General features: G+C 50.3%; 50 protein-coding genes (1 of these 50 running past the window's edge). 39 read left to right on the top strand and 11 right to left on the bottom strand.

The window, feature by feature from the left end:
• The 16 genes from lepA to DXD02_RS02935 all read left to right on the top strand — a co-directional run.
• On the top strand, positions 1 to 1,030 hold the 3' portion of the coding sequence (gene lepA, locus DXD02_RS03010) for a translation elongation factor 4 (protein WP_022462217.1). Its footprint begins 785 nt before the window's first position; only the last 1,030 of its 1,815 coding nucleotides appear in the window; its start codon lies beyond the left edge, outside the window; the stop codon is at positions 1,028 to 1,030.
• A gap of 88 nt (positions 1,031 to 1,118) precedes the next feature.
• The gene (gene hemW, locus DXD02_RS03005; RefSeq protein ID WP_118666364.1) at positions 1,119 to 2,252 is read left to right on the top strand and encodes a radical SAM family heme chaperone HemW; all 1,134 of its coding nucleotides are present in this window, start codon (positions 1,119 to 1,121) and stop codon (positions 2,250 to 2,252) included.
• A 124-nt stretch (positions 2,253 to 2,376) separates the two neighbouring features.
• The gene (gene uvrA, locus DXD02_RS03000; protein ID WP_117509506.1) at positions 2,377 to 5,205 is read left to right on the top strand and encodes an excinuclease ABC subunit UvrA; all 2,829 of its coding nucleotides are present in this window, start codon (positions 2,377 to 2,379) and stop codon (positions 5,203 to 5,205) included.
• A 168-nt stretch (positions 5,206 to 5,373) separates the two neighbouring features.
• Positions 5,374 to 6,372, top strand: a complete 999-nt coding sequence (locus tag DXD02_RS02995) for a rod shape-determining protein (RefSeq protein WP_117761048.1) — start codon at positions 5,374 to 5,376, stop codon at positions 6,370 to 6,372.
• Between the two features lie 6 nt (positions 6,373 to 6,378).
• On the top strand, positions 6,379 to 8,634 hold the full coding sequence (recD2, locus tag DXD02_RS02990) for an SF1B family DNA helicase RecD2 (protein ID WP_117509504.1): 2,256 nt from the start codon (positions 6,379 to 6,381) through the stop codon (positions 8,632 to 8,634).
• Positions 8,635 to 8,700: 66 nt separating this feature from the next.
• Positions 8,701 to 9,420 carry a ComF family protein gene (locus DXD02_RS02985; protein WP_158579544.1) on the top strand — a complete coding sequence of 240 codons (720 nt, stop codon included), beginning with the start codon at positions 8,701 to 8,703 and terminating at the stop codon, positions 9,418 to 9,420.
• 89 nt (positions 9,421 to 9,509) lie between these two features.
• Complete coding sequence (locus DXD02_RS02980) at positions 9,510 to 9,941, top strand: hypothetical protein (protein ID WP_118666363.1); 432 nt, start codon at positions 9,510 to 9,512, stop codon at positions 9,939 to 9,941.
• Positions 9,938 to 11,116, top strand: coding sequence for a hypothetical protein (locus DXD02_RS02975; RefSeq protein WP_118595085.1), 1,179 nt, complete (start codon positions 9,938 to 9,940; stop codon positions 11,114 to 11,116). Before DXD02_RS02980 ends, DXD02_RS02975 begins: the two co-directional genes overlap by 4 nt.
• Positions 11,117 to 11,172: 56 nt before the next feature.
• Positions 11,173 to 12,060, top strand: coding sequence for a diadenylate cyclase CdaA (gene cdaA / locus DXD02_RS02970; RefSeq protein ID WP_330410111.1), 888 nt, complete (start codon positions 11,173 to 11,175; stop codon positions 12,058 to 12,060).
• Positions 12,057 to 13,373: a CdaR family protein gene (locus DXD02_RS02965; protein ID WP_158554979.1), complete on the top strand. Its 1,317-nt coding sequence runs from the start codon at positions 12,057 to 12,059 to the stop codon at positions 13,371 to 13,373. The genes cdaA and DXD02_RS02965 overlap by 4 nt, the downstream gene beginning before the upstream one ends.
• A gap of 11 nt (positions 13,374 to 13,384) precedes the next feature.
• Positions 13,385 to 13,657 carry an HPr family phosphocarrier protein gene (locus tag DXD02_RS02960; RefSeq protein ID WP_022462230.1) on the top strand — a complete coding sequence of 91 codons (273 nt, stop codon included), beginning with the start codon at positions 13,385 to 13,387 and terminating at the stop codon, positions 13,655 to 13,657.
• 12 nt (positions 13,658 to 13,669) lie between these two features.
• A complete protein-coding gene (glf, locus tag DXD02_RS02955) occupies positions 13,670 to 14,818 on the top strand; it encodes a UDP-galactopyranose mutase (protein ID WP_118666362.1) in 1,149 nt (382 codons plus the stop codon).
• 80 nt (positions 14,819 to 14,898) lie between these two features.
• The gene (locus DXD02_RS02950; RefSeq protein WP_158565815.1) at positions 14,899 to 15,999 is read left to right on the top strand and encodes an LCP family protein; all 1,101 of its coding nucleotides are present in this window, start codon (positions 14,899 to 14,901) and stop codon (positions 15,997 to 15,999) included.
• Between the two features lie 187 nt (positions 16,000 to 16,186).
• The gene (locus DXD02_RS02945; protein ID WP_118666361.1) at positions 16,187 to 18,790 is read left to right on the top strand and encodes a L,D-transpeptidase family protein; all 2,604 of its coding nucleotides are present in this window, start codon (positions 16,187 to 16,189) and stop codon (positions 18,788 to 18,790) included.
• Between the two features lie 111 nt (positions 18,791 to 18,901).
• Positions 18,902 to 19,783, top strand: a complete 882-nt coding sequence (larE, locus tag DXD02_RS02940) for an ATP-dependent sacrificial sulfur transferase LarE (protein WP_330376945.1) — start codon at positions 18,902 to 18,904, stop codon at positions 19,781 to 19,783.
• Positions 19,780 to 20,292, top strand: a complete 513-nt coding sequence (locus DXD02_RS02935) for a dihydrofolate reductase (protein WP_055218639.1) — start codon at positions 19,780 to 19,782, stop codon at positions 20,290 to 20,292. The genes larE and DXD02_RS02935 overlap by 4 nt, the downstream gene beginning before the upstream one ends.
• An 80-nt stretch (positions 20,293 to 20,372) precedes the next feature.
• Here the strand turns inward: DXD02_RS02935 and DXD02_RS02930 are convergent, their stop codons facing one another.
• Together DXD02_RS02930 and DXD02_RS02925 are read right to left on the bottom strand one after the other, a co-directional pair.
• Complete coding sequence (locus tag DXD02_RS02930; RefSeq protein ID WP_117509496.1) at positions 20,373 to 21,521, bottom strand: toxic anion resistance protein; 1,149 nt, start codon at positions 21,519 to 21,521, stop codon at positions 20,373 to 20,375.
• 73 nt (positions 21,522 to 21,594) lie between these two features.
• Complete coding sequence (locus tag DXD02_RS02925; RefSeq protein ID WP_117804128.1) at positions 21,595 to 22,947, bottom strand: 5-bromo-4-chloroindolyl phosphate hydrolysis family protein; 1,353 nt, start codon at positions 22,945 to 22,947, stop codon at positions 21,595 to 21,597.
• Positions 22,948 to 23,193: 246 nt separating this feature from the next.
• On the opposite strand from DXD02_RS02925, the gene DXD02_RS02920 reads away from it, so the two are divergent.
• Genes DXD02_RS02920 through DXD02_RS02910 form a run of 3 tightly spaced genes read left to right on the top strand, consistent with a single transcriptional unit; the run spans position 23,194 to position 27,145 of the window.
• Positions 23,194 to 24,312 carry a DUF362 domain-containing protein gene (locus DXD02_RS02920; RefSeq protein WP_117804129.1) on the top strand — a complete coding sequence of 373 codons (1,119 nt, stop codon included), beginning with the start codon at positions 23,194 to 23,196 and terminating at the stop codon, positions 24,310 to 24,312.
• Between the two features lie 18 nt (positions 24,313 to 24,330).
• Positions 24,331 to 25,323: an alpha/beta hydrolase gene (locus DXD02_RS02915; protein ID WP_117761068.1), complete on the top strand. Its 993-nt coding sequence runs from the start codon at positions 24,331 to 24,333 to the stop codon at positions 25,321 to 25,323.
• 13 nt (positions 25,324 to 25,336) lie between these two features.
• Entirely contained in the window at positions 25,337 to 27,145 is a 1,809-nt protein-coding gene (locus tag DXD02_RS02910; RefSeq protein ID WP_117804130.1) for a DUF6320 domain-containing protein, read from the top strand.
• Between the two features lie 119 nt (positions 27,146 to 27,264).
• Here DXD02_RS02910 and DXD02_RS02905 read toward each other — a convergent pair whose 3' ends face one another.
• A complete protein-coding gene (locus tag DXD02_RS02905) occupies positions 27,265 to 27,696 on the bottom strand; it encodes a MerR family transcriptional regulator (RefSeq protein ID WP_055227315.1) in 432 nt (143 codons plus the stop codon).
• A 244-nt stretch (positions 27,697 to 27,940) separates the two neighbouring features.
• Here DXD02_RS02905 and DXD02_RS02900 point away from each other — a divergent pair, with 244 nt between their 5' ends.
• Positions 27,941 to 28,909 (top strand): AraC family transcriptional regulator, encoded by a 969-nt coding sequence (locus tag DXD02_RS02900; protein ID WP_117804131.1) that lies wholly within the window; start codon positions 27,941 to 27,943, stop codon positions 28,907 to 28,909.
• Positions 28,910 to 28,988: 79 nt separating this feature from the next.
• On the opposite strand, the gene DXD02_RS02895 is transcribed toward DXD02_RS02900, so the two are convergent.
• The 4 genes from DXD02_RS02895 to uxuA all read right to left on the bottom strand — a co-directional run bounded on the left by DXD02_RS02895 (position 28,989) and on the right by uxuA (position 34,619).
• Positions 28,989 to 30,242, bottom strand: coding sequence for an HlyC/CorC family transporter (locus DXD02_RS02895; protein WP_117509487.1), 1,254 nt, complete (start codon positions 30,240 to 30,242; stop codon positions 28,989 to 28,991).
• A gap of 238 nt (positions 30,243 to 30,480) precedes the next feature.
• Positions 30,481 to 31,875, bottom strand: coding sequence for a glucuronate isomerase (gene uxaC / locus DXD02_RS02890; RefSeq protein ID WP_117804132.1), 1,395 nt, complete (start codon positions 31,873 to 31,875; stop codon positions 30,481 to 30,483).
• A 17-nt stretch (positions 31,876 to 31,892) separates the two neighbouring features.
• Positions 31,893 to 33,527 (bottom strand): mannitol dehydrogenase family protein, encoded by a 1,635-nt coding sequence (locus DXD02_RS02885; protein WP_117804133.1) that lies wholly within the window; start codon positions 33,525 to 33,527, stop codon positions 31,893 to 31,895.
• 15 nt (positions 33,528 to 33,542) lie between these two features.
• Positions 33,543 to 34,619 carry a mannonate dehydratase gene (gene uxuA / locus DXD02_RS02880; protein WP_117804134.1) on the bottom strand — a complete coding sequence of 359 codons (1,077 nt, stop codon included), beginning with the start codon at positions 34,617 to 34,619 and terminating at the stop codon, positions 33,543 to 33,545.
• Between the two features lie 678 nt (positions 34,620 to 35,297).
• Between uxuA and DXD02_RS02875 the strand changes: the two genes are divergently transcribed.
• The 9 genes from DXD02_RS02875 (at position 35,298) to DXD02_RS02830 (ending at position 44,320) form a co-directional block, all read left to right on the top strand.
• Positions 35,298 to 36,536: a glutathione S-transferase C-terminal domain-containing protein gene (locus DXD02_RS02875; RefSeq protein WP_117801471.1), complete on the top strand. Its 1,239-nt coding sequence runs from the start codon at positions 35,298 to 35,300 to the stop codon at positions 36,534 to 36,536.
• A gap of 102 nt (positions 36,537 to 36,638) precedes the next feature.
• Positions 36,639 to 37,562 carry a transporter substrate-binding domain-containing protein gene (locus DXD02_RS02870; RefSeq protein WP_117801470.1) on the top strand — a complete coding sequence of 308 codons (924 nt, stop codon included), beginning with the start codon at positions 36,639 to 36,641 and terminating at the stop codon, positions 37,560 to 37,562.
• 95 nt (positions 37,563 to 37,657) lie between these two features.
• Positions 37,658 to 38,158 carry a GNAT family N-acetyltransferase gene (locus DXD02_RS02865; protein WP_117801469.1) on the top strand — a complete coding sequence of 167 codons (501 nt, stop codon included), beginning with the start codon at positions 37,658 to 37,660 and terminating at the stop codon, positions 38,156 to 38,158.
• 15 nt (positions 38,159 to 38,173) lie between these two features.
• Positions 38,174 to 38,926 carry an amino acid ABC transporter permease gene (locus DXD02_RS02860; protein WP_022462083.1) on the top strand — a complete coding sequence of 251 codons (753 nt, stop codon included), beginning with the start codon at positions 38,174 to 38,176 and terminating at the stop codon, positions 38,924 to 38,926.
• Entirely contained in the window at positions 38,913 to 39,671 is a 759-nt protein-coding gene (locus tag DXD02_RS02855; protein WP_117801468.1) for an amino acid ABC transporter ATP-binding protein, read from the top strand. Before DXD02_RS02860 ends, DXD02_RS02855 begins: the two co-directional genes overlap by 14 nt.
• Before the next feature lie 35 nt (positions 39,672 to 39,706).
• Entirely contained in the window at positions 39,707 to 40,825 is a 1,119-nt protein-coding gene (locus tag DXD02_RS02850) for a M20/M25/M40 family metallo-hydrolase (protein WP_243106384.1), read from the top strand.
• Between the two features lie 359 nt (positions 40,826 to 41,184).
• Positions 41,185 to 42,159, top strand: coding sequence for a 1-aminocyclopropane-1-carboxylate deaminase/D-cysteine desulfhydrase (locus DXD02_RS02840; protein ID WP_118666360.1), 975 nt, complete (start codon positions 41,185 to 41,187; stop codon positions 42,157 to 42,159).
• Complete coding sequence (locus DXD02_RS02835; protein WP_117509476.1) at positions 42,156 to 43,103, top strand: glycosyltransferase family 2 protein; 948 nt, start codon at positions 42,156 to 42,158, stop codon at positions 43,101 to 43,103. Before DXD02_RS02840 ends, DXD02_RS02835 begins: the two co-directional genes overlap by 4 nt.
• Complete coding sequence (locus DXD02_RS02830; protein ID WP_118666359.1) at positions 43,100 to 44,320, top strand: ATP-binding protein; 1,221 nt, start codon at positions 43,100 to 43,102, stop codon at positions 44,318 to 44,320. Before DXD02_RS02835 ends, DXD02_RS02830 begins: the two co-directional genes overlap by 4 nt.
• Positions 44,321 to 44,415: 95 nt before the next feature.
• Here DXD02_RS02830 and DXD02_RS02825 read toward each other — a convergent pair whose 3' ends face one another.
• Both DXD02_RS02825 and DXD02_RS02820 read right to left on the bottom strand, forming a co-directional pair.
• On the bottom strand, positions 44,416 to 44,829 hold the full coding sequence (locus tag DXD02_RS02825) for a hypothetical protein (protein WP_243106382.1): 414 nt from the start codon (positions 44,827 to 44,829) through the stop codon (positions 44,416 to 44,418).
• 45 nt (positions 44,830 to 44,874) lie between these two features.
• Positions 44,875 to 45,102: a hypothetical protein gene (locus DXD02_RS02820; RefSeq protein WP_117761092.1), complete on the bottom strand. Its 228-nt coding sequence runs from the start codon at positions 45,100 to 45,102 to the stop codon at positions 44,875 to 44,877.
• Positions 45,103 to 45,252: 150 nt separating this feature from the next.
• Here DXD02_RS02820 and DXD02_RS02815 point away from each other — a divergent pair, with 150 nt between their 5' ends.
• The 8 genes from DXD02_RS02815 (at position 45,253) to DXD02_RS02780 (ending at position 51,404) form a co-directional block, all read left to right on the top strand.
• Entirely contained in the window at positions 45,253 to 45,708 is a 456-nt protein-coding gene (locus tag DXD02_RS02815) for a putative ABC transporter permease (protein ID WP_158580109.1), read from the top strand.
• Positions 45,709 to 45,736: 28 nt separating this feature from the next.
• Complete coding sequence (locus tag DXD02_RS02810; RefSeq protein WP_118666357.1) at positions 45,737 to 47,686, top strand: fructose-1,6-bisphosphatase; 1,950 nt, start codon at positions 45,737 to 45,739, stop codon at positions 47,684 to 47,686.
• A 100-nt stretch (positions 47,687 to 47,786) separates the two neighbouring features.
• Positions 47,787 to 48,836 (top strand): L-threonylcarbamoyladenylate synthase, encoded by a 1,050-nt coding sequence (locus DXD02_RS02805; RefSeq protein ID WP_118666356.1) that lies wholly within the window; start codon positions 47,787 to 47,789, stop codon positions 48,834 to 48,836.
• Between the two features lie 2 nt (positions 48,837 to 48,838).
• On the top strand, positions 48,839 to 49,297 hold the full coding sequence (locus DXD02_RS02800; protein WP_055218690.1) for an arsenate reductase/protein-tyrosine-phosphatase family protein: 459 nt from the start codon (positions 48,839 to 48,841) through the stop codon (positions 49,295 to 49,297).
• On the top strand, positions 49,294 to 49,737 hold the full coding sequence (gene rpiB, locus DXD02_RS02795; protein ID WP_055218692.1) for a ribose 5-phosphate isomerase B: 444 nt from the start codon (positions 49,294 to 49,296) through the stop codon (positions 49,735 to 49,737). The genes DXD02_RS02800 and rpiB overlap by 4 nt, the downstream gene beginning before the upstream one ends.
• Positions 49,738 to 49,761: 24 nt before the next feature.
• Complete coding sequence (upp, locus tag DXD02_RS02790; protein ID WP_117509471.1) at positions 49,762 to 50,391, top strand: uracil phosphoribosyltransferase; 630 nt, start codon at positions 49,762 to 49,764, stop codon at positions 50,389 to 50,391.
• Between the two features lie 43 nt (positions 50,392 to 50,434).
• Positions 50,435 to 50,923, top strand: a complete 489-nt coding sequence (locus tag DXD02_RS02785) for a deoxycytidylate deaminase (protein ID WP_022462096.1) — start codon at positions 50,435 to 50,437, stop codon at positions 50,921 to 50,923.
• Between the two features lie 94 nt (positions 50,924 to 51,017).
• Entirely contained in the window at positions 51,018 to 51,404 is a 387-nt protein-coding gene (locus tag DXD02_RS02780; RefSeq protein WP_117813681.1) for a glycoside hydrolase family 30 beta sandwich domain-containing protein, read from the top strand.
• Positions 51,405 to 51,479: 75 nt separating this feature from the next.
• Here DXD02_RS02780 and DXD02_RS02775 read toward each other — a convergent pair whose 3' ends face one another.
• Positions 51,480 to 52,889: an AI-2E family transporter gene (locus tag DXD02_RS02775; protein WP_158580108.1), complete on the bottom strand. Its 1,410-nt coding sequence runs from the start codon at positions 52,887 to 52,889 to the stop codon at positions 51,480 to 51,482.
• Positions 52,890 to 53,030: 141 nt separating this feature from the next.
• Between DXD02_RS02775 and DXD02_RS02770 the strand changes: the two genes are divergently transcribed.
• Positions 53,031 to 54,359 carry a CCA tRNA nucleotidyltransferase gene (locus DXD02_RS02770; RefSeq protein ID WP_117801461.1) on the top strand — a complete coding sequence of 443 codons (1,329 nt, stop codon included), beginning with the start codon at positions 53,031 to 53,033 and terminating at the stop codon, positions 54,357 to 54,359.
• 72 nt (positions 54,360 to 54,431) lie between these two features.
• Here DXD02_RS02770 and DXD02_RS02765 read toward each other — a convergent pair whose 3' ends face one another.
• Positions 54,432 to 56,297, bottom strand: coding sequence for a beta-N-acetylhexosaminidase (locus tag DXD02_RS02765; protein WP_118666354.1), 1,866 nt, complete (start codon positions 56,295 to 56,297; stop codon positions 54,432 to 54,434).
• 248 nt (positions 56,298 to 56,545) lie between these two features.
• Here DXD02_RS02765 and DXD02_RS02760 point away from each other — a divergent pair, with 248 nt between their 5' ends.
• Positions 56,546 to 57,523: a phosphotransferase gene (locus tag DXD02_RS02760; protein WP_117509466.1), complete on the top strand. Its 978-nt coding sequence runs from the start codon at positions 56,546 to 56,548 to the stop codon at positions 57,521 to 57,523.
• Positions 57,524 to 57,671 lie beyond the last annotated feature (148 nt).

Below are 57,671 nucleotides of genomic sequence, written 5' to 3'. Positions count from 1 at the left end.
CTATATCACCGCCAGCATCAAAAACGTGCGCGACACCCGCGTGGGTGATACCGTGACCGATGCCGACCGTCCGTGTGCAGAAGCACTGCCGGGCTACAAAAAAGTCAACCCGATGGTATACTGCGGCATGTACCCGGCCGACGGCGCACAGTACGGCGATCTGCGCGACGCGCTGGAAAAACTGCAGTTAAACGATGCATCCCTCTTCTATGAGCCGGAGACATCGGCAGCACTGGGCTTTGGCTTCCGCTGCGGTTTCCTTGGCCTGCTTCACCTGGAAATTATTCAGGAGCGCCTGGAGCGTGAGTACAATCTGGATCTCGTGACGACCGCACCGAGCGTTATCTATAAGGTTCACAAAACCGACGGAACCGTCATTGACCTGACCAACCCGTCGAATCTGCCGGACCCGTCCGAGATTGATTATATGGAAGAGCCGCTGGTAAAAGCAGAGATTATGGTGACGACCGACTACATTGGACCGATCATGGAGCTCTGCCAGCAGAGAAGAGGCCAGTATCAGGGAATGGAATACATGGAGACGACGCGTGCGATGCTTCATTACCATCTCCCGCTGAATGAGATTATCTACGATTTCTTTGATGCTTTAAAATCCCGCTCCAAAGGTTACGCGTCATTCGACTACGAGCTGCTCGGCTATGAGAGAAGCGAGCTTGTAAAACTCGATATCCTCGTCAATAAAGAAGAAGTGGATGCGCTGTCCTTCATCGTATTCGAGGGATCTGCCTACGAGCGCGGAAGAAAGATGTGCGAGAAGCTCAAAGAAGAGATTCCGCGGCAGCTCTTCGAAATCCCGATCCAGGCGGCTGTCGGATCGAAGATTATCGCCAGAGAAACCGTCCGCGCGATGCGCAAAGACGTCCTCGCCAAGTGCTACGGCGGCGATATTTCCCGAAAGAAGAAGCTGCTGGAGAAGCAGAAGGAAGGTAAGAAGCGGATGCGCCAGGTAGGAAACGTGGAGATTCCGCAGAAAGCCTTTATGAGCGTACTGAAACTGGATGAAAATTAAGAAATAAAAATGAGACCGGCCTGTCGGCGCCGCCTGCTGTTGCGGGAGCGCAGGGGCCGGTCTTTCGATCGTACGGAGGAAAAGCAGAATGAATAAAAAAAGAAAACCACTGGAACTCTATGTGCATATCCCGTTCTGCATCCGGAAATGCGCCTACTGTGATTTTGTCTCGGGACCGGGCACGAAAGCAATGCAGAAGGAGTATGAAGAGGCTCTGCTGGCAGAAATCGATGCAGCGGAAGAGACGGCAGAAAGTGAAGTGATTTCCGTCTTTTTCGGCGGCGGAACACCATCCGCAGTGGATGCCGGAATGCTCGCCCGTGTGATGGAAAAACTGCGGAGCAAGTACGTTTTTTCAGAGGATGCTGAGATTACGCTGGAGGCCAATCCGGGAACGCTGGATGCGGAAAAACTGAAATGTTACAGGAAGAGCGGCTTCAACCGGATCAGTATCGGCTGTCAGTCGGTTCACGATGAGGAGCTGAAACGGCTGGGAAGAATCCACACGTTTGCGGAATTTCAGGAGAGTTTTGCACTGGCACGGGATGCCGGGTTTGCGAATATCAACGTGGATCTGATGTCAGGTCTGCCGGAGCAGAGTGAAGAGAAATGGGAAGAGAGTCTTCGGACGATCGCGGAGCTTTCTCCGGAGCACATTTCCGCCTACAGCCTGATCGTGGAGCCGGGAACCCTGTTTGCGGAGCAGAAACTGGATCTGCCGGATGAGGACACAGAACGCGAAATGTATGCCAGAACGGCGGAAATCCTCGCAGAATACGGCTTTTTCCAGTATGAGATTTCCAATTATGCAAAGCCGGGCTTCGCATGCCGCCACAATATCGGCTACTGGAAAAGGACGGATTATCTGGGGTTCGGGCCTTCCGCGGCATCGTTATTCGGAAACCGCCGGTGGACGAACACGGCAGATCGATCTTTGTATCTGAAAGCGTGCGGAGCACTGGAAAAGATCCGTGAGGATGAGGAAATTCTTTCCCGGCAGGATGCCATGGAAGAATTTATGTTTCTCGGCCTTCGAATGACACAAGGGATCTCGACGGCGGAGTTTGAGGAGCAGTTTGGAAAGGAGATCCATGCCGTATACGGCGGGGTTCTGAAGAAATACAAAGCGGTGCATCTTTTACGGGAACACAGCGGGCGCCTGGCTCTGACACGCGATGGGATTTCCGTCAGCAATGTGATTCTGGCAGATTTTCTGCTGTAAAAAGATGATAAAGAAATAGAACAAATGTTTGCATAACGCACGGCGGTGTGCTATAATGGGAGAAAACGAGACAAGATTCCTGTCCCTGTCCGGACAGGGATTCCAATTAATAAGAGGAACAGTTATGGCAGAGAAAAAAGAGTTTATCAGAATACGGGGAGCCAGGGAGAACAACCTGAAAGCACTGAATGTCGATATCCCCAGAAACCAGTTTGTTGTATTTACGGGCCTCAGCGGTTCAGGAAAGAGTTCGCTTGCGTTTGACACGATCTATGCGGAGGGCCAGCGGCGGTACATGGAGAGCCTTTCCTCCTACGCGCGCCAGTTCTTAGGACAGATGGAAAAACCGAATGTGGACAGCATCGAAGGCCTGCCGCCTGCTATTTCGATCGATCAGAAATCGACGAACCGGAACCCGCGTTCCACCGTCGGAACCGTGACGGAGATTTACGATTACTTCCGTCTTCTGTACGCGAGAATCGGTATTCCGCACTGCCCGAAGTGCGGAAAAGTCATCAGCCGCCAGTCGGTGGACCAGATGGTCGATCAGATCATGGCACTCCCGGAGCGGACGAAAATCCAGCTTCTCGCGCCGGTTGTGCGCGGCCGCAAGGGAAGACACGAAAAGGTGCTCGAACAGGCAAAACGCAGCGGCTATGTCCGCGTGATGATCGACGGCAGCCAGTATGAGCTGTCCGAGGAGATTACGCTGGATAAGAACCTGAAACACAACATTTCCATTATTGTGGACCGTCTTGTAGTCAAACCGGACATTGAGAAACGTCTGACGGATTCCGTCGAGAATGTACTGGATCTGGCGGACGGCCTTCTGGTGGTCGACACGATGGACGGAAATCAGCTCAACTTCAGCCAGAGCTTTTCCTGCCCGGACTGCGGCATCAGCATGGAGGAGATTGAGCCGAGAAGCTTTTCCTTCAACAACCCGTTCGGCGCCTGCCCGAGCTGTGCCGGCCTTGGCTACAAGATGGAGTTCGACGAGGATCTGATGATTCCGGACAAGACCGTATCCATCGCAGACGGAGCCATCACCGTGCTCGGCTGGCAGTCCTGCACGGACAAATCGAGCTATACGAGAGCCATTCTCGATGCGCTCGCAGAGGAGTACGATTTTTCCCTTTCCACTCCGTTCTGTGAATATCCGAAAAAAATCCACGATATCCTGATTTACGGAACGAACGGAAAATCCGTCAAGGTGCATTACCGCGGTCAGCGCGGCGTCGGTGTGTACGATGTGGCTTTTGAGGGGCTGATCAAAAATGTAGAGCGCCGCTACCGTGAGACCGGATCGGATTCTACAAAACAGGAATACGAAACCTTCATGCGTGTGACCCCGTGCCAGGCGTGCCATGGCCAGCGTCTGAAACCGACGTCGCTTGGTGTGACGGTCGGAGATAAAAATATTTTTGAAGTAACATCCCTTTCCATCGACAATCTGCAGAAGTTTATGCAGAACCTCGAACTCTCCGAACAGCAGCTGCTGATCGGAAAGCAGATTTTAAAAGAGATCCGTGCGCGTGTGAGCTTCCTTGCGGATGTCGGATTAAACTATCTGACCCTGGCGCGTGGAACGGCATCGCTGTCCGGCGGTGAGGCGCAGAGAATCCGTCTGGCAACGCAGATCGGCTCCGGCCTTGTCGGTGTCGCCTATATTCTCGACGAGCCGAGCATCGGTCTTCACCAGAGAGACAACGACAAACTTCTCGCGACGCTGAAACATCTGCGTGACCTCGGAAACAGCCTGATCGTCGTGGAGCACGACGAGGATACGATGCGCGCCGCTGACTGCGTTGTCGATATCGGCCCGGGAGCCGGTGAGCACGGCGGAGAGCTGGTGGCGATCGGAACGGCGGAAGATCTGATGAAAAATCCGAATTCCATCACCGGAAAATACTTAAGCGGAGAGCTGAAAATTCCGGTTCCGTCCGAGCGCAGAAAGCCGACGGGCTGGCTGAAGGTAGTCGGAGCAAAAGAGCACAATCTGAAAAATATCAACGTGAATTTCCCGCTCGGTGTCATGACCTGCGTGACCGGAGTCTCCGGATCGGGAAAGAGTTCCCTTGTCAATGAAATTCTGTACAAACGGCTGGCAAGAGATCTGAACCGTGCGCGGACGATTCCGGGTGCACACAAAGACATCATCGGTATGGAACAGCTCGATAAGGTCATCGACATCGACCAGTCCCCGATCGGAAGAACACCGCGTTCCAATCCGGCAACGTACACAGGTCTGTTCGATCAGATCCGCGACCTGTTTGCGGCAACGCAGGATGCCAAGGCGCGCGGCTACAAGAAGGGAAGATTCAGTTTTAATGTGAAGGGCGGCCGATGCGAGGCCTGCGGCGGCGACGGTATCCTGAAGATCGAAATGCACTTCCTGCCGGATGTCTATGTGCCGTGTGAGGTCTGCCATGGAAAACGGTACAACCGTGAGACACTGGAAGTCAAATACAAAGGAAAGAGCATCTACGATGTGCTGAATATGACGGTCGAGGAGGCACTGGAATTCTTCAGGCCGGTACCATCGATTTTCCGGAAATTACAGACCCTGTACGATGTCGGCCTTTCCTACATCCGCCTCGGCCAGCCGTCCACCACGCTGTCCGGTGGAGAAGCGCAGCGTATCAAGCTCGCAGCAGAGCTGAGCCGCCGCGGCACGGGAAAAACGATCTACATTCTCGACGAGCCGACGACGGGACTTCATTTTGCGGATGTCCACAAACTGGTGGAGATTCTGCACCGCCTGTCCGAGGGCGGAAATACCGTCGTTGTCATCGAACACAATCTGGATGTCATCAAGACGGCGGACTATATTATTGATATCGGACCGGAGGGCGGAGACGGCGGCGGAACCGTGATTGCGTGCGGAACGCCGGAGGAAGTGGCCAAGAGCCCGGTATCCTACACCGGAAAATATGTCGAAAAATATCTCTAAAAAATCCTTTCCATTTTAAAAGGGATTGTATATAATAAGAAGCGGGTTGGGTTCAGAGCACATTCGATCCTTTTGGGTTTCGGGTGTTTTGAACCCGAACTTATTCTATACAAATTTCAAACAGATTAAAATAAAGAAAAATAAAAGAGAACAGGAAAGGGGATTACTATGGCTGCAACGACCGATATCGGAATTGATCTGGGGACGTCCAGCATCCTGGTCTATGCCAAGGGAAAAGGCATTGTATTAAAGGAGCCGTCCGTAGTTGCGTATGATAAAGATGCAGATAAAGTACGGGCAATTGGAGAAGAAGCGCGTCAGATGATTGGACGGACACCGGGCAATATTATGGCGGTCCGGCCCATGCGGCAGGGCGTGATCACGGACTTTCTGATCACCGAGCGCATGCTGCGCTACTTTATCCAGAAGGCAATGGGAAGAAGAGCATTCCGGAAACCGAGAATCAGCATCTGTGTGCCGTCCGGTGTGACGGAAGTAGAGCGGAAGGCTGTGGAGGAGGCAACGTACCAGGCGGGAGCCCGGGAAGTGCTGATCGTGCCGGAGCCGGTGGCAGCGGCAATCGGATCCGGAATTGACATTACGAAACCATGCGGAAATATGATCGTGGACATCGGTGGAGGCACGACGGATATCGCTGTGATCTCGCTTGCGGGAACCGTTGTTTCCAATTCGGTCAAGATTTCCAGTGAGACATTTGACCAGGATATCATCCGCTATGTACGGAAAACATACAACGTATTTATCGGAGAACAGACCGCAGAGGCAGTGAAAATCCGGATTGGTTCCGCTTATCCGCGGGCCGAGGAGAAAACAATGGAGATCAAGGGAAGAAACGTCATCACCGGACTTCCGGCGACGATTACGGTTTCCTCCGACGAAATCCGAGGTGCCCTTGCCCAGACGACAAACCAGATTGCGGACGCGATCTGTGCCGTGCTGGAAAAAACGCCGCCGGAACTGGCATCCGATGTTTCCGACCGCGGCATTATCCTGACCGGAGGCGGCAGTCTCCTTGCCGGAATGGACGAGCTGATCCAGGAGCGGACCGGCATCAATACCGTGACAGCAGAAAATCCGGCGAGCGTCGTTGCGCTTGGAACCGGCCAGTACCGCGAAGTGATGAATGAATTTGAAAGCCAGTTTTGATAAAAGATGAGTGAAAAAGAAAAAGTAGAAGGCTACGTAGAACACATTATTTTCCGAAATGAGGAGAACGGCTATACCGTCCTGAATCTGAGCATGAAGGGGCGCGAGCTGACATGCGTCGGCACGCTTCCGATGATCGGAGAGGGCGAGCTGATCGAGGCTTCCGGAGATTATATTGAACATGCTGCCTATGGAAAGCAGTTCCGCATTGAATCCTATGAGACGAAAGTTCCACAGGATTCTGTTGCATTGGAGCGGTATCTCGGTTCCGGTGCGATCAAAGGAGTCGGTGCGGCGCTGGCGGCAAGAATTGTGCGCCGCTTCGGTGACGATACGCTTCGGATCATCGAGGAAGAGCCGGAGCGCCTCGCGGAGGTAAAGGGAATCAGCGAGCGGAAAGCGCGTGAAATTGCACAGCAGGTGGCAGAAAAAGCCGAAATGCAGAATGCGATGATTTTCCTCTCGGGATATGGCATTGCGCTGAATCTCGGTGCAAAGATTTATCAGCAGTACGGGGACAATGTGTACCGGATTTTAAAGGAAAACCCGTATAAAATGGCGGAAGATATCGCAGGCGTGGGATTTCGGACGGCGGATGAGATTGCCGGAAAAATCGGGATTGCCGTGGACAGCGAATTCCGCATCAAGAGCGGTCTTTCGTATGTGCTGAATCAGGCGACGGCAGAAGGCCATGTCTATCTGCCGGAACCGGTGCTGCTTCGGAGAGGGCAGGAACTTCTCGGCGTAGAACCGGAGCGGATGCAGAAATCTCTGCAGGATATGGCAATCGACAAAAAAGCGGTCATCCGCGAGCTCCCGGCCGAACGGGAAGGGGATGAGCCGCTGCGGATTGTGTACGCCAGCCAGTATTATTATCTGGAACTGAGTACGGCGCGCATGCTGCATGAGCTGAATATTACATGCGAGGAAGACCGTGAGGCAATCGAAAAGCGGATCGGAAAGATCGAGAAAAAATATCAGATCGAGCTGGATGAGATGCAGAAGACGGCAGTCGTTGAGGCGGCATACAGCGGTCTTATGATCCTGACCGGAGGTCCCGGAACCGGAAAAACGACGACCATCAATGCGATGATCCATTATTTTGAGGCAGAAGGCCTCGACATTTTCCTGGCAGCGCCGACCGGAAGAGCGGCGAAACGAATGACAGAGGCAACTGGCTGTGAGGCATGCACGATCCATCGTCTTCTGGAACTGACGGGAAATGTGGATGACTCCTCGGCAAATGTGCATTTTGAGCGGAACGCAGATAATCCGCTCGACGCGGATGTCATCATCATTGATGAGATGTCGATGGTTGATATCCACCTGATGCATGCCCTTCTTTCCGCGATTGTGCCGGGAACAAGGCTGATCCTGGTGGGAGACCAGAACCAGCTTCCAAGTGTCGGCCCGGGCAGTGTCCTCCGGGATCTGATCCGTTCGGAATGCTTTCCGATTGTCTGCCTGACGCACATTTTCCGGCAGGCATCCCAGAGCGATATTGTTGTCAATGCACATAAGATCCATAATGGGGAAGAGGTTATACTGGACAATAAGAGCAAAGATTTCTTCTTTTTGAAACGGTACGATGTCAACGTGATCTGGAAAGTGCTGGTGACGCTGGTGTCCCAGAAACTGCCGCGTTATGTGGATGCCCGCCCGCAGGATATCCAGATTCTGACTCCGATGCGGAAAGGTGCACTCGGCGTGGAAAATCTGAATCAGATTCTGCAGAAATACCTGAACCCGCCCGCACCGGACAAAGCCGAGCGGGAAAATGGAGGTAATATCCTCCGCGAGGGCGACAAGGTCATGCAGATCCGCAACAATTACCAGATGGAGTGGGAAATCCGCGGCATCAACGGAATCGTGGCGGAGCGCGGTATGGGTGTATTCAACGGAGACCTCGGCATGATCCGGAGCATCAACCCGTATACCGAGGTGATCACCGTGGAGTTTGAGGAAGGAAAATTCGCAGACTATACGTTCAAACAGGCGGACGAGCTGGAGCTCGCCTACGCCACAACGATACATAAAGCGCAGGGAAGCGAGTACCCGGCGGTTGTGATTCCGCTGCTCGGCGGCCCGCGCATGCTGATGACGCGGAATCTTCTGTATACGGCCGTGACGAGAGCCAGAAAGTGCGTCACCATCGTCGGAAGTGATGTGACATTCCAGGCAATGATCGGAAATCATATCGAGGCGAACCGGTATACAACGCTCGCCAGAAGAATCTGGGAAATGCAGGAAGAAAACGCGTAAACACGTTTTTCCGGGGCATGGATGCGGCTGCATCCGGCAGAGTGGATAAGGGAAAGCGCAGGTTACATGAAAGAAAAAAATAAAACAGGAAACTGGCTTTTAAACGCAGTTTATCCGAGACGATGTCCCATCTGTGACGGACTGCTGTCACGTGAAGAGCTGTATCTATGCCGGAATTGTGTGGAAAAGATCCATCCGATTCTGGGCGCGCGGTGCAAAAAATGCGGGAAACCCGTGGGCAGTGAGGAAGAGTTCTGCCGGGACTGCAGCAGAATGAGGCACAGCTTCGACCGCGGTTTTGCGCCGTACGGTTACCACGGGGAACTTGAGGCTTCCCTGATGCGGTTCAAATATCATGAACGGCAGGAATACGCCGGATTTTATGCTCACGCGGCGTTTTTCTATGTGGGAAAGCAGATCCAGAGAAGAAATCCGGAGGTGCTCGTTCCGGTGCCGCTTCATCCGGCGAGACAGCGGCAGCGCGGCTACAATCAGGCGGAGGTATTTGCAGAAAAGCTGGCAGAAGAAATGGAACTTCCCATGAATGCCCGCCTGATCCGCCGTGTGAAAAAAACAAAACGCCAGAAAGAGCTTAGTCCCGCCGAGCGGCGGAAAAACCTGGAGGGAGCTTTTGCATTGGCAAAGCCGGGACAGATGAAATACTGCCGGATTCTTCTGGTAGATGACATTTACACAACGGGAAGCACGGTTGATGCCATTGCGTCACTGTTGAAAGTGAATGGAGCAGAACAGGTGGATTTTGTTTGTGCGGCAATTGTAAAATAGTGTGTGAATATTTTGAGAATAGCTTTCCAATATCGGAAACATATGGTAAAATAAACATAATTTAGAACGGGAAGAGGAGACCAAGAGGCATGTTGGACGAAAAAAGGATTCGTCAGATGACAAAACTGGCTTTTTTCGAAAAAAAAGAAGAAAAAAATGCCTTACGAATCGGCCGCTATTTTCGGAGTGATTACATCGGAAAAGAGCTTCTGAAAAATTTTTTTCTGGCTTCCATCGGATACATTCTGGTACTTGCGGTTGCAGTCTTATATCATATTGAATGGTTGGTGGACGAGATAGACACAATCGACCTGCAGTTTGCAGCAGGGTGTCTGATCGCGTCCTATCTGTGTTTTCTGGCAGTCTATTCCATTGCCGTGTATGTGATCAGCACGATCCGTTACCAGGGAGCACAGAAAAAGCTGAAATGGTATGGAAAAGAGCTGGATGACCTGCAGAACATATATGAGGAACAGGAAAAAAGCGGGAAGAAATCCGGGCGCAGGAGGAGGGAAACATGACAGTATTGATCGAACTGAAAGAAAAATTAAAAGAGTTTTACGGCTCCTGCAGCGGAATCGTACTTCCGATTGTGAAATTTCTGCTCGCTCTTGCTGTATTTCGTGGTATTAATTCCAATCTCGGCTATCTGAAGATGCTGAACAGCATGTATGTGGTATTGATTCTGTCACTGATCTGCGCTATCCTGCCATTGAATGGAATGGTTTTCCTTGCAATGCTGGTGATCATCGGCCACTGCTTTGCACTTCACATGGTAATCGCGGGTCTTGCGGCGCTGGTTCTGCTGGTGCTCTGGTTTCTATATCTTCGCTTTGTGCCGAAGGATGCGCCGGCACTCCTTTTGACACCGCTCGCATTCTGGCTTCACGTGCCATCTGCCGTTCCGGTTGCCTATGGTCTTGCCGGCACGCCGCTCTCTGCATTTTCAGCAGCCTGCGGTGTCGTTGTCTACTATATGTGCGACATGATTCACGGAAAAATGGAGCCGCTGCTTCATGCGGCGGAAGCACCGGAGATCACGGCAGTCGTACAGGAATTTTTCAACGGCCTCTTCCGCAATGAGGAAATGCTGCTGGTTCTGATCGCCTGCGCACTGACCGTACTTCTTGTCAATGCAATCCGCCACAGCAGTGCGGACTATGCATGGCAGATTTCCATTGTGGCAGGTTCGGTTGCCTATGCGGTTATTATGATTGCCGGAAGCCTGGCACTGGATGTACAGATTGCACTCCCGATGGTTCTGATCGGGGCGGCGGCCGGCTGTCTGGTTGGATTTGTTCTGGAGTTTTTCCTGTTCGGTGCAGACTACACCCGGACAGAATACCTGGAATATGATGACGACGATTATTATTACTACGTAAAAGCCGTTCCAAAATTCAATGTGACAAAGGCACAGCGCCGTGTGACTTATATTCGGAATGAAAAGAAAAAAGAACCGGATCTGACAGACGAGGAACTCGATGCTCTGGCAAATCTTGGACATACAGAAGAATCCGGGAACAGCAGGGATCTTGATGAGATCGAGGAAAAAGAAGAAATAGAAGAAATAAACGAAACAGAAGAAATAAACGAAACAGAAGAAATTCAGGAAGAAGAAATTCCGCCGCTGGACGAGGGCGATTATCAGGATGTGGATTATAAGAGCATGCTGGAGGACACCTTAAAGGATCTTTAAAAGAATTTTGAAAATCAGAAGAAAACCGGCCGGGGGAAAAGAAAGGAAGTGACAGTGTGCGTGGCGTGTGGAACTGGATTGTCACAAGAACGGCAGACTACGGGCTGCCAAAACAAATTGAACTGATTGATATTGTGCAGATTCTGCTCATTGCATTTTTCGTCTATCACCTGATCCGCTGGCTGCAGAATACAAAGGCCTATACGCTGATGAAAGGTATTTTTCTGATTGGTGTCTTTGTCATCATTGCAAACGTGCTGAAAATGCAGACGATTCTGTGGCTGTTCGGAAACATCGGCGGGGCGGCGATCACAGCGGTTGTAATTATCTTTCAGCCGGAGCTTCGAAGAGTGGTCGAGCAGATTGGAGAAAAGAATCCGCTGTCTGCCATTTCTTTTGCGAGCGGCCAGGAGGAAAATGAACGGTTCAGTGACAAAACCATCAATGAACTGGTAAGGGCCAGTTTTGAAATGGGAGAAGTAAAGACCGGAGCGCTGATCGTCATCGAAAAGACCATCACCCTGGAGGAATATGAAAAGACCGGAATCCCGATTGACGGCGTTCTGACCAGCCAGCTGCTGATCAATATTTTCGAACACAATACGCCGCTGCACGACGGAGCCGTGATTGTACGGAACAACCGTGTCACGGCAGCAACATGTTACCTGCCGCTGTCCGACAACATGGATCTGAACAAGAATCTTGGAACACGCCACCGTGCAGGTGTCGGCATCAGTGAGGTGACGGATTCCTTTACGATTATTGTCTCCGAGGAAACCGGAAATGTGTCGTATGCTTCCGGCGGAGAACTCCACACGGCAGTAACACCGAGCGACCTTCGGGAGCAGCTTCACAAAATCCAGAAGCTCGCGAAAAAACCGGAAGAGAAGAAAGGATGGCATATCCGCGGAATGCGTCAGAAAGTGGAGGGAGAGAAGAAATGAAAAAGAAAATTCTGAAAAAGCTTCTGAACAATCTCCCTTTGAAAATTCTTTCTATCCTGATTGCCATTGTAATCTGGTACGTTGTGGTCAGTGTGAATGACCCGATTGTGAAAGAGCGCTTTGATGTCCCCGTGCAGGTGACCAATGAAGCCTACATCGCAGCCGGAAAGAAAACATACCAGATTGCGGAGGAATACCAGACGGTCACGGTTACTGTCACGGACAACAACTCGGTTGTCAGCCGGCTGAAGGCATCGGATATCACCGTCACGGCCGATCTGACCCAGATTGTGACGATGGATACAAACCCGGTTTATGTGCCGATCAAGGCAGCGTGCTCCATGGTAAAACAGGAAAAACTGAGCACAGTGACAGCAACGATCCCTGTGGAAATCGAGGATGTGGACAGCGAAAAATTCCCGATCACAATTGACGCAGGAAATACGAAACCGGCAAAAGATTACGAAGTGGGAACGATGACTTCCGATCCGGAGAGCATCACCATTTCCGGCCCGACGTCCCTGATCAATAAGATCAGCAGTGTGGTGGCAAAAGTAGATGTAACCAATATGCGGAATTCCGGAACCGTCACGGCGGATCTGATGATTATTGATAAAAACCAGGATGAGATGCCGGAATCCCAGATGGAATTTTTGAATTTCGACAGCGGCTCCCCGCAGGTGGATGTGGATATTGAACTGTGGCGCCGTGTATCCGGTATTAAGCTGAGTGCACTGTACAGCGGAACTCCGGCAGACGGCTATCAGATTAAAAATATCTATACCACACCGGAGGAAATCACCGTTGCCGGATCCGAGGAGGCACTTGCAAAGCTGGCGGATGAAGGCAATACGATTGAAATTCCGGAAGACTATACCTCCGTTGCAGGACAGCGCTCCGATGTGGAGACGACGGTTGACTTAAGCGATGTTCTCGCCGATGTGACAGATCTGAAAGTATCTTCCAGTTCGTCTGCATCCGTTACCGTTCACGTAACGGTTATGCCGAATGAGAGCAGGGAATTTGAACTTGATGTCGATCAGATCGAGACGGGCAATCTTCAGTCCACTTATACCGTTCTGTATGATCAGACACAGCTTGCAATCCGCATTAAAGCATCGGACAAAAATCTGGCCAAATTAGATACTTCCCAGATCAACGCATCCATAGATCTGAATGGAATGGGTGTCGGGGATTACGAGGTACCGGTAAAAATCACACTGCCGGATGGCTATGAGCTCGTAGACAGTGTCAAGACAACGATTCATATCAAAGAAAAAGCAGTAGCAAATAAAACGACAGGAACAAATTAGGAGGGAAACCAATGGTAAGCGGAAAAGTGACCGTGAAAAATCCAACCGGCCTTCATCTTCGCCCGGCCGGAACCCTGTGCAAACAGGCAATGCAGTTTAAATCATCTATTACATTCCACTACGGAGATGGAAATACAGCAAATGCAAAGAGCGTCTTAAGCGTCCTTGGCGCATGCGTCAAATGCGGAGACGAAATTGAGCTGTTCTGCGAGGGAGAGGACGAGGAGGAAGCTCTGCAGTTCCTTGTCAATTCCATCCGGACGGGACTTGGGGAAGAACTGTAAGGAGAAAGAACAATGAAGAAATATGATTATGTTCTGGTTGGCGCCGGTCTGTATTCCGGAGTGATTGCTTATCTTGCTGGTCAGGCAGGGAAAAGCTGTCTTGTACTGGAACGAAGAGATCATACAGGCGGAAATATTTACTGCGAAGAAATCGAGGGAATTCATGTACACAAGTATGGAGCGCATATTTTCCATACTTCGAATAAAGAGGTGTGGCAGTTTGTCAATTCGCTGGCAGAATTCAACCGTTATACAAACTCGCCGATTGCCAACTACAAAGGCGAAATTTATAATATGCCGTTCAATATGAATACCTTCAGTAAAATGTGGGGAATCCGCACACCGGAAGAGGCGAAAACAATCATCGAAGAGCAGAGAAAAGCTGTTCCGGGAGAGCCGAAAAATCTGGAAGAGCAGGCGATCAAACTGGTTGGAAAAGATATTTATGAAAAGCTGGTTAAGGGTTATACAGAAAAGCAGTGGGGAAGAGACTGCAGTGAGCTGCCGAGCTTTATCATCAAACGGCTTCCGGTGCGCTTTACGTATGACAACAACTATTTCAATGACCTTTATCAGGGAATTCCAATTGGCGGCTATAACGTTCTGACAGAGCGGCTTTTTGAAAAAGCGGATGTACAGACAGGTGTTGATTTTCTGGAAGATAAAGAAAAGTACCTGGCGATGGGTGAGACAGTGATTTACACCGGAGCGATTGATGCGTTTTACGATTATGCACTTGGTAAGCTGGAATACCGTACGGTGCGCTTTGAAACAGAAGTGCTGGATACCGACAATTATCAGGGCGTGGCTGTAGTAAACTACACCGATCGGGAGACACCGTATACGCGTGTGATCGAACACAAGCATTTCGAATTCGGAACCCAGAAAAAGACCGTCATTTCCAGAGAGTATTCCACCGACTGGAAAGAGGGGATGGAGCCGTACTACCCGGTGAATGATACCAGAAACCAGGAACTTTATCAGAAATATGCCGCACTTGCGGAAAAAGAAGAGAAGGTTATCTTTGGCGGAAGACTTGGAGAATACAAGTATTACGATATGGACAAAGTCATTGAGGCTGCACTGAACCAGTGGGAGAAAATGCAGCGGCAGGAAAAAGAACTGCAAACGGAAATCAATCAAAACGGACTGCACACTTGACAGCAGTCCGTTTTTTGACTATATTATAAACGATATCCGGCTGGAAAATACCGGAAAATAAGAAAATGAAAGAGGTCGTTATGAGAAAAGAATATGATGACGAGGATGAAATCCCGGAAAGACGCCATTCCTCAGGAAAGAAAAAGAAGAAATTCGGCTGGGTTAATGTGCTCACCATCCTTCTCGTAGTTGTACTGGTTGTGCTCGTCGGTGTCTATGCTGTAATCAATCACTATTACAGCAAGAGTAACTACGTAAGCGATGATAAAATCACGATCAATAAATCCACAGAGGTTGAGACCGAAAGTACCGGGTTGACTGATGAGGAGACGGATGCCCTGCAGTCTGAGATTTTAAATGAGACACAGGACATTGAACTTCCAAACAACAATAACGTGTACAACATTCTGCTGATCGGTGTTGACCGTCGTGACAAAACGTGGTATGGAAACTCCGATTCCATGATTCTGATGTCCATCAATAAAGATACAAAACAGATCCACATGACATCCTTTATGCGTGACCTGTATGCAAATATCCCGGATGTCGGTGTGAAAAAACTGAATGCAGCCTGCGCATATGGCGGCGGTCCGCTGGTTGTACGAACCATCGAGGACAACTACAAACTGCCGATTGACAATTATGCAAGTGTTGACTTCGATTCCATGATTGACATTATCGATGCCATCGGCGGAATCGAGCTTTCGCCGAGCGATGATGAAATCCGTGTAGCGAACCAATATGTTGATGAAATGTGCAGACTCCGTAATGTGGATGCTTCCGCCCATCAGTATACAGCAGGCGGAGAGCAGCATGTGGATGGCTATCAGGCAGTTGCATATGCAAGAATCCGTTACGTTGGAAATTCTGATTATCAGAGAACGGAGCGTCAGCGAGAGGTTTTAAGCAAGATGATGCAGAAAATGAAATCGTCAAGCGTAACAGAACTGAGTGCACTGGCGGATACCATTCTTCCAAGTGTTACCCATAACATTGATCAGTCTACATTGATGACATTGATCGGAGAGCTGCCGACAATTCTGTCCTACGAGATTGTACAGAGCCGTGTACCGTACGACGACTTGTACTCCAGCAAGGGTGAGATGCTTGTTCCGGACTTCGCAGCAACCATCTCGAGACTTCAGACAGAGATCTATGGATCTACCACGGTAAACGAATAAAAGAACAGTAAAAAGCCTTCTGTTTCCGGTCAGAAAACCGGGGTCAGGAGGTTTTTTCTGCCCGAAAAACAGGAAAAAACCATAAGAAATTTGTAAGGTATTTTACCGGCGGATAACTTGAAATAGATGGAAAAATGTAGTAAGCTATAAATTGTATAAGAGTAAAAAAATGGGAGGATGAATAAGAATGAAAAGAAAGTTTCTGGCCGCAGCCGTACTTGGCGTCATGGTAAGTGTTACACCAGCCGGTGCATATGCAGCTTCTACAGAAACCAGTCCATTACCGGTAAATTCGGAAAGTGATACTGTAGCTCAGGCCGAAGACGAAGAAACGACTCCGACTCCGGCGCCAACTGAGACCCCAGAGGTTACACCGAGTGAGACTCCGGCTCCAACCGAAGCACCGACCGCAACACCAACTGAGACCCCTTCCGAGACACCGACGCCGAGCGCAACTCCGGCTCCGGAAGTAAGTAATCTGAAGGAAGGCTGGAACAGCGTTGAAAAAGATGGAAAGAAACAGTTTCAGTACGGAGTTCTGGATGAGAATAATAAGGTGGTAGCTGCTACCGGACCAATAGAAATCGACGGCGTCGATTATGCGTTTGACGAAAATGGCTATATGCTGACCGGTGAAGTAGAGCTGACGGATGAAGATGGAAAAACCGGAATCTACTACTTTGAGACAGAAGGGGAAGATCCTGCAAAAGATGAACTTGGTTCGAGACAGCAGGGTATTTGTGAAGGAAAAGTATTTGCACCGGAACTGAAAAAAAATGAACTTGTTACCATCAAATTTGAGGATGGCAGTGTGGATGATTACTATGCCGATGAAGAAGGCTATGCAGTCTGGAGCACAACTCAGAAAGTAGGAGATGTAACATATCTGTTTGGCAATGATGGAACCCGCGTAAAAGAGGCAGGTTTCCAGACTGTTGTTGATGAAAACAATGTAACGCATACCTATTATCTGAATGCAGAAGACAGCACTGTATCTCTTGGAAATCACAATGCGTATCAGCAGGGAGATCGTACGGTAAGCTGGTTGACGGTTGGCTCTAACTGGTACTTAGTGGATGCGGAAACAGGGGAACTTCTTTCAGGATGGCAAAAGGTAGATACAGCAATCTACTATATGAAACCAGCTTCCTTTGATGCAAACGGAAATTTGAAAGATGGAAGTTTCGAGATGGAAACCGGTAATCAGAAAAATAAATCCGGCTGGGCACAGATTGATGGAAAATGGTACAGCTTCTGCAGCTGGGGCGGCGTACGGACAGGCTGGTTCAATTACGATGGAAATAAATATTATCTCCATGAAGACGGTCATATGGAAGACAACGCGCTGAATGTGAACGGAACCATGTATCTCTTCAAGAGCTGGGGCGGCATGTGTGTCAACGATGTTGGAAGCTATAATGGAAATTATTATTACGTTGGTGCTGACGGAGCCGTTTCGACGACAACAGGATGGAAAAAAATTAAAACCAGCACGCAGACAATCTGGTACTGGGCAACTGCAGACGGCGGAAAACTGCTGACGAATTCCTGGCTGGATTACAATGGAAACAGCTATTATCTGAAAGCCGATGGAAAAATGGCTTTTAATGAGTGGCTGGATAACACCTATTACTTCCGCAGCTGGGGTGCGGCCTACAAAAACGCATGGGCAAAAGTCAACAATGTATGGTATTATTTTGACGGAAATGGAAAGAAATATACCAGCGGCTGGCTGACCTACAAAGGAAATAAGTATTATCTGAAATCCGATGGAACCATGCTTGCCAATGAATGGCTCGATGGAAAATACTACTTCAAGAGCTGGGGTGGTATGTATAAAAACGAATGGGGCAAGTCCGGCGATATCTGGTACTGGTTTAATGCAGATGGAACCAAACGGACGCAAAAAGGCTGGTTCCTCTATGATAAAAATTATTATTATCTGGATAAAGATGGAAAAATGCTGACCGGCTGGGTTTACCATGACGGTAACTATTATTACATGAAGAGCTGGGGCGGCATGGCACATGACGAGTGGATTCTTCATGATAAGAACTGGTACTACTTCAAGAGCTGGGGCGGCATGTACCATGATCAGTGGCTGACACTGAACGGTTCTCAGTATTATTTCCGCAGCTGGGGCGGAAGATATCAGAACTGCACCGCTACGATCAATGGAAAACAGTACAAATTCGATGCTTCCGGACGCAGAATCACGGAAGGATGGGAGTACATCGGAAAATACCGCCGTTACCGCAAAGCAGACGGTTCTTTGATGGAGGATGTGACAAGCATCTTCAATCCGTCATCCAAATACATCACAGTAGACAGAACCCGCGGACGTGTCACCATTTACGGCTATAACAGTGCAACCGGTTCTTACGATACCCCGATCAAATCAATGATCTGCTCCGTAGGAAATCCAATCAGTTACACTGCAGCAGGAACATATAAAATCGGCTGGCAGTTGAAAAAGAAGCAAATGAGAGGTGAAGATTATGTGTGCTGGGCACCATATGTATCACAGATTTATGACGCTGTTTACTTCCATGGCGTAGCAAGCAGCACACCGGATCTGAATATGATCTCTGCCGTAGACTTCAATTCCCTGGGATCACCGATGTCACATGGTTGTGTCAGACTGACTGCAATCGATGCAAAATGGATTTATGATAACGTCAGCAGCGGAACAACGGTCCGCATTGGCGACAATCTGGATTATCCGCTGACAAACCCGACCCGTTATACCTGGACAGGCGGTGCTTTCGGAAGCGATCCGACATATCGATAAAAAATAGAACAGGAATACCTGTATGAGAAAATCCATCGGGGCAGCAGTGCCGCCGATGGATTTTCTGATAAGAAGACATCGGCCATTTTACAGGAAAGGAAGACAGATACGATGGAATTACAGGAAAAGAAAAAGAACCGGACAGAACAGAAAACAGATATGCAGAATAAGGAAAAAGCATTGCTTACCCAACTTGACGAGATTGCAAAACAGGATCTCTGTCTGGCATTCTCCGGCGGTGTGGACAGCAGTCTGCTGCTGAAGCTTGTCATGGATGCATCTGCAAAATATGGAACAAAGGTTTATGCAGTAACCTTTCAGACACGGCTGCATCCGCCCTGCGACCTGGAGACAGCGACAAGAGTAGCAAAGGAGGTTGGCGCTGTTCATGAGGTCCTTTTTGTTGATGAGCTGGAGCAGGAGGCAATCCGTTACAATCCGGAAAACCGCTGCTATCTCTGTAAGCACTATCTATTTGGGAAACTTCTGGAATTTGCCCGCGATCACGGTGTCACCCAGGTACTCGACGGAACAAATGAGGATGACCTTCATGTCTACCGGCCGGGGCGAAAAGCGCTGAGAGAATATGGTGTTATCAGCCCGCTTGCAGCGTGTCATGTGACAAAAACAGAGGTAAAAGCACTTGCCGCAAAGTACGGCGTTTCCGTAGCACACCGTCCATCCACTCCATGTATGGCGACACGCCTTCCCTACGGGGCAGAAATTAACTATGACGTTCTGGATCGGATTGCGGACGGCGAAGCATGGCTTCATACGCTGTTCGGTGCGGAAGAGAATCTCCGCCTGCGTGTACATGGCGATGTGGTGCGTCTTGAAATTGCACCGGAGCGTATGGGGGAAGTGCTTGAGAAGAGAGAAGAAATGATTGCATATCTGAAAAAGCTCGGCTTTTCTTACCTGACGATGGATCTGGAAGGGTTCCGTTCCGGCAGTATGGATGAGAAAATAACACAGAAAGAGGAAACAAAATGAAAGCAATTTTAAGTGCGGACCGCAAATGGGGTCTGGGATATCAGGGACGGCTGCTGGTAAGTATTCCGTCTGATCTGCGATTCTTCCGTGAAACTACGATGGGACACGTTGTCGTGATGGGAAGAAAGACACTTGCTACACTACCGGCAGGGCAGCCCTTAAAAGGCAGAACGAATATTATTTTAAGCCGTGATCCGGAATGGACTGTCCGCGGCGCAACCGTTGTCCACAGTATCAAAGAGCTGATGGAAGTATTAAAGCCGTATGAGGACGACGATATTTATGTTGCGGGCGGCGGAGAAATTTACCGTCAGCTTCTCCCATACTGTGATACGGCATACGTCACACGAATTGACATGACGTATCAGGCGGATACCTTCTTTGAGGATCTTGACGAATCACCGGATTGGGAGATGGTAGAAGAGGGCGATGAGCAGACCTGCTTTGATATTGAATTTTATTTCACGGAATACCGAAGAAAGAATGAAAAGGCAGAACGCCCGAGATAAGGGTAAGACAGGACGTAAAAAACGGAGAAACCACAGAAAAAGCGGTTTCTCCGTTTTTTTCATATAGGATACAAAAAGTATCAGTGCTGTCCGCCTGCAGAAAGCTCCAGCATTTTTTTCTTAATATCATTTTCGAGCTGTACCAGCTCAACTTCAGCGGCGGCACGTTTCTGGCGGCCGTCCTCCTGAATCTTCATCACTTCATCGAGGGTAGAGATCAGGCTCTGGTTCGTCTGTTTTAAGGTTTCCATATCGACGATACCGCGCTCAGATTCTTTTGCAGTCTCGATCGTTGCCATCTTCAGATTCTCCGCATTCTTTTTCAGAAGCTCATTTGTCATATCCGAAACCTGGCGCTGTGCTTTGGCAGCCTCAGTCGAGTGATGAACGCCGAGTGCAATGATCATCTGGTTTTTCCAGAGCGGAATGGTGTTGACGAGTGTGGATTGGATCTTTTCGGCCATTACAGAATCGCTGTTCTGAAGCATGCGGATCTGCGGCGCTGTCTGGATCGAAACCATACGGGTCAGTTCCAGATCATACAGTTTCTTCTCAAATCGGTTGCAGAGATCTTCGAGATCCTTGGCAGCCTGTGCATCTTCGGCCTTTCCGGTCATCTGCGCTTTATTCTGCAGATCACGGAGTTCTGTGGAACGTACCAGCTCCAGCTTTTTCTTTCCAGCGAGAATGTACATGGTCAGCTCTTTAAAATAATTCAGGTTCTGTGCATACATCTGATCCAGAATGGCAATGTCTTTCAGAAGCTGCCGCTGGTGGCCGTCGAGCACGTCACAGATTTTATTGACATTCACCTCTGCCTTGTCATACTTCGCTTTCATTGCATTGATTTTGTTCGTGCTTTTCTTAAAGAAAGAGAATGGTCCCTTTTCTTCTTCAGCGTCAAACGTTTTCAGCTCTGTCACAACAGAGGTGAGCAGATCGCCGATTTCCCCGAGATCTTTGCTTCTGACGTTCTCCAGCGTTTTCTCGGAAAAGTCTGCCATTTTCTTCTGTGCACCGGCACCGTACTGCAGAATGCCGTTTGTATTGGCAAGATCAATCTGGGAAACAAAGGCATCCACCATGGCTTTCTGTTCGTCGGACAGAACAGAATCATCCATGACCTCTTTCTTTTCTTCCGGCTGCTGTACCGGAAGTTCCGGTTCCGGCTCCGGAGTGCCGAAACTTAAGCTTGGAATTTCAGTGGTGTCCTTTACAAAATCATTCATGTTTTCTATTCTCCTTTTCTTCGGTACGGAAACGTAACCGGTGATTTGATTTCAATTGTATAGCTTTGAATAGTTACATGTGAAGCGGCTCAATATCCTGCTTTGACGGACCTGCCTGATTTGTCAGTCCCTCCTGCGCCAGCATCGTCTGCAGAACAGAGATATCAGAAGAAATATCCCATGCCGTTGTCTGGAACAGATCGTCAAGCAGCTTTTCGAATGCGGCATTGATGGTATCCAGTGTGTCCTCGATTTCCTTCTTGGTTCGGAGGATATTGTCGCTTTGAATTGGTTCGTTCTCAAAGGAACGGTAAGCGTCGAGCAGCTTCCAGGTTGTCGGCATATAGTAATCCATAAATTTCCGCAGGGCGGCGGCTTCTTTTGGGCGCTTTTTTGCCTCCTCGAGAATCCGGGTAACAACCGTTTCTAGACGGCTCAGCTTGGCTGTGATGACTTCACCCGGCAGATCCAGGTTGCACTGATGGATCTTCTGAATATAAGATTCACATTCTTCCAGCATCTGCTGGTATTCCGGCGTTACACCGGAGGCCTCCAGCTGTTCACGTGCTTTCTGCTCAGCAATCTGCTGTTCCCTCTGGCTGGCGAGCATTGCGCGGTACTGGTCGTAGCAGTCATTTGTCACCATCAGACAGGTACCATTCTCGTCGAGGTGGCCCTGGCGCAGCATGGATTTATCAATCATGGTCGTAATATCGGTCAGAAGCTCACCTTTCTCACAGTGCATACTGTCGCAGAGTTCTTTCGTGGAAATATATTCCTTTGTGCCGATCAGCGTACAGATCTGGCGGAAATGGCGGACCAGACGCCGGTTTTTACTTCCCTTTTTCAGAAGAATGCCGCCGCCGATGGTAAATGCGGCAAAAATAAGAGAAGGAATCAGCGCGCTGTTGTCTGGACCTGCAAATAAGGAATACAGACTAAGCGTTGTGCAGCAGCCGAACAGTCCGGTGACACCCCAGCCGGCAGCCGTCTGAAATCCGCCGACAAGTGCAAGATCGGTGGATGGCATAAAGCGCTCGCGCAGTACACGACGTTCCTGTATGCGGCTGTTCCATTCCGTATTCTGCGGGGTCTGCCAGGTATGGGAAGGTTTGGGAACCGGGTTCGCGCTCTTACCCGGCATCGTGCCTCCCGGCCCGTAGGAATAGTGATGCGGTCCGGTCTGCTGCGCTGTATTATTATGGGAAGAATGCTGGCTGCTGTAGGAAGTATCTGCGGAATAGCCGCGGGACGGCTCCTGTGTGCCATTTGCACGGAATGGTCCCTTCCGGTTTGGGTAGACAAACTGGTTGATGGTGTCTGAAATCTTCTGGTTTAATTCCTGAAAATCCTGAGAATTTACAGCGTTATCCACAAGCTTTCCAATACTGTCGCCGACATCCTTTAAATCATCTTCAAAACTCATGACAGTTCCTTTCTGATGAGGTACTTTTTCTGTGTACCGTTTTCCATTTATTATACAATGCGATTGGAAATCTTACAAGCATACAGTGCTTAATTTTCTATGAAGCTGGAGCTGACGGGAATGGTTACAGTTCACAGGAAATGATTTTGTTTTTGGATGAGTTGAAAGAAAGCAGTAACTATTATATACTAAAGAATATCGAATGTCAGAAAAAATCAAATCAGAATAAAGGGGCCGCAATACTAAATGAATAAAAACGAAATTATCCAGATACAGGGAATGGAATATAAAGAAATGACAAAACAGCTTTTGAACAAATGTGCCTTAGCTACGCTCATTCCTTCGAAGGTCAGTCTCATCGGTATTAAGCCAAATCTGGTAGCACCTGTCCCGGCGGAGTTTGGAGGGACGACACATCCGGAGGTGGTTGCGGGGATCATCGAATATCTTCAGGAAAATGGATTTACTAACCTTCAAATCATGGAAGGTTCCTGGGTCGGGGATAAGACAGAGGAATCGTTTGAGGTCTGTGGATACCGTATGCTTTCGGAACAGTACAGCGTTCCGCTTATCGATGCGCAGAAGGAAAAAAGCATGCCGGTGCAGTGTGGTGATATGGAACTTCAGATTTGCGAATGTGCGAAAAAGGTGGATTTTATGATCAATGTCCCGGTCATGAAAGGCCATTGCCAGACTAAAATTACCTGCGCACTGAAAAACATGAAAGGTCTCTTGCCGAATAAAGAAAAACGTCATTTTCATGCCATGGGACTTCATCGGCCAATTGCGCATCTGGGGCTTGGGATTCATCAGGATTTTATTTTGGTGGATAATATCTGCGGAGACCTTGACTTTGAGGATGGCGGTAATCCGTTTATTATGAATCGCCTTTTCGCTGGGTTAGATCCGGTGTTGATCGATGCATATGTCTGCGAGGAACTGCATTATAAGCCAGAAGATGTCCCGTATGTCAAAATGGCAGAAGAGTTGGGCGTGGGCAGCGCTGATCTCACACGGCTTTCAATCCGCCAAATTGGCGAAATTGGTGAAAAAAGAGTGATTCCGGAAAAACGGAAGATCGTGGAACTGCAGGATGCCGTAGAGGAAGTTGAGTCCTGCAGTGCCTGCTACGGCTATCTGATCCCGGCGCTCGACCGGCTGAAGGAGGAAGGACTGCTGCAGGAACTCCACGAAAAAATCTGCATCGGGCAGGGATACCGGGGAAAGAGCGGGGCGCTTGGTGTGGGAAGTTGTACTTCAGGGTTTAAATACAATCTGAAAGGCTGCCCACCGACCGATGAGCAGATGTATGAATTTTTGAAGCAGTACATTGCAACTAGACGAAAAACAGAAGCAGAAAAATAGCAACAGAGGAGAGAGCGAATGAAAAAAGCAGTCAAAGCCATTTTAAATGTATTGTCCTACGGCGGAATTGAAGTAGAATCCGCCCGTCGGCTTGCCGATATCAAGAAGCTGGATCCGATCCGTATTTTTCTGCGAAAATTGGATATGGAAATATATAATGGGGACTACAAGGTTCCGATTCGGCTGTTCTTCCCGGATGAAAAAATGGAGGAGCATGGTGCAAAAGAAGCGATTCTGTTCTTCCATGGCGGCGGCTGGACAACCGAGAGTGTGGAGACATACGACCGTGTCTGCGCGCGCATGGCGCAGTCGACGGGGCAGATTGTTGTATCGGTAGAATACCGTCTTGCACCGGAGCATCGTTTCCCGACAGGCTTAGAAGACTGCTACGCCGCCGCCCAGGCAATGCTGCGCGGGGAGATTCTGCCGGAGGTAACGCCGGAAAATGTCACGATCATGGGCGACAGCGCAGGAGGAAATCTTGCGGCTGCGGTCTGCCTGATGGCGAGGGACAAAAAAGAACTGCTGCCGGGGAAACAGATTTTGATTTATCCGGCGGTGAATTCCTGTTACACAGAGAAATCACCGTACAAATCCGTGAAAACCAATGGAACCGGATACCTTCTGACCAGTGTCAAAATGGAAGATTATGTAATTCTGTATCAGCGGACCGAAGAAGACCGCAAAAATCCGTACTTTGCACCGGTACTGGCAGAAAATCTGCAGGGACTGCCGGACACGCTGGTACTGACGGCGCAGTACGATCCGCTGCGTGATGAGGGCGAGGATTATGCGAAAAAGCTGAAAAGGGCTGGCAATCTGGTTGAACATCATCGGATCAAGGGCGCATTGCACGGCTATTTTGCGCTTGGCATTGAACACCTATATGTGCAGGAAAGTTTTCAGTATATGAATGCATTTTTAAGGAAAGAAAAACAGCAGAAAAATGCAGACGAAGAACTGGAAAACATAGCAGCAGTGAAGAAACAATTGACACACGGGAAGGCGTAAGGAGGCATAGAAAATGAAGAAAGAACATTCTTCGCGCTGGAGAAAGCTGGACAACGCGGCACAGGCATTTCCGGCGGCCACCGGAAAAAAGGATACGAGAGTCTTCCGGTTTTACTGCCAGCTGAAAGAGGACATCCAGGCGGATCTGCTGCAGAAAGCGCTGGAGCAGACAATGGAGCATTACCCGGTGTTTTCCATGGTACTGCGGAAAGGTCTTTTCTGGTTTTATCTGGAGCAGCGCGATCTGCCAGCAAAAGTAGAAGAGGAAAAGCGTCCGCCGTGCAGTGAGATTTACGTACCCGACCACAAAACGCTTCTTTTCCAGGTTTCTTACTATAAAACCCGAATCAATTTCGAAGTATTCCATGCCCTGACAGACGGCACCGGTGCGATGCTGTTTCTGAAAGAACTGGTGAGCAATTATCTGATCCTGTGTCATCCCGAGGAAATCTTTTCAAAGGTCAGCGAAGACATGCTGACAGAGACAGATTTCGAGGAGGACAGCTTTTCACAGTATTACACCGGAAAGAAAAATGAAAAAGAAAAAAGCCGCCCGGCATACCAGATCAAAGGCGAGTATCTGGAGCAGGAGGAGATGGAAATTACTGAGATTCTGCTTTCCGCGGAAGCAGTTCATAAGTGCGCAAAAGCACATGGCGTGTCGGTGACGGCGTACCTTGCGGCGGCGCTGGTATATGCGGTATATGAAGAAATCCCGAAAAGCAGGCTGAAAAAGCCGGTTTCTCTGATGGTTCCAGCCAATCTCCGCAACTTTTTCCCATCTGCATCGATGACGAATTTCTGGAGTTGGATCGAGATTGCCTGTGATCTTGGGACGGAGGCATCGTTTGAGGATGCCCTGCAGATCACGGGAGCCGCGATGCAGAAAGAGGCGCTGAAGCAGGAGATTTCCACACGTATGAACGATCTGGTGCGGATTGAGCGGAATCCGGTGCTGCGCGCCGTGCCGCTGGAAATCAAAAATCTGGCGCTGATGGCGGGCACGACGCTCGGCGGACGAAGCATTACGACCGTCTATTCCAATATCGGCCGGATTCAGATGCCGCCGGAGTATGAAACATATATTGAGCGGTTCGGATTTTTCACCAGCACCGACAAAGTACAGATGTGTTCCTGTTCCTACGGTGACAGCATGGTGCTTGGAATCACATCTAAAATCGCTGATTCCAATATTGAACGGAACCTGATGCATCTGCTGCAGAAAGAGGGCATCGCCTGTGAACAGGAGGAAAATGATTTTCCGGGACAGAAAGAACAGCCGCACGGGACGGCCAAACTGGGATTGAAAATTTTTTCTTTCACCTGCATCGCGGCTGTCGTACTCTGCTGGATGATGAATTTCCTTGCAACGCCGCAGATGTGGTGGGCAGGTTATGCGACAGCGGGTGTGTTCTGCGCCTGGCTTCTGATCCGGGTGGGATATCAGAAACGGAAAAATCCACTCAAAAACAGTATGTGGCAATTGATCTTTATTATGATCGGTGCGATTCTGTGGGATTATGCGACGGGCTGGATCGGCTGGTCTGTCGATTTCGCAATTCCGCTCGCCGTTCTTCTGAATGGCGCGACGATGCAGATTCTGGCAAGAGCGTACAAAATGGAGGTCAGTGAATATCTTTTTTATCTGATGCAGTCCGGAGCAGCAGGAATCGTTCCGGCGATTTTGTGGCTGACGGGAACTGTCCGCATTACCTGGCCGTCCGTGATCTGCGTGGGCCTTAGTGTGCTGTATCTGATCGGGCTGTTTTTTTTCCGCGGAAAAGATTTTATGCGGGAAATGCAGAAAAAATTCCGGGTATGAAGGGAAAAGGTGATAGAAAAAATAAGAAGAGCAGGTAAGAAAAGTGGATGTTGGTCCCTTTTCTTACCTGCTCTTTTGAAACTTGTGTGTGTCTGCGGCGGAAAAGCCTGGAGAGATATCTACTGCGCCTTCTCCTCACAGCCGCAGGAATCCCACGACGGCATTTCATCCCCATTTTTAATCGCATCGCGAACCGCGCTGTAATACCGCACTTTCTGCTGAATATGCTCGAGATCAGATTCCATGCGCTCGATTTTCTCGCGTGTATTCTGCTCATGTTCCTTGAGAATGGCAACCATCTGGTCAATATTTCCCGGGATATCGTTCTCAAGCCGGAAAAACTCCTGAATCCCCGCAATCGGAAGCCCGGTGCGTTTGAAGCAGAGAATTGCGGTCATGCAGTCAATGTGCTGCTGGGTGTAAATTCGTTTCTTACTTTCGGTATGAATGACATCCGTCAAAAGTCCGATCTCCTCATAATAACGAAGCGTAGAGGCCGGAAGTCCAAAACGCTCGGACATTTCACGAATGGTGTAGGTCTGCTGTTCCATGGAAAAACCTCCTTGAACGATAGAGTTTGAATAGTAGAATAACTTCTTAAAGTATACTTTAAGAAAGTGAAATTGTAAAGAGAGAATCTTCGTTACGTTTCACTTGGCAGTGCAGCACTTGCTGTTTTGATGCGTAGGAAAGGAATATTTATCAGAAAGTGAGAAGAAAAAGTACATTGCTTATTTGCACTGGAATGGAATATAATAGAAAGCAGAAAAAACGTGAAAAATGTGAGGAATAATCGTGAAACAGGAAATTATAGCAGACCTGTCCCGGATTACGGAGGAGGAACAGGCGATTCTGGACGGCAAGACGGAAGTGGAAAAGGAGCGGTATTCGAGCGGGCAGAAGTTTGTGATGGATGCGGGAAAGCTGCTGGAGAGGGGAAAATTGATTGATATTCGGCCGCACACGCGGTTTGTTCGTTTTCCGGCGCACAGCCACAATTATGTCGAGATGATCTACATGTGCCAGGGAAGCACCGTGCACACCATCAACGGGGACCGGATCGAGCTGAAAACGGGTGAGCTGCTGATTCTGAATCAGAATGCAGTGCAGGAAATTGAACCGGCAGGGCGTGACGATATCGCGGTCAACTTTCTGATTCTGCCGGAGTTTTTTGACCAGACGCTGCGAATGATCGGGGCAGAGGAGAATCAGTTAAAGGATTTTATCGTCGGCTGTCTGAAAAGCGGGGAGGTACCGCTCTGTTATCTGCATTACAGAATCGCGGATGTCCTTCCGGTGCAGAATCTGATCGAAAATCTCGTCTGGACGCTCTTACATCACCAGAGCAATAAGCGGAGCATCAATCAGATTACGATGGGCCTTTTATTCCTGCAGCTCATGAACTACACCGAACGCGTGCAGGTGGGAGAGCAGTATTTTGAACAGGAGATGCTGCTCGGCGTATACCGCTATATCGAGGAACATTACCGGGAGGGCAGTCTTTCGGAACTGGCGGAAGAACTGCACTACGATTTTTACACCTTAAGCCGCATGATTCGCCGCCTGACCGGGAAAAACTACACTGAACTTGTCCAGAACAAACGCATCACCCAGGCCGCGTATCTGCTGGAAACGACAGGACTTTCCGTGGCAGACATCGGCGAGCGGGTCGGGTACGAGAACATGAGTTATTTTCATCGGATTTTTAAAGAGCGCTATGGAATATCGCCGAAGAAGTACCGGGTGGAGAAGAAAATACAATAGGACAAGAAAAACGGATCGAGAATCTGAACTTAAAACCAGATTTTCGATCCGTTTTTTGCGTGTAAATCGTATCAATTACTTACTGTTCATTTTCATCCTTCGGCAGCCGCACGATCCGTACCTTGTCGACTCTCCGGTCTGCCATTTTCAGTACAGTTACGTCGAGGCCATCCGAGACGAAATGATCGCCTTCCTTTGGCACGCGCTCGAGGATCCCCATGATCCATCCGCTGACCGTAAAGACGTCAAATTCTTTGTCAATATCGAGCTCTTCATACACCTTGTCGATGCTTGCCGTTCCGGTCACGAGGTATTCGTTTTCGGAAACTTTCTGGATTTCCTGTACAACCGCATCATGCTCATCCCAGATTTCGCCGACGAGCTCTTCGAGGATATCTTCCATGGTGATGATACCGTCGGTGCCGCCGAATTCATCAATGATAATGGCAATATGCGATTTCTTCGCCTGCATTTTTTTCAGCAGCGGGCCGACCTTCGTATTCTCGGTTACAAAGAGCGCCGGGCGGATGATGCTGCTTAGCGGTTTGTTGGTGTGGTAAATGTGGTTGTGGAAATCCTTCTGATACACAATTCCCACAATGTGGTCGATATCATCATCATACACCGGCAGCCGGGAAAATCCGGTGTCGGAGAAAGTCTTAGCGATCTCGGATTTCGTCGCATCGAGCGGAATGCCGATGACGTTGACACGCGGAGTAAAGATCTCTGCGGCCTCCATCTCCATGAAGCCGATTGCATTCTGAATCAGATCGCCTTCCTGGTCGTCGATGTCGCCCTCCTGGGTCGCCTCCTCGACGATGGTCATCAGTTCCTCATCGGTGATGCCGTGGTTTTCCGAGGATTTGAAGATGCGGGAGAGCAGCTTCTTCCACTGGGAAAAGAAAAACGTCACCGGGGTCAGCACGATCATCAGAATGTGGAGAAACGGTGCGGAAAATTTGGCGATCGTCTCCGGAGATTCTTTTGCAATGCTTTTCGGGGAAACTTCGCCGAAGATCAGAACCACGATAGTGGTTACGATCGTGGAAACCGTCGCACCGGAGTCGCCGCCGAGAAGCTTGATAAAAAGCACCGTGGCAAGGGAGCTGAGTCCGATGTTGACGATGTTGTTGCCGACGAGAATCGTGGAGAGCAGCTTGTCAAAGTTCTCCAGCAACTTTAACACCAGTTCCGCCCGCTTGTCGCCTTTTTCTGCCATATTTTTCATGCGGATGCGGTTCAGCGAGGTGAAGGAAGTCTCCGTCGCCGAAAAGTAGGCTGAGAGCATGACGCAGATAAGAATGATGATGAGTGACACAATGTCGCTGTTCATTTGTTTTTCCTTTCTTAGGAAACCGGGACACGATGCAAAAAATGTACAAAAAGACATAACCTATCTTGAATCTGGCGGAATCAAAGATAGATTATGTCTCCGTTTATCAAATGATGAAAATAAAGCATCGTCGAGGCATACTGCCTGAGTCGTCCATGTTTCTGTAATCCTTTCGTTGATCAGTAATCCCTTTTATTGTACGGTATGTGGGAATAATTGTCAATAAGGCATGCGAAAATCACAGGAAATACGAAACCGCATTGTTGTAGCTGATATTTTCTACCATCTCTTTCAGAAACTCCAGGTTCGCCGGGTACTCCCCGTTTTCCACCCAGTTTCCGATTTGATTGCAGAGAATCCGGCGGAAATATTCGTGGCGCGGGAAGGAGAGGAAGCTGCGGGAGTCGGTCAGCATGCCGATGAAGGTAGAGAGCATGCCGATGCTGGAAAGCGTCGCAAGCTGGGATTCCATGCCGTATTTGTGATCGTTGAACCACCATGCGGTACCGAACTGCACTTTCGAGCGGATGCCAGGCGCAGCAAAGTTTCCAGCCATGCTTGCAAGCATCGGGTTGTCGCCCGGGTTCAGAGAGTAGAGCACAGTTTTCGGCAGTGCGTCGTCCTCGTCCATATCGTTTAAGAAAGCGCCGAGCATCGGGGCAAAGGCGAAATCGTTCATGCTGTCAAAGCCGGTATCGGCACCGAGCGCACGGAACATCCGCTTCGAGTTGTTACGGAGTGCTTTAATATGAAGCTGCATGGCGATATTGTGCTTATGATACAGCCGTCCGAGGTTCGTCAGAAGGAAGCCCTTGTACATGCCGAGCTCTTTTTCGGTGAGAACACCGCCGTTCATGCGCTTCTCAAATACATCATTCGCCTCAGCAGCCGTGCATGGCACATAGAAGCAGCCCTCAAGGCTGTGGTCGCTGACAACGCAGCCGGCGGAGAGGAAGAAGTCGAGGCGGCAGGAGAGGGCATGCACCATATCCTCCGCGGATGCAATCGTCCTGCCGGCGGCAGCGGCAAGCTTTTCCACATATTCCGGGAAATCCGGCTTCTCGAGGTGAACGGCGCGGTCCGGGCGGAAGGACGGCAGAACGCGGCAGGCAAAGTCTTCCTTCTGTAATGCCAGATGGCAGTGCAGATCATCTGCAGGATCGTCGGTGGTGCACAGATGCGACACATGCTGGTTCAGAATCAGATTGCGCACGGTAAACTCCTTCGTCTGCAGTTTTGCATTCGCCTCATCCCAGATCTCCTTCGCTGTTGCGCGGGAGAGCGGTGTCGTGATGCCGAAGTACCGCTGCAGCTCCAGATGTGTCCAGTGGTATAAAGGATTGCCGATCGCGTTCTCAATCGTCTCGGCAAACGCCAGATATTTGTCGTAATCATCGGCGTTTCCGGTGATCAGATCCTCCGAAAAGCCCATCGCACGCATGGCACGCCATTTATAATGATCCCCGCCGAGCCAGACGCGTGTCAGATTCTCCATCTGGCGGTCTTCGAGAATCTCCTGCGGATTCAGATGGTTGTGATAGTCAAAAATGGGCATTTTTTCAGCCGCCTCGTGGTACAGCGTTTTCGCCGTATCGGTCTGCAGCAGAAAGTCAGCGTCCATAAAAGGTTTCATATGGAAATACCTCCCCTTTAGAATTGAGCAGTCAGCGCAGCAAGCGTATCTGCCACAGCGCCAGGTCCCTGAAGCATCGAGACAAAAGCATTCAGCACACGGTCAGAAAGTCCGGCGAAAATCAGATCCACACCGAAAATCGAAGCATCGGAGAGCAGCGGAGCCAGAGTTTTGGAAAGGGTCTCGCGGTCAGCCGGTGCGCCGAGTTTCAGATCCTGCACATACGGGCGGACCGTGGCAAGCAGCGGATCCGGGCTCAGATCAAATGCATCGCCGTTGTCATCCACGCCCATCAGATACCGCAGCCATCCCGCAAATACAGCCGGAATTGCCTGAAGATCCGAGAGTGACAGCTCCGGAGAAGCAAGATACGATTTGATCGTCTCACCGAACCGGATCGACAGCTTCTGTGACGTATCGGTTGCAATTCGCTGCGGCGTATCCGGCATAAACGGATTCGGGATGCGGATGTTCAGCACTTCATCGATAAACTGCTTCGGAGAGAGAATACCAGGATCGGTGACAACCGGAAGTCCTTCGATATATCCGATGCGCTCCACGAGCTTTTTCAGTACCGGATTTTTCATCTCCTCACTGATTAGTTCATAGTCCAGCAGGCAGCCGAACACAGCGAGTGCGGTGTGCAGCGGGTTCAGGCAGGTGCAGACCTTCATGCGCTCTGTTTTGTTGACAGTTTCCCGGTCGGTAAAGATCCATCCGCTCTTTTCCATCGGCGGCCGTCCGTTCGGGAAATGATCTTCGACTACGAGGTACTGGCATTCCTCTGCATTGACGAACGGAGCAACGTAGGTGTGGCGGGAGGTGACGATCGACTGTGCATCAGCGAGGCCGTTCTCCTCGAGTATCTTTTCGATGGAACCATCCGGCCGCGGGGTGATCTTGTCGATCATGGTCCACGGGAAGCTGACTTTTTCCGGGTTCTGCAGATAGGAGAGGAAGCCTGGCTGTACCAGCTTGTTTTCTTCCCATGCAGAAGCGTAGGCTGTCAGGGCAAGGGAAAGTTTTTCGCCATTGTGGGAGCAGTTGTCGGTGCTGACCATCGCAAACGGTTTTTCGCCTGCAAGAAATCTTTCATATAAAAGAGAAGCAACTTTTCCCATATAGCTGGTAACGGAAGAAGGTCCGGCAGCAAAATCGGCAGCAACAGACGGCAGCAGTTCGCCCGCACCGTTTTTCAGGGAATATCCCTTTTCGGTGATCGTAAACGTCGCCATCTGCAGGGAATCCTTGGTAAAGATTTCTTTTAACCGGGCAAAATCCGGAGAATCCGCCGTATCGGCAGCCAGCGATTCTGCGATGCTTCCAACAACGGTTTTCTCGACAGAACCATCGGCTTTTAAGGTCACCAGAATGCTTAAATTATCGTGCGGCTGGTACATATCACGGATGATTTCTGTATCGAAGCCCTCCGCAACGATGACACCGCGGTCAAAGGTACCGTTGTTCAGCAGTTCCTGTGCTGTATTTGCCTGGAAGGCACGGAAAATATTTCCGGCTCCGAAATGCACCCAGCACGGAGATTCTTTCGTGCGGGTGATCATTGCTTCGCGGTCATAGGATGGAAGCGCATAGCCTGCGGCTTCCCACGCTTTTTGATCTGCCAGTCCGGCAGCTGTTAAGTTAAGAGACATCAGTAAAAACCTCCTTTAAATTCCACGTTTGTGACTCTTGTCAATAGCTTCCCAGAGTCCGTTTAAATAAGTCGCGCCGAGTGCGCGGTCATACAGTCCATAGCCCGGCATTGCCTTCTCGCCCCAGATCATACGTCCGTGGTCCGGGCGGATCGGGCCGTCAAAGCCGATGTCGTACAGCGCTTTCATGATCTCATACATATCGAAGCTGCCGTCAGAGGAAAGGTGTGCGGCCTCCTCGAAATCCTGCTGGCTGTGGAATTTCAGATTGCGGACGTGAGCGAAGTGGATGCGGCCCTTTAAGGAACGGATCATATCCGGCAGATCGTTCTCCAGGTTTGTTCCGTAGGAACCCGAGCAGAAGGTTACGCCGTTGTGCGGGTCATCGACCATCTTCATCATGCGCAGAATGTTTTCTTTATTAATGATGATTCTCGGAAGACCGAAGACACTCCATGCCGGGTCGTCCGGGTGAATGGCCATTTTGATGTCGTACTCGTTGCAGACCGGCATGATGCGTTCGAGGAAGTATTTGAGGTTGGCAAACAGTTTCTCATCATCCACATTGCGGTAAGCGTCAAAGAGCTCTTTCACTTTTGCCATGCGCTCCGGCTCCCAGCCAGGAAGAATTGCGCCGTTTGCATCACCTGCGATAGATTCAAACATTTTTTCCGGAACAAGTGCGTCTACGGCGGACTGTTTGTAGGCAAGTACGGTCGAGCCGTCCGGACGGACGCGTGCGAGTTCTGTTCTGGTCCAGTCGAAGACCGGCATGAAGTTATAGCAGACAAGGTGAATGTCTTCCTCTCCGAGGTGCTTTAACGTTTCAATATAATTATCGATGTACTGCTCACGGTCCGGGCTGCCGATTTTGATGGCGTCGTGGATGTTGACGCTCTCGATGCCGGAGATGTGAAGTCCAGAGGCCTCAACCTCTTCTTTTAACGCGTGAATCGCTTCGCGTGTCCACACCTCGCCCGGGGTAGTGTCGTACAGGGTTGTGATGACTCCGGTTACGCCCGGAATCTGGCGGATCTGCTCTAAGGTAACGGTATCAAATTTGGAACCATACCAGCGAAATGTCATTTCCATAAGAAAAACTCTCCTTTATTTTGTAATGTACTCTCGGAATCTTTCTGCACTTGCCTTTGCGGCTGGCGGAAAATCATCTCACAAAAACAAGCACAGAAAGATTCCGAGAGTACATTGTATTTTGCAAGTGGTGTTCTTTGCTTTTTATTGTATCGTTTCTTAAGAAAAAAGCCATGGCAAGAATTGTTGAGCACATTGCAAAAGTTGCGGCGGTTGGCCGGGAAAAAGCAAAATCAGCCTACAGGTGTGATAAGTAATATCTTTCTGGTATGACTAACCAATAGGAAAAACCTATAATCGATTCATCGAAATAACAATTACCAAAAGGCGTTTTAGGGGTTGCACATAGAAAAAATATGCATTATAATATGCCATGTAATCGAGAAACACATTAAACATATCGACTTAGTAGGAAAGGAGAACAGCAAATGAAAAAAACAGACAACAGACGAATGCAGGAGAACAGAATGATGGAGATGTGTTGTTGCTGTTGCTGCAGCTCCAATCAGAATAAAGAAAAATAAGAAACATTCGCAGGCAGAAAAAGCATAGCAGAAATTGCATGTGCGGGCAGGCCGGAACGAATGCCTGCTATTTTTTTAACCTTTTTTAAAAGAAATGCGAATGAACAACATAAGAATAGATAATAAACAGACATAGAAAACGGAGGACAAAAACATGAGCGGATGCGGATGCAGCTTCACCCCAGTTGAAAATAAAGAAACCGAAGAAATCAAATACACAGATGCACTGGCAGAACAGTTTGCAGCAGAAGTCGGAGTAGACCCAAGACCAAATGAAACCCTTGTAGAGATCGATGAGCGCGGCGCTTTCATCCGTCAGCCAAATGCATTTATCCAGCCATTCGGCGATAAAGAAGGCGGCCTGAAAGCAGAAGCAAACCGCTTCGGGATCTACTGGGCAACCGGATGCAACTGGTCCAACCGTCCGATCATCGTGCGGGAGCTTTTAGGACTGCAGGATGTGATCTCGGAGACGAGAGTTTCTCCATCCGGCGAGACAAACCGTTACGGACATGCATTCGGACAGTATCTGGATTTCAAGGATCCGGCGACAGGCGCTTACTTCTTAAGTGAGTTCTATAAAAGAGCAAACCCGGACTTCAAAGGAAGAGCAACGACACCGACCCTGGTGGATGTCAAAGAGAAAAAGGCTGTGAACAACGATTATCACCGCCTGACGAACTACCTCGAAGTGCAGTTCCGTCCATTCCAGCCAAAAGATGCGCCGGACCTGTACCCGAAAAAATTCCGGAAAGAGATCGATGAGTTTAACGACTGGCTCTTCCCGCATATCAACAACGGCCATTACCGCATGGCATTCTGCCAGTCACCGGAAGCATACGATGAGGCATACGAAGATTTCTATGAATCCCTCGATAAGCTGGACAAACGGCTGGAGACGAACCGTTTCCTGTTCGGCGACTACATCACCGACAGCGATGTCCGCGCTTACGTCACTCTGATCCGTTGGGATGTCAGCTACTTCCACAACGTAGGACCGGTGAAGAAACCGATTCGTGATTACAAAAATATCTGGGGCTACTTAAAAGAGCTGTATGCGATCCCGGCCTTCCGTCACGGAAGCGATCCGCAGGTGCTGGCACTTTCGAGACCTGGAAAGAAATTAGGCGAGGTTCTCTTCCGCGGATACAACGAACGAATCCTTGCAAAAGTAGATTTCGAGAAGCTGATGGCAGACGATGGATCGAGAAGAACACTCAGCAAAACACCGGATGAAGTATTCCTTCGCCATCCGGAGGGAGAGACCTACGAGGATTACGCAGGAGAAATCTCAAAAACCATCTGGAACAGCCCGAAATGGGAAGACAGAAACCCGAAGAACGGCGTACTTTCCGTGGATGCATCGATTAATCCGCTGAAAGGACTTTTATAAAGAGATAAGACAGAAGAATCCGGAGCGCTCTGGTGGAACACTCTCAGGCAGCCGGGGTGCGGCCGGAACTGAAAAGAACGAGAAAATGAGGAGGATTTTATTATGAAAAAGACAAAGAAATTCTGGGCAGTATTGGCAGCGGCGGGCCTTTTGGCAGCAAGCTTTGCAGGATGCGGAAGCAATGCATTAGCAAATGCAGGAAGCAGCAGCGGTTCCGCAGCATCATCTTCCGCAGAAGGCAGCTCCGCATCGGATTCCGGTGAGAAAAAAGTGATTAAAGCTGTAACAAGCGGCACACTGGCACCGTACTTTTACGTAAATGATGACAACGAGCTGACCGGTGTCGATATCGATATCGTAAAAGAAGTGTTCAACCGCCTTCCGCAGTATGAACTGAAAATTGAGCAGGCAGATGCACTGCAGGGTGTGCTGAGCGGTCAGTACGACATCGCAGTCAACAACTATGGATATACCGATGAGAGAGCAGAATCCTACTACTTCTCTTTACCATATAAAACCAGCTTCAACGAATACATTCAGAGAACCGGCGATGAGCCGCTGACTTCTCTTACCGATCTGGCAGACCGCGGATACAAAATTGAGCTGAGTGCAGGAAGCCTTACCGCAAATGCACTGGAAAAATGGAATACAGACAACCCGGATCACCAGATCAATATCGTATATTCCAATGCAAACTTCCAGGTCCGCTACCAGCATATCGTAGATGGAACCGCTGATGTGGCAATCGACGACGGACCGATCATCGACAACCTGCTTCCGCAGTTCGGACTGGAAGGTCAGCTGGAAGCAAACGAGATCGACGAGGAGACCGAAGATTTCCTGTTCCCGCAGAACAATACCTACTTCCTGTTTGGAAAGAACGAAGAGGGCGCAGCACTCCGCGAGGATGTTGACAAAGCCTTAAAAGAGATGAAAGAAGACGGAACTCTTTCCAAGATCACAACCGAGTATCTCGGCGTGGACACCAGCCCAGACGAGAAATACTTTGATGAGACACCAAACTAGAATATCGTTTTTGAAATAAAAACAGAAGAGATTACAAAACAGACGGGAAGCGGATCGAGAACATCCGTTTCCCGATTCTAAAAGGAGCGAAAAATATGGCAGAAATTTACCGGGTAGAAAAGGGAAGCGAAGAGTGGAAATACAAAGCATATGATTACGTCAGAACTGATGCTTTCTGTTTGGGACAGAACATTCCGATTGAACTGGAATTCGGACAGGACGAGAGCAAAGATGATCTGCAGGCGATTCTGCTGACAGAAGATCACAAGCCGGTAGCCGGCTGCCGCATCGCATTTCCGGCGGAAAAGACAGGAAAAATCGAGCGTGTCTGTGTTGTCAGAGAAAAACAGAAAAGCGGATACGGTAGCGTGCTGATCGAAGCCGCTGAGAAATGGCTGAAAGAATACGGTGTCGATCACATCGTCATCACGAGCCAGGACCGCGCCGCAGGCTTTTATGAGAAATTAGGCTACAAACTGAATCCGGACGCTGACCTGTCGGTATACGACCACCATGCACCGAAGAAAGACGAAGAGCCGAAAAAGCCGAAGAAAAATCTTGGCTTTACCTGTGTACTGGTAGAAAAATATGTGTAAGAGAGGACAAAAATCATGGGAAAATTATTTGACGTTTCACTGGTATTTTCATCCATACCAGAATTGCTGACAAAGCTGCCGATCACGCTGGAACTGGCCGTGGTTTCTATGCTGATCGGACTGGGACTGGGACTTGTGATGGCGATCATCAAAATGAAAAAAATCAGAGTACTGACGCAGATTACGAATCTTCTGATTTCACTGCTCCGTGGTACGCCGGTCATCGTACAGCTGTACGTTGCGTTCTTTGGTATTCCCATGATGTTCAAGGCAATCAACCAGCAGTTCGGAACGAATCTGGCGGTTGCCAATATTTCCGGTTTCGTCTATGCGATGATCGCTCTGGGACTGAACCAGTCGGGCTTTATGGCTGAGATTATCCGTTCGGCCCTGCAGTCCGTTGACCCGGGCCAGATCGAAGCAGCACATGCACTCGGCATGACGTATCCGCAGACACTGCGCCGCATCATTCTGCCGGAGGCCTTTGAGGTTGCGCTTCCGACCCTTGGAAACTCTTTTATCAGTATCATCAAAGGAACGTCTCTTGCTTTTACCTGCGCCGTTGTCGAGATTACCGCACAGGGCCAGATTATTGGAGGAAGAACGTATCGCTACTTTGAAGTTTACGTTTCACTGGCCATCATTTACTGGCTGGTAACGCTGGTGATCGAGCAGATTATCCGCGTAATTGAAAATAAAATCCGGATTCCGGACCAGGTAGAGCTGGCGTCCGCAAACGGGGAGGGTAAGAAAAATGATAAAAATTGATCATTTATCAAAAAAATATAACGACAATGTGGTGCTCGACGACATCAGCCTCGAGATCAGACAGGGCGATGTTGTGGGAATCATCGGTCCTTCCGGAACCGGAAAATCAACGCTTCTGCGCTGCGTCAACCGCCTTGAGACACCGGAGAAGGGAACGGTGACGATCGGGGACAAGGTGATCGGCCTTTCCGAGCGGAAACCGAAAGAGCTTCTGTATTTAAGACAGAACACAGGAATGGTGTTCCAGCGGTTCAATCTGTTTGAGAAGAAAACCGCACTGGAAAATGTGATGGAAGGCCTGATTGTTGTCAAGAAGATGAAAAAAGACGAGGCCAGAGCCATTGCATTAGAAGAACTGAAACTGGTCGGCATGGAGAAATGGGCAAACCATTATCCGAAACATATGTCCGGCGGACAGCAGCAGAGGGTGGCGCTCGCAAGAGCCCTCGCCATGAAACCGCAGATTCTGCTGCTGGACGAGCCGACCTCAGCCCTTGACCCAGAGCTGGTTGGAGAGGTTCTGGATGTTATTAAAAAAGTTGCGGCACAGGGATATACAATGCTTCTGGTTTCCCATGAGATGAACTTTATCCGCCATGTGTCGAACCGTGTGATCTTCCTTGATAAAGGACACGTAGTAGAAGACGGAACACCGAAAGAAGTATTCGAGCATCCGCAGAATCAGAGAACACGGGAGTTCTTCAGCAAGATGCATATTATGGCGCAGCCTGAGTATGTTATTTAAATTGCGGACACAGCCAAAGAGTAGGAGAAAAGATTATGATAGATGAGAAAAGAATTGCTGATTTTTTTGCGGAGCTGGTATCTATCGATTCGCCGTCCTTAGAGGAGCGCGAGATGGCGGACACCTTAAAAATAAAATTCGCCGAAATCGGGGTTACGCTTACAGAAGATCATACGCAGGAGCAGACCGGCTCCAATGCGGGCAATCTGTTCGCGCGCATTCCGGGCAGCCTTGCAGGAGCCCCGGTTCTCTTTGCGGCCCACATGGACACTGTTGAGCCTGCAAAAGGAAAAAAAGCCGTCTCCCATGAGGATGGAACCGTAACGAGCGACGGCACGACAGTTCTTGGCGCCGACGACCTCGCCGGTGTGACAGCCATCTATGAAGCTGTCCGCCACCTCATCGAGACCAAAACACCGCACCGCCCGATCGAAATTCTGATCTCGACTGGTGAGGAGCTGTACTGCAAAGGCGCAAATGCCTTCGACTACAGCCAGGTGCAGGCAAAAGAAGCATACGTTCTGGATTTAAGCGGCGCGATCGGTGCAGCCGCCTACGCGGCACCGACACTCGTTTCCTTCGCGGTGAAAATCCAGGGAAAAGCCGCCCACGCCGGTTTCCACCCGGAGGACGGCATCAACAGCATCCAGGCGGCCGCCCGCGCAATCGCACAGCTTCCGCAGGGCCACGTGGATGAAAGCACCACTGCCAACATCGGAAAAATCGGCGGCGGCTCCGGTACCAACATCGTTTCGGAAAGCTGCGTGATCGAAGGCGAAATTCGAAGCCTGAACCACGAGACGGCCATGGAGCTTCTGGAAACATATCACAGAATCTTCCAGCAGGAAGCAGAGAAGATTGGTGCGAAGCTGGTCTGGGAAGAAAAACTGAATATCCATGCGTATGAGACGCTGCTGACAAGCGATGCCGCAAGGCATTACGAGAGCGCCGTTGCAGAAGAAGGCCTGACCGCTGCATTCGAAAAAACTTTCGGCGGCAGCGACAACAACGTCTTTGCACAGCACGGCATCGAAGGGCTTGTCATCGCAACCTCGATGAATCAGGTACACAGCTGCGCCGAGTACACAAAAATTCCGGAGATAGCCCAGGTGGCGCGGATTGTGGCCAATCTTGCCGCACCGCAGGAAGCCTGAACAGATCCCGGACGAAAAAACAGAATACGTAAAAAATCCCCAAAGCCCGCCGGCAGATGTGAAAACAAAAACCGGCGGGCTTTTCCTGTTTCCGGCACGGCTTGCCACGCAGAGAAAAATAGTCTATAATAGGGAAAAGCTTCCGGTGCATGCCGGAATTTAACACCAGTAGACAAGAAGTCCCCCGCTTCTAAAGCGGTGGGATGAATTATTAAAAGAAACATAACGGCAGTGGCGGGCGGAGAAAAATCGGTATCCTCCACTGACATGAGGTAAGTCACAGTCGAACTATTTTCGACATGTCAGACTCTGTGAAAATACCGACTGTGAGTTGAAACAAGAATAAAAGAGGAGAAACAATGATACAGACACCAATTCAGAAACTGGAATTTCCAAACGACAGAAATGTCCGACTGTACTGCAAGAGAGAGGATCTTCTCCCGTTTTCCCTGGGCGGAAATAAAGTGCGGATCGGACGCGCCTTTTTCCGTGACATGCAGGAGAAAAACAAAGACTGCATGATCATCTACGGAAACAGCAGATCCAACCTCTGCCGCGTGCTGGCCAATCTGTGCTGTGCCGAGAAAATTCCATGCTATATGATCTGTTCTTCCGAAGAAAACGAGGAACAACCGATCGAAACCAACAACAGCCGTCTGATGAAATGGCTCGGAGCCGAAGTCATTCCGTGCAGAAAAACAGAGATTGCACAGACCGTCGAGAAGACGATGAACCGTTTGACAGAAGAGGGATATCACCCATATTATATTTTCGGGGATAAATTCGGAACGGGCAATGAAGGCACACCGGTACAGGCCTACGTGGACGGCTACCGCGAGATTCTTGCGTGGGAGAAAGAACAGAACATTTCTTTTTCTCATATCTTTGCAGCATCCGGAACCGGCTCGACCCAGTGCGGCCTGGTAAGCGGAAAACTGCTCGAGCAGGGAACGGAGCAGATCATCGGCCTTTCGATTTCATCCCGCGAGTACGACCGAGCCATCCGCATCATGGAGAGCGGCATTTCCGATTATTTTGCGAAGAATCATCTCGTGCTGCCGGAAGGATGGGAGAGTGAACTTCATCTGGAAATGGGATACCGCCAGGGCGGATACGGCCAGTACGATGAGCGGATTTTACAGGTGATCCGGGAAGAGTTCTGCCGGAACGGCCTTCCGCTGGATCCGACGTACACCGGAAAGGCATTCTGGGGAATGAAGCAGTACATAGAAGAACATCAGTTACAGGACTGCGATGTGCTTTTTATCCATACCGGAGGCACGCCGCTGTTCTATGACTGCATTCTGAACGATACCGATGGAGGAAAAAAATGAAACTGATTTCAATAGTCATCCCATGCTACAATTCCGAGGCAACGATCCGGAAAGTTGTAGAGATGGTGATGGAAGAATTCAAGAAAATGGACGGATATGACTGCGAATTTGTCCTGGTGAACGACGGTTCCCCGAAAGACAATACGTATGGGGAGATCAAGAAGCTCGGTGAGCAGTATCAGAATGTCAAGGGCATCAACCTGCTGCGCAATTTCGGCCAGCACAATGCGCTGATGGCGGCACTCCACTACACCGAAGGAGATTTTATTCTCGGCATGGACGATGACATGCAGACACATCCGTCCCAGATCAGCAAACTGATCCACAAGATGGAAGAAGGATACGATCTGGTTTACGGCTGCTATCCGAAACGGAAAAATTCGTTCCTGAAAAATGTCACCAGCAAACTGAACGAAGTTTCCTCCCGGATTCTTCTCGGACGGCCAAAAGACATCGTTTCCAGCAATTTCTGGATGATTACCCGCCAGATCAAGGACGAGGTGGTAAAATACGACAGCTTCAATCCCTATATTGACGGCATTTTCTACCGCACGACACACAAAATCGGAAATGTAGAGGTGGAGCATTTCAAACGTGCAGTGGGAACTTCCAACTATACGTTAAAGAAACTGATCAAATTGTGGCTTGCCTACTGGAACTATTCTGTAATTCCGCTTCGCATATCGTCCGTTCTCGGCGGAGTTTCTGCAGCCGGCGGTTTTCTGGCAGCCATCATGATTGCCATCCGAAAGCTCATCAATCCGACCGTGATGGTTGGCTGGTCTTCGACGATCTGCGCCATCGTTGTTTTTTCCGGATTGATTCTGATGGTGCTCGGCATCATCGGAGAATACCTCGGAAAGATGATTCTGATTCTGAACCGCACGCCGCAGTATATTGTGCGGGAAACCATTAACGTATCTGATGAGGAAGAAAAAAAGTGAAAAAAATCATGATTTTAGGTGCCGGTATTTACCAGGTGCCGCTGATCCGGACTGCACGCAGAATGGGTCTTTACACGATCGTAGTGAGTATTCCCGGCGATTATCCGGGGTTTGCACTTGCAGATAAAATTTATGAACTGAATACGCGGGATAAAGAAGCGATTCTTGCGGCGGCGGAAAAAGAACAGATCGACGGAATCTGTACATCGGGAACCGATGTGGCCGTCAGCACAATCGGCTATGTCTGTGAAAAGATGCATCTGTCCGGCATTCCGTATGAGGCGGCGGAAATTCTGACCGATAAGGCAAAGATGAAAGACGCATTCCGGCAGGGCGGCGTTTCCGCGGCAGACGGGATGCGGGTAAGAAGCGCAGAGGAGGCACAAAAAGCCGCAGAACAGCTTGGATACCCGGTTGTCGTAAAACGGGTGGACAGTTCAGGAAGCCGCGGAATTACCGTGGTGGAGCATTCCGGACAGATCGAAGAAGCGTATGAAAATGCGAGAAACGGTTCGGCAAGAGATTATGTGCTGGTTGAAAAATTCCTCCGCGGAACGGAGATCGGCGTGGATGGATTTGTGCAGAACCACAAACTGGTCTTTCTGGCACCGCACACGAAATTTGTATACCGCGGTGCACACACGACCGTTCCGGTCGGCCACGCATTTCCGTATGGATGCAGCGGGGCACTGCGGGAAGAAATTGCCCGCCAGATGCAGCTGGCCGTCACCGCATCCGGTGCCGATCAGTGCTCCGTCAATGCGGATGTCTTTGTGGACGGAGAGAAGGTCTGGATCATTGAAATGGGCGGAAGAACCGGGGCAACCTGCATTCCGGAACTGATTTCAACGTATTACGGATTTGATTTTTATGAGCAGATGATCAAAAGCGCCCTCGGGGAAGAAACGGATTTTCAGCAGACGGAAAGCTGCCCGTGCATGGCAAAACTGCTGCTGAGTCCGGTAAGCGGAACCATCACACAAATCGACCGGGATCAGGTCGAACGTCTGCGTCAGGAAGGGCTGGAGCTTGTCCTGGATTATCCGGAGGGGCATGAAGTTTCTGCCATGGCAGATGGAACTGACCGGATCGGCCATGTGATTGTAAAGACGGACCGGGAAGCGGAACTGGATGAGCAGATGAAGCGGGTGTACCGCTGTATCTGGATTGATGGAAAAAATCTGGAGACAATCTGGGAAGAGAAAACAGTAAAATAAAAAACCCGGAATCTTTTCAAGACCTCAGAAGAGGAGCGAAAGGATTCCGGGTTTTGCGTTGCCAGGCATATCAATATCCGGTGGACCAATTTTGATTACACTGTTTTTACAGGCTTCATCATCATCCGATAGTAGACTGGAATCAGCAGTGCAATTGCACCGAACCAGGCAAGCGGGCTTGCGATGCAGGCGGCAGTGTAGCCTAAGAAGCGTGACAGCCAGACGGTAGCAGCAAGACGCATCACAAGCTCGATCATGCATGCGGCAAACGGTGCGCGTCCGTTCTGCATACTCTGAATCGAGGTGCGGTAGACGGCGAGAAGGCCGAGCAGGAAGTAGAACGGCGCTTCGATCGTCAGGAATGCATCGGAGTAATGGTAAGAATCCGTGATTTCGCTCGAAAAGCTTGGTGAGCAGGTGCATCTGTCCCGCGAGGTCTGCTGCCGCCGCTTCCGGAAAATGACGGGAAAGACGGTGACGCAGTATCTCGAGGAATATCGTGTGTCCAAAAGCCTGCCGCTCGTCGAAAGCGGCTTTTTGCCACGAAAAATATGTTACATCTGTTTGATTGCCTGCAGCATTTCAAGATCCGAAGCAGTCACCTTGATATTGGAAACCATCGTTCGGCCGTCCGGTTTTTTCACCGTGACTTCGAGAATCGTTCCCTCCTCAATCTGCGAGGATGCGAGATCGCTCATGAATTTTACGAACTTCGGGTGGTTTTGGGCGAAACGGTTTCTCAGATTTTTTAATTCCATTAACTTCATTGGGTTAAATGCCATTCTTTTTTCTGTCCTTTCTATTCGAAACTTCTTTCGAAACATGAAAGTATTGTAACATGGAAAAGAAAAAATGCAAGCGGATAAAAAGAGAAAAGACAGAGATACTGGGAATAAGAGAAAAGATTCTCAATTAGAATGGGAGAAAAACGAATGAAAGCGAAGAAGTATCTGCTGTTTTTTCTTTTGGGCTACTGTATTTATATTGCCATCGAAGTCACTTACCGCGGTTACAGCTTCCGCCTGATGGGCATTGCCGGAGGACTGTCCCTTGCAGGAATCGGAATGCTGGAAGACGCCGGGCTGCGCCGCTTTCCGCTGGCGTTTCAGATGATGGTATCTGCGGTTCTGATCACGGCCATCGAACTGTATTCGGGAATGTTTTCCCTGCGGGTGCTGCATTACCGTATGTGGGACTACAGTGCGCTGCCGTTTTCCTTCTGCGATGGGCTGATCTGCCCGTGGTTTTTCGGGATCTGGTATCTGCTCTCGGTGGTTGGGATTTTTCTTACGGACTATGTGAGCTATTATATCTTCCACGAGGGGACGCACCCGGTGTATCGAAAGAAGAAAAAGGGTTGTGCCGAAGGGGCGTTCGTTATAAAATAAGAAAAAACAACCCAGGCAGGAGGTCCTCATGGAAAACGAAAAAAATTATCTGGAATATCTCGCAGAATTGTACCCGACCATCGAAAAAGCAGCGACCGAAATCATCAATCTGCAGTCCGTTATCAACCTTCCCAAAGGCACGGAGCATTTCCTTTCGGATATTCATGGCGAATACGAAGCCTTTTCTCATGTACTCCGCAACGGTTCCGGTGCCGTGCGAAAGAAGATTGACGATGTCTTCGGCCACACGCTCGGCATTTCGGAAAAACGTGCGCTTGCAACCCTTATCTATTACCCGAGAGAGCGCCTGGAGATGGAGAAAAAGCAGCAGGAGGACATCGATGACTGGTACAAGGTCATGCTGTACCGCCTGATCGACGTCTGCAAAATCGTTTCTTCCAAATACACCCGTGCCAAAGTGCGGAAAGCCCTGCCGGCGGATTATGGCTATATCATCGAGGAGCTGATTACCGAAAAGCCGGAGGTGCTCGACAAAGAAGCATACTACGAGGCGATCATCCAGACTATCCTCGAAATCGGAAGCGCCGAGAACTTCATCATTGCCGTGGCAGAGCTGATTCAGCGGCTCGTTGTTGATCATCTCCACATCATCGGCGACATCTTTGACCGCGGTCCGGAGCCGTATAAAATCATGGACTGCCTGATGAATTACCATTCCCTCGATATCCAGTGGGGCAACCACGATGTGCTCTGGATGGGCGCTGCGACCGGCCAGCCGGCGTGCGTGGCCAGCACGATCCGCATCTGCCTCCACTACGGCAATCTCGATGTGCTGGAGGACGGCTACGGCATCAATATGCTTCCGCTTGCCACCTTTGCTCTCGAGACGTACGGCGATGATCCGTGCGAATGCTTTGCCGCAAAAGGCGGCGAGGACAGCGGAAATTCCCAGCAGATGCTGGAGCGCCGCATGCACAAGGCCATCACCGTAATGCAGTTAAAGCTCGAGAACCGTCTGATCCGTGAGAACCCGGAGTACGGCATGGAAAACCGCCGTCTGCTGGAAAAGATCGATTACCAGAACGGAACGGTGGCGATGGGGGAGAAAACGTATGCTCTGCGCGACAAGAGCTTTCCGACGATCGACCCGGCGCATCCGGACGAGCTGACAGAAAAAGAGGCAGAAGTGCTCGATAAGCTGATCTTCGCCTTCCGAAACAGCGAAAAACTGCAGGCGCACGTCGATTTCCTGCTCAAAAAAGGAAGCCTCTACCGCGTCTACAATGGAAATCTGCTGTACCACGGCTGCATGCCGATGAATGAGGACGGCACCTTAAAAGAGGTACAGGTCGACGGAAAGAAATACAAGGGAAAAGCACTGTACGATATCCTCGAGCACAACGTGCGCCGCGCATTTGTAAGCCGCGATCCGAAAAAACGGGAGCAGGGCCGCAATACGCTGTGGTATCTGTGGACCGCGCCGAATTCTCCGCTGTACGGCCGCGACAAGATGACAACATTTGAGCGGTATTTCCTCGCAGAAAAAGAGACCTGGACCGAGGTGAAAAACGCGTATTACCGCCTGATCGAGAAAGAGGAGACGGCGGACCGGATCTTACAGGAGTTCGGGCTTGCCGGTGAAAATGTACATATTATCAACGGCCACGTCCCGGTACATCAGAGTGCCGGTGAAAGCCCGGTCAAATGCGGCGGCAAGGTGCTGATCATCGACGGCGGCTTCTGCAGGGCGTACCACAAAGAAACCGGCATCGCGGGTTACACGCTGATTTACAACTCGTACGGCCTCAGCCTCACCGCGCACGAGCCGTTTGAATCGACGGAAAAAGCAATCCAGGAGGAGAAGGATATTGTCTCCCGCCAGGTGGCGGTGCGGTACAACATGAAGCGCCAGTTAGTCGGCGATACGGATCAGGGACGGCAGATCCGGCAGCGCATCCGTGAATTAAAGGAACTGATCGAGGCGTATCGCACGGCTCAGTTAAAAGAGCTTCTTTAAATCAAGGGTTTTCAACTGCGCCGGAAAATGGTATAATCAAAACAGTGTGCGCAGATGGAAACACTGTGCGCTGGAACAGATGGAAAGAAGGAAGAAACATATGAGGGCATGGATTGCCAGGATGACAGAAGATAACATAGATCAGAGCGCGATCGAAAAAGCAGGAGAGATTCTGAAAAACGGCGGTCTGGCGGCATTCCCGACCGAGACCGTATATGGTCTTGGCGGAAATGCGCTGGATGCCAAAGCTTCCGAGAAAATTTATGCGGCAAAGGGCCGTCCGTCGGACAACCCGCTGATCGTCCACATCGGAAGAATGGAGGACCTCGAAACCGTAGCGGCAAACGTGCCGGAGAGTGCACGCAAACTGGCAGCCGCATGCTGGCCGGGACCGCTGACGATGATTTTTGAGAAAACAAATGCCGTTCCGCTCGAGACGACGGGAGGCCTTACCTCCGTAGCCGTGCGCTACCCGAGCAACAAAGTGGCAAACGCACTGATCTTAGCCGGAGGCGGCTTCATCGCAGCGCCGAGCGCCAATACATCAGGCCGGCCGAGCCCGACGAAAGCCGAGCATGTGATCGAGGACCTTGGGGACAAAATTGACTGTATCATCGACGGAGGAGACGCCGAGATCGGCCTCGAATCCACCATCGTCGATTTTACAGAGGAGATTCCGACGATTCTCCGCCCGGGCTATTACAACAAAGAGATGCTGGAAAAAGTGCTTGGAACCGTGCGTGTCGATCCGGGAATCCTTGCGGAGGACAGCCATGTGCGTCCGAAGGCACCGGGCATGCGCTACAAACATTATGCGCCGAAGGCAGACCTTACGATTATCCAGGGCGAGATGGAACGGGTGATTCCGGAAATCAACCGCCTTGCCACAGAACAGGAAAAGGCAGGAAAGAAAGTGGGCGTAATCTGCACCGATGAGACACGGGAGCAGTACACCACAGGAGATATCAAGAGCATCGGGCTGCGCGCCGAAGATGAGACGATCGCGCATCACCTGTTTGCGATTCTGCGCGACTTCGATGAGGACGGCGTGGAAGTGATTTATTCCGAGGCTTTCGACACCCCGCGTATGGGGCAGGCGATCATGAACCGCCTGTTAAAAGCCGCAGGCCACAAAGTAGCAGAGGTATAACAGTGAAACATTACAGCAGGATTTTATTTGTGGACGCGGACGATACCGCGCGCGCACCGATGGCGAAGGCGATTCTGCAGAGCAAAGAGCTTCCGTGGCCGATGGAAATTGGTTCCCGCGGGCTTGTCGTTCTGTTTCCGCAGCCGGTCAACCAGAAGGTAGAGGCAGTGCTTGCGCGCAACGGGCTTTCGGCCAAAGACCACACCACCACACCGCTTACCGCGGAGGACATCAACGACGACACGCTGCTTCTTGTGATGGAGGACAGTCAGAGGGAAAAGATCCGTGAGGACTTCCCGGATGCGCCCCATCTGCAGACGATCGCCGGATTTCTGCGGCTGGCAGGAGACATCCCCGCCCTTTACGGGGAACCGCTTACCGAATACGGAAAATGTTATGAAGCGCTGGAATTCCTGATTGAAGGTGTTCTTGCGCGGCTGAAAGAGGAGGAAGAACAATGATAGCTTTAGGATGCGACCACGGCGGATATGAGCTGATGCAGGAGGTAAAAGCATATCTGGACAAACAGGGACTGGAATATCAGGACTTCGGATGCTACAGCAACGAGGCAGTTGATTATCCGGTTTACGCCAGAAAAGTAGGCCATGCGATCCAGAACGGAACGTGTGATAAGGGAATCCTGATCTGCGGAACCGGAATCGGCATTTCTATCACGGCAAACAAAATGGAAGGAATCCGTGCAGCACTCTGCACCGACTGCTTCTGCGCAGAGGCAACCCGCCTGCACAACGATGCCAACGTACTGGCGATGGGAGGACGCGTTGTAGGCCCTGGCCTTGCAATCAAAATCGTAGAAACCTTCCTGAACACTCCATTTTCCGGAGAAGAGCGTCACGAACGCCGGATTCATTTGATTGAGCATGAAGGCGAAAATGAATAAATTTTAAACAAAGGAGAAGGGAAAATGGCAAGAACAGTCATCATGGATCACCCGCTGATCCAGCACAAAATCGGTATTATCAGAAAGAAAGACACAAGCTCCAAGGAGTTCCGCGAGATGATCAGCGAAATTGCAATGCTGATGTGCTACGAGGCAACCAGAGAGCTGCCGCTCACAGACGTTGAAATTGAAACCCCGATCTGCAAAACAACCGTAAAAGAGCTCGAAGGAAAGAAAATGGCAGTTGTGCCGATCCTCCGTGCCGGTCTTGGTATGGTAGAAGGTATGCTGGCTATGATTCCGGCAGCAAAAATCGGACACATCGGTCTGTACCGTGATCCGGAAACCCTGGCACCGGTTGAGTATTACTGCAAACTTCCGTCAGACATCGCAAGCCGTGAAGTATTTGTAACCGACCCGATGCTGGCAACCGGCGGTTCTGCAACGGCAGCCATCACCATGCTGAAAGAAAAAGGCGCAAAGAAGATCCACTTCATGTGCATCATCGCATCTCCGGAAGGAATCGAGAAAATGCATGAGATTCACCCGGATGTCGATGTTTTCGTCGGAGCACTGGATGACCATCTGAACGAGCACGGCTACATTGTACCAGGCCTCGGCGATGCCGGAGACCGTATCTTCGGTACGAAATAAGAGCGGAAGCAAAGTACGTTAAGAAAACACAGGGGAAATGGGTATGAGCGATAAACGAGAGGATTATATTTCCTGGGATGAATATTTCATGGCAGTTGCCCAGCTTGCCGGTATGCGCTCGAAGGATCCGCACACACAGGTGGGAGCCTGCATTGTGAGCGAGGACAACAAGATTCTGTCCATGGGATACAACGGTTTCCCGAGAGGCTGCTCGGACGACGAGTTCCCGTGGGGAAAGACAAGTGAAAATCCGCTGGAAAACAAGTATCTTTACACAACGCACAGTGAACTGAACGCCATCCTGAATTACCGCGGCGGAAGCCTCGAGGGAGCCAAGCTGTATGTGACATTGTTCCCATGCAACGAGTGCTGCAAGGCGATTATCCAGGCGGGAATCAAAACGGTGATCTACGACTGCGACAAGTACGCGGACACCCCGTCCGTGATCGCATCGAAACGGATGATGAAGGCGTCCGGAGTCACTTTTCAGAAATACCACCGCACAGGGCGGGAAATTACCATGTCCCTGTAGCAGAAAAGATAATAGAAGGAGCGCGCCTGAACGAACAGAAAGTTCAGACGCGCTTCGTCTGTATACACGAAAAGACAAGAAACGGGAGGGCACCATGGAGAGCAATTTCGAATGGATTACGGCAAACGGGGATATCGGCATCCGCTTTTTTCACAGCATCGACGACGGCCCGCGCCACGTACCGATGGGATTCACCTCAGGTCTGATTGTGGATGATGATTTCCATTACCGCAAACCGATCATGTACCACTACATCGGCCATATTTCCAAATATATTGCTCCGGGTGCAAAACGCATCGGCTGGAGCAAATACGGAGCAAACCTGGATGTAACGGCCGCAGTCAATCCGGACGGAAGCTACGTTGTGATCCTGCTGAACCGCACAAAAGAGGATTCCGGCTGCTTCCTGCGTGTCAACGGACATATCATGCGTGTCGATCTTCCGGCAGAGACACTCAGCACGGTTGTAATCGAGAAATAAAAAGCAAAAATAAAAAAATGCCTTCTGTGCAGAATGGAAACAGTCTGCACAGAAGGCATTTTTGTAAGATACGATTTATTTTTGATCGGAATCGGAAGAATCTGAGTTTTTCTCTTCGGTCGAAGGCTTTGCCGGTGTATACGGCGCATCAACCGAAGACTCTTCCGTGGCCAGCTTTGTCAGCGCTTTGCGCAGCCGGTAGCCCGGGAAGTGGAAGACTTCGGCCTCGTCGATCTTCTTTTTCTGATATGGGATCGCCTGTCTCGTTTCCGGATCAATGTGGTCCATGTGGAAGTAAAACGCATCGTCATCCGGCAGGTGATGTTTTTCAAGACGACGGTTGGCGAAGTTGCGGCAGACCGTGCAGATAATGGCACAGACCGGAACGGCGATGATCATGCCAAAGACACCCCAGAAGCCGCCTCCGATCAGAATCGAGATGATGATAAGGAAGCTGGACACGCCGGTCGTCTCGCCGAGGATTTTCGGTCCTAAGAAGTTTCCGTCAAACTGCTGCAGGAGAACGACGAAAATCAGGAAATACAGTGCCTGCAGAGGGTCGATCAGAAGGATCAGCAGAAGACACGGAACGGCGCCGAGGAACGGGCCGAAAAACGGAATGATATTCGTCACACCGATGATTACGCTGACCAGCAGTGCGTACGGGGTGCCGATCAGGCTCGTCACAAGATAGCAGATGGCACCGATGATGATCGAATCGATGACTTTTCCAACGAGGAATCCGCTGAATTCCTGGTTCACATACTGGCAGTTGCGGATCACGGCATTTCCGTGATCCAGACCGAGCAGCGCGTAGACTGCTTTTTTCAGCTTGGCAATGTAGCTTTCCTTGTTGTACAGCATGTAGATCGCAACGATCGCGCCAAGCAGAATGTTTTTGAAAAACGTAACCATGTTGACGAGCTGTCCGGAGAGGTTCAGAAGGAACGTACGGAGCATCGGCATCAGGTCATTGGTCAGCCAGTTGGAAAGCTTTGCGGAGAACATGGAGATGTACTGGTCTGCCGTTTGCTGCATCTCCGGGTAATTCGCCAGCACTTTTGTGGCAAAATCCTGAATGTTGTTTGCGTAGTTGGAGAAGTTGGAGACAATGTTTGTGATACTTGAGAACAGCTCCGGGATCAGGGTCGCAATGAGTCCGTACAGCGCGAAAAGCATGGCGACGTACGTCAGAAGAATCAAAAGCGCCCGTACAAGCTTTTTGCAGCGTACCGACTGTGTTTTTCCGTGCCGGGCAAAGAGTCTGGCGATGATCCGCTGTTCTATGAAGTTAATGATCGGGCTGATCACATAGGCGAGAATCAGGGCTGCAATCAGGGGGGAGAGAATGTCGAGGACATTGTGAAAGGCGGTCCGCACAGAAGTCTGGTGGAAGAGCAGGTAGTAAAAAATCATGGACGCTGCAAGTACCAGAAAGGCAGTAACGCCGGTCCGGACATATTTTCGGTAACGATCCAGTTTCATAAAAATGTAAATCCCCTTTCGAATTTTATTAACCTCTATTATACACATGCAATCCCCAAAATACAACCGCAACCACACTTGCGGGAAAAAAAGGAAACTGCTATACTGGAAAAGCAGATTTAGAAAAAGGAGATAACAAATTTGAAGATAAAAATGCCGCCAAGCGTAAATATGGTAATCGATTCCCTGCATGCGAAAGGCTTCGAGGCGTACGCGGTCGGAGGCTGTGTGCGCGATACGATTCTTGCGCGGGAGCCGGACGACTGGGATATTACAACCTCTGCTTCCCCACAGCAGGTAAAAGAAATTTTTGACCGCACCGTGGATACGGGACTGGAGCACGGAACGGTAACAGTTCTGGCCGGAAGCGGCGCGCACGAGGTCACGACGTACCGCATCGACGGAGAGTATGAGGACGGCCGCCATCCGAAAGAAGTGGTCTTTACCTCCAGCCTCGCCGAGGATCTGCGCCGCCGTGATTTTACGATCAATGCGATGGCATACAACAACGAAGAGGGGCTTGTGGATCTGTTCGATGGAATCAGGGATTTACAGCGCAAAGTCATCCGCTGTGTCGGAAATCCGACCGAGCGGTTCAGTGAGGATGCACTGCGGATCCTGCGTGCCCTCCGCTTTTCCGCACAGCTCGGCTTCAAACTCGATCCGGCAACACTGGATGCCATCATAGCACTCGCGCCGACGCTTGAAAAAATCAGCGCCGAGCGGATCCGTGTGGAACTGAATAAACTGCTGATCTCGAAGCGGCCGGAGTACATGGAGGCCGTTTATGAGGCGGGTATTACAAAAATTGTGCTGCCGGAGTTTGATGAACTGATGAAAACGCCGCAGAACAATCCGCACCACTGTTATAATGTTGGTGAGCACACGATTGCCGCTCTGCAGCACGTTCCGGCAGATCCGATTCTGCGCTGGACGATGCTGCTCCACGACATTGCAAAACCGGCGTGCCGCACAACGGATGAGGCCGGCATCGATCATTTTAAAGGCCACGCACCGGCGGGGGAGAAAATGGCGAAAGCGATTCTGCGCCGTCTGAAATTCGACAACGAAACCATCCGCCAGGTCGCAGCATTGATCCGCTGGCATGACTGCCGCATGGCTCCGGAGAAACCGGTGATCCGCCGTATTCTGAACAAACTCGGCCCGGAGCTGTTCGAAAAACTGATGATCGTGCAGGAAGCCGATACGATGGCCAAAAGCCTGTACCAGCGGGAGAAAACCCTGGAACGGATCGGAAAGGTAAGGGAGTGCGTCAGAGAAATTCTCGATAACGGCGACTGCTTTACGTTGAAAATGCTGGCCGTTTCCGGCAAAGATCTGATGGAACTCGGTGTCCCAAAAGGCCCGAAAATCGGCGAATGCCTGAACGCGGCGCTGGAAGAAGTGATGAAAGATCCGGCGAAGAATACAAAAGAATACCTGACAGAGTACGTAAAAACACTGCTGTAAAGCCAAAACGGCAAGCAAGAGAGCCGGGGACAGAACAATCCGTCCCCGGCTCTCTTTTGTTTTTTGCTGGTTTTATACGTTCAGATCACGCAGCAGATCCGCATACCAGCAGAACACATGGGCAATGCGGTACAGTTCGCTCTCCTTGGAGACGGTGCGCCACAGCTCTTTATAGCTGTGCAGCCACCGTTCGAGATCTCCGGCGAGTGCAAAACAGTCTTCTTTCTCCGGCAGAGTGCCCTCGGAAAGAAGGGAAGCGCGCAGGAACGGCAGCAGGCGGTTCAGCACTTTCAGGCCGTCTGCGGCGAGCAGGTACGCATAGATCATCGGACGGTTCTCCGGGCGGACGGTGCCGGCTTTCTCGTACAGAACGGCGCAGAGCGCGTCGATTGAAGCATTTGCTGCATCCGCATCGCCTTCCGCGCAGGAGCGGAGCAGTTCGGCAGCCTCTTCTTTGTCCTGATGCAGTTCGAGTGCTTCCTGTACCATAACGGCAGTGCGCCACGGATACGCATCCTGATGGCAGAGAAGATCGAGCACGGAAACGAGTTTTCCGGAAGCATCACCAAATTCCAGCACGGAAATCTGGCGGTTGATTTCCTCCTCCGGCAGAATGTCTGCATTCCAGGAGAACGCCGCGCCGTAGATCATGCCGATGCGGGAGAAGTCCGGGTGATTGATGTGGCCGTAATCGCCCCAGTCAGTGTTCAGAAGTCCCATCGCATGGCATTCGTGGCCGTAGCGCGCCATTCTGGAAATGTTTTCATACGCCTCATGATACTTGTTGATGAGCTGGTTCCATCCCTGTACGCCCGGGCACACATACAGATGCTCGGCACCGGAATTGGCAAGGCGGGTCAGACGCTCCGATGAAACATTTGACGCATAATCCCAGTGGAGGCAGATCAGGTTCTTCGGCAGGAGATGATAAACTTCCGGCTCCTGGCTGATGACATCACTCCAGAACATCGGCGTGCGGCCGGATTCAGTGATATAGTTGGCAAGCTCTGTCACAAACTCGGTGTAGATGACGGTGGTTCCCTTTTCCTCGGCGAGTGCGCGGGAAGCCCCTTTTCCAAGGTCAAACGTTTCATCCGCGCAGAGATTGAAATACTTCGAGGAGAAGAGCTGCATATATTCGGAAAGAATGTGTTTGGCAAGGGAGAGGCTCTCCGGGTTTGTGATATCGAGCGTATGGTGCGCCTGGCGGTCATAGAAGGAGAACGGAGCCGAAGCAGAGCCTTCCAGTTCGCACAGATGTGCATACGATTTCGTGCAGAGCAGCTTGTACAGATGGCCGAAGCTTGCAAGCGACGGAACGAGATCAATGCCAAGTCCCTTGCAGTAGCGGTCCAGCTCGAGGATGTCCTCTGCAGTGAGCGGCGTATCGTCGCGCCACATCTCGGTCAGATCGTCGAAGAGATAGCTGTGCTCGATGTAGAGCTGAAGCTGATTGATTTTATAGAAGCTCAAGGTGGCGGCAAGCTGTTTCAGATAGGAAAGCGTCGGAACACGTCCGCGGGTCGCATCGTGGTAGAAGCCGCGGTTTTCCATGGCCGGTTTGTCGGAGATCAGGACGGTTGGAAGAACAGCACCTGCCTGGCGGATCATCTGACGGAGTGTCTGCACGCCGTAGAGAACGCCGCTTTCCAGAGATCCGCAGATCGTGATGTTTTCCGGTGTGACAGCGAGGGTATAAGCCTCACGGGATAATTCCGGAGAGGCAGTCAGATAGATCAGGTGTGATCCCACCGGCTGATGACGGCGGCAGATGGCAGGACGGAATCCCGTCTGTGTCTCAATCTCCTGCTGCAGAAGCTGTGCTGCAGAAAAAAGCTCAGCCGGGCTCTCGGAATCGAGAAAAATGCGGCTGTCATAGTGAATTGTAAAGGTGCCCTCTCCGTAGGAAAGGGAAGATGGCTGTGGTAAGAAAATCATAAAAACCCTCCTTAAAATAAAATGATTTTAGAGAACCCCATAACAGGTGTTTTTCATCCTGTCAAGTTTGGAATATTTTACCATGCGGTGAAATTAAAAACAATAAAATAAGAGAAAAAGAAAACACTTTCAACATTGCTTTTGGGATGAAAGAAAAAACAGAAACCAGTATGCATGGCACAGGGCGGATACGCATACATTGAATCGTGACCCCAAAAACGATCACAACAGGGAAAGGAGTCAGGCTCTTGTATGATTATGGATTGAGTGTGCTGTCCCATTACGGTCTTACGGCTTCCGGCACAATGCGGGTGCGGGGCGCTTTATTGTGCCACACCGAACAGGGGGATAAGCTGATCAGCGAGTTCGGGACGGCGGCAGAAAAACTGGAGCAGCGGTATCTTCTACAGTGCCGCATCACGGAGTCGGGGCTCCTGCGGTGCGATCAGATTCTGCGGAACGAAGAGGGAGCGCTTGCAACGCGCGGGGACGACGGAGGAACGTACATTGTGCGGAACTGGTACCCGGGCCGGGAATGTGAGACGGGAAACAGTGAGGATCTTATCCGCGCCTCGGACGCGCTGGCGCGGCTACATACGGCAGCTCATCTGCCGGTGAAAATGGAATACCGGAGGGAATCCATCGTGGAGGAGTGCATCCGCCACAATGTGGAAATTCGAAAGATCCGAAAGTATTTGCAGACAAAAAAGAAGAAAAATGAGTTTGAAAAACTGCTGCTGGCAAGCGCCGGTCCGTATCTGGAACAGGGAGAGCGGGCGGCCGCGGAAATGAAAGCTTCTTCCTATGAAAAACTGCGGCAGCGGGCGGACGAAGAAGGCGCCGTCTGCCACGGGGAATTCAGCCAGCACAATATTCTGCTGGAAAACGGCAGAGGCGAAACGGCGGTCAATTTCGACAAGTGGAACTTCGATCTCCAGGTGGCAGATCTTGGCTATTTTATGCGGAAAATTCTGGAAAAACACGGCTGGAGCGAGCGCGCGGCAGAACGGATCTTAAACGCCTACAGCGCCAGACGGCCGCTCGATGAGGGGGAAATCGAGACACTCCGCCTCTATCTTTCCTATCCGTGGAAATACTGGAAACTGGCAAACCGCTACTACGGAAGCAGAAAATCGTGGATATCCGGGCGGAATACGGAGAAACTAAAAACACTCAATGCGCAGCAGGCAGACTGGTTGCGGTTTGTTAAGGGATCCTTCTTTTAACCGTGCGGTGGAAAAGAGTCTGTTTTGGGCAGAAATCGCCATAAAACCGCTGGTATGGGGGACTTTTTTCTTGACAAGAGAGACGCATTAGTATATAAATATATACAGCTACGCGAAAAAGCCGGTCAACGTAACAGACTGATCATCC

The sequence above is a fragment of the Blautia sp. TF10-30 genome (assembly GCF_003481245.1).
GTDB lineage: Bacteria > Bacillota > Clostridia > Lachnospirales > Lachnospiraceae > Fusicatenibacter > Fusicatenibacter saccharivorans.
The sequence above is the reverse complement of the archived record's forward strand: the minus strand, read 5'-3'. Positions and strand labels throughout refer to the sequence as shown.

Excerpts from the sequence above, each read along its gene's own strand:
- hemW (WP_118666364.1), top strand. The coding sequence starts at position 1,119 with ATGAATAAAAAAAGAAAACCACTGGAACTCTATGTGCATATCCCGTTC.
- uvrA (WP_117509506.1), top strand. The coding sequence starts at position 2,377 with ATGGCAGAGAAAAAAGAGTTTATCAGAATACGGGGAGCCAGGGAGAAC.
- DXD02_RS02995 (WP_117761048.1), top strand. The coding sequence starts at position 5,374 with ATGGCTGCAACGACCGATATCGGAATTGATCTGGGGACGTCCAGCATC.
- recD2 (WP_117509504.1), top strand. The coding sequence starts at position 6,379 with ATGAGTGAAAAAGAAAAAGTAGAAGGCTACGTAGAACACATTATTTTC.
- DXD02_RS02985 (WP_158579544.1), top strand. The coding sequence starts at position 8,701 with ATGAAAGAAAAAAATAAAACAGGAAACTGGCTTTTAAACGCAGTTTAT.
- DXD02_RS02980 (WP_118666363.1), top strand. The coding sequence starts at position 9,510 with ATGTTGGACGAAAAAAGGATTCGTCAGATGACAAAACTGGCTTTTTTC.
- DXD02_RS02975 (WP_118595085.1), top strand. The coding sequence starts at position 9,938 with ATGACAGTATTGATCGAACTGAAAGAAAAATTAAAAGAGTTTTACGGC.
- DXD02_RS02965 (WP_158554979.1), top strand. The coding sequence starts at position 12,057 with ATGAAAAAGAAAATTCTGAAAAAGCTTCTGAACAATCTCCCTTTGAAA.
- DXD02_RS02960 (WP_022462230.1), top strand. The coding sequence starts at position 13,385 with ATGGTAAGCGGAAAAGTGACCGTGAAAAATCCAACCGGCCTTCATCTT.
- glf (WP_118666362.1), top strand. The coding sequence starts at position 13,670 with ATGAAGAAATATGATTATGTTCTGGTTGGCGCCGGTCTGTATTCCGGA.
- DXD02_RS02950 (WP_158565815.1), top strand. The coding sequence starts at position 14,899 with ATGAGAAAAGAATATGATGACGAGGATGAAATCCCGGAAAGACGCCAT.
- DXD02_RS02945 (WP_118666361.1), top strand. The coding sequence starts at position 16,187 with ATGAAAAGAAAGTTTCTGGCCGCAGCCGTACTTGGCGTCATGGTAAGT.
- larE (WP_330376945.1), top strand. The coding sequence starts at position 18,902 with ATGGAATTACAGGAAAAGAAAAAGAACCGGACAGAACAGAAAACAGAT.
- DXD02_RS02935 (WP_055218639.1), top strand. The coding sequence starts at position 19,780 with ATGAAAGCAATTTTAAGTGCGGACCGCAAATGGGGTCTGGGATATCAG.
- DXD02_RS02930 (WP_117509496.1), bottom strand. The coding sequence starts at position 21,521 with ATGAATGATTTTGTAAAGGACACCACTGAAATTCCAAGCTTAAGTTTC.
- DXD02_RS02925 (WP_117804128.1), bottom strand. The coding sequence starts at position 22,947 with ATGAGTTTTGAAGATGATTTAAAGGATGTCGGCGACAGTATTGGAAAG.
- DXD02_RS02920 (WP_117804129.1), top strand. The coding sequence starts at position 23,194 with ATGAATAAAAACGAAATTATCCAGATACAGGGAATGGAATATAAAGAA.
- DXD02_RS02915 (WP_117761068.1), top strand. The coding sequence starts at position 24,331 with ATGAAAAAAGCAGTCAAAGCCATTTTAAATGTATTGTCCTACGGCGGA.
- DXD02_RS02910 (WP_117804130.1), top strand. The coding sequence starts at position 25,337 with ATGAAGAAAGAACATTCTTCGCGCTGGAGAAAGCTGGACAACGCGGCA.
- DXD02_RS02905 (WP_055227315.1), bottom strand. The coding sequence starts at position 27,696 with ATGGAACAGCAGACCTACACCATTCGTGAAATGTCCGAGCGTTTTGGA.
- DXD02_RS02895 (WP_117509487.1), bottom strand. The coding sequence starts at position 30,242 with ATGAACAGCGACATTGTGTCACTCATCATCATTCTTATCTGCGTCATG.
- uxaC (WP_117804132.1), bottom strand. The coding sequence starts at position 31,875 with ATGAAACCTTTTATGGACGCTGACTTTCTGCTGCAGACCGATACGGCG.
- DXD02_RS02885 (WP_117804133.1), bottom strand. The coding sequence starts at position 33,527 with ATGTCTCTTAACTTAACAGCTGCCGGACTGGCAGATCAAAAAGCGTGG.
- uxuA (WP_117804134.1), bottom strand. The coding sequence starts at position 34,619 with ATGGAAATGACATTTCGCTGGTATGGTTCCAAATTTGATACCGTTACC.
- DXD02_RS02875 (WP_117801471.1), top strand. The coding sequence starts at position 35,298 with ATGAGCGGATGCGGATGCAGCTTCACCCCAGTTGAAAATAAAGAAACC.
- DXD02_RS02870 (WP_117801470.1), top strand. The coding sequence starts at position 36,639 with ATGAAAAAGACAAAGAAATTCTGGGCAGTATTGGCAGCGGCGGGCCTT.
- DXD02_RS02865 (WP_117801469.1), top strand. The coding sequence starts at position 37,658 with ATGGCAGAAATTTACCGGGTAGAAAAGGGAAGCGAAGAGTGGAAATAC.
- DXD02_RS02860 (WP_022462083.1), top strand. The coding sequence starts at position 38,174 with ATGGGAAAATTATTTGACGTTTCACTGGTATTTTCATCCATACCAGAA.
- DXD02_RS02855 (WP_117801468.1), top strand. The coding sequence starts at position 38,913 with ATGATAAAAATTGATCATTTATCAAAAAAATATAACGACAATGTGGTG.
- DXD02_RS02850 (WP_243106384.1), top strand. The coding sequence starts at position 39,707 with ATGATAGATGAGAAAAGAATTGCTGATTTTTTTGCGGAGCTGGTATCT.
- DXD02_RS02840 (WP_118666360.1), top strand. The coding sequence starts at position 41,185 with ATGATACAGACACCAATTCAGAAACTGGAATTTCCAAACGACAGAAAT.
- DXD02_RS02835 (WP_117509476.1), top strand. The coding sequence starts at position 42,156 with ATGAAACTGATTTCAATAGTCATCCCATGCTACAATTCCGAGGCAACG.
- DXD02_RS02820 (WP_117761092.1), bottom strand. The coding sequence starts at position 45,102 with ATGGCATTTAACCCAATGAAGTTAATGGAATTAAAAAATCTGAGAAAC.
- DXD02_RS02815 (WP_158580109.1), top strand. The coding sequence starts at position 45,253 with ATGAAAGCGAAGAAGTATCTGCTGTTTTTTCTTTTGGGCTACTGTATT.
- DXD02_RS02810 (WP_118666357.1), top strand. The coding sequence starts at position 45,737 with ATGGAAAACGAAAAAAATTATCTGGAATATCTCGCAGAATTGTACCCG.
- DXD02_RS02805 (WP_118666356.1), top strand. The coding sequence starts at position 47,787 with ATGAGGGCATGGATTGCCAGGATGACAGAAGATAACATAGATCAGAGC.
- rpiB (WP_055218692.1), top strand. The coding sequence starts at position 49,294 with ATGATAGCTTTAGGATGCGACCACGGCGGATATGAGCTGATGCAGGAG.
- upp (WP_117509471.1), top strand. The coding sequence starts at position 49,762 with ATGGCAAGAACAGTCATCATGGATCACCCGCTGATCCAGCACAAAATC.
- DXD02_RS02785 (WP_022462096.1), top strand. The coding sequence starts at position 50,435 with ATGAGCGATAAACGAGAGGATTATATTTCCTGGGATGAATATTTCATG.
- DXD02_RS02780 (WP_117813681.1), top strand. The coding sequence starts at position 51,018 with ATGGAGAGCAATTTCGAATGGATTACGGCAAACGGGGATATCGGCATC.
- DXD02_RS02775 (WP_158580108.1), bottom strand. The coding sequence starts at position 52,889 with ATGAAACTGGATCGTTACCGAAAATATGTCCGGACCGGCGTTACTGCC.
- DXD02_RS02765 (WP_118666354.1), bottom strand. The coding sequence starts at position 56,297 with ATGATTTTCTTACCACAGCCATCTTCCCTTTCCTACGGAGAGGGCACC.